Source organism: Rhizobium sp. CB3090 (assembly GCF_029714285.1).
GTDB lineage: Bacteria > Pseudomonadota > Alphaproteobacteria > Rhizobiales > Rhizobiaceae > Rhizobium.
Window position 1 is genome coordinate 509,716 of sequence record NZ_CP121662.1, and the last position, 55,579, is coordinate 565,294.

At 59.4% G+C, this 55,579-nt stretch carries 56 protein-coding genes and 2 tRNA genes (2 of these 58 running past the window's edge); 28 read left to right on the forward strand and 30 right to left on the reverse strand.

Features of this window, described 5'->3' with window-relative positions:
* A protein-coding gene (locus QA646_RS02465) for a putative zinc-binding metallopeptidase (RefSeq protein ID WP_283057382.1) crosses the window boundary here: on the forward strand, positions 1-803 show its 3' portion. Its footprint begins 250 nt before the window's first position; 803 of the gene's 1,053 nt are visible here — the last part of the coding sequence; the start codon falls outside the window, past its left edge; it ends in the stop codon at positions 801-803.
* Between the two features lie 6 nt (positions 804-809).
* Here the strand turns inward: QA646_RS02465 and QA646_RS02470 are convergent, their stop codons facing one another.
* Genes QA646_RS02470 through thrC form a run of 4 tightly spaced genes read right to left on the reverse strand, consistent with a single transcriptional unit; the run spans position 810 to position 7,100 of the window.
* Positions 810-3,722 (reverse strand): sensor domain-containing phosphodiesterase, encoded by a 2,913-nt coding sequence (locus QA646_RS02470; protein WP_283057383.1) that lies wholly within the window; start codon positions 3,720-3,722, stop codon positions 810-812.
* Positions 3,719-4,333 (reverse strand): GNAT family protein, encoded by a 615-nt coding sequence (locus tag QA646_RS02475; RefSeq protein WP_283057384.1) that lies wholly within the window; start codon positions 4,331-4,333, stop codon positions 3,719-3,721. The genes QA646_RS02470 and QA646_RS02475 overlap by 4 nt, the downstream gene beginning before the upstream one ends.
* Positions 4,334-4,383: 50 nt before the next feature.
* Entirely contained in the window at positions 4,384-5,682 is a 1,299-nt protein-coding gene (locus QA646_RS02480; RefSeq protein WP_283057385.1) for a pitrilysin family protein, read from the reverse strand.
* A 20-nt stretch (positions 5,683-5,702) separates the two neighbouring features.
* Positions 5,703-7,100 (reverse strand): threonine synthase, encoded by a 1,398-nt coding sequence (thrC, locus tag QA646_RS02485; RefSeq protein WP_283057386.1) that lies wholly within the window; start codon positions 7,098-7,100, stop codon positions 5,703-5,705.
* Between the two features lie 312 nt (positions 7,101-7,412).
* Here thrC and QA646_RS02490 point away from each other — a divergent pair, with 312 nt between their 5' ends.
* Positions 7,413-8,051 (forward strand): hypothetical protein, encoded by a 639-nt coding sequence (locus QA646_RS02490; RefSeq protein WP_283057387.1) that lies wholly within the window; start codon positions 7,413-7,415, stop codon positions 8,049-8,051.
* 123 nt (positions 8,052-8,174) lie between these two features.
* Here QA646_RS02490 and QA646_RS02495 read toward each other — a convergent pair whose 3' ends face one another.
* The 3 genes from QA646_RS02495 to QA646_RS02505 form a co-directional block, all read right to left on the reverse strand.
* Positions 8,175-8,867 (reverse strand): HAD-IA family hydrolase, encoded by a 693-nt coding sequence (locus tag QA646_RS02495; RefSeq protein WP_283057388.1) that lies wholly within the window; start codon positions 8,865-8,867, stop codon positions 8,175-8,177.
* Positions 8,868-9,098: 231 nt separating this feature from the next.
* Entirely contained in the window at positions 9,099-9,440 is a 342-nt protein-coding gene (locus QA646_RS02500) for a MarR family winged helix-turn-helix transcriptional regulator (RefSeq protein WP_283057390.1), read from the reverse strand.
* Between the two features lie 170 nt (positions 9,441-9,610).
* Positions 9,611-10,315, reverse strand: a complete 705-nt coding sequence (locus tag QA646_RS02505; protein WP_283057391.1) for a metalloregulator ArsR/SmtB family transcription factor — start codon at positions 10,313-10,315, stop codon at positions 9,611-9,613.
* A gap of 71 nt (positions 10,316-10,386) precedes the next feature.
* Between QA646_RS02505 and QA646_RS02510 the strand changes: the two genes are divergently transcribed.
* The 3 genes from QA646_RS02510 (at position 10,387) to QA646_RS02520 (ending at position 12,331) form a co-directional block, all read left to right on the forward strand.
* Entirely contained in the window at positions 10,387-10,716 is a 330-nt protein-coding gene (locus QA646_RS02510; RefSeq protein WP_283057392.1) for an NIPSNAP family protein, read from the forward strand.
* Entirely contained in the window at positions 10,713-11,099 is a 387-nt protein-coding gene (locus QA646_RS02515; protein WP_283057393.1) for an antibiotic biosynthesis monooxygenase, read from the forward strand. The genes QA646_RS02510 and QA646_RS02515 overlap by 4 nt, the downstream gene beginning before the upstream one ends.
* 101 nt (positions 11,100-11,200) lie before the next feature.
* The gene (locus tag QA646_RS02520; RefSeq protein ID WP_283057394.1) at positions 11,201-12,331 is read left to right on the forward strand and encodes a site-specific DNA-methyltransferase; all 1,131 of its coding nucleotides are present in this window, start codon (positions 11,201-11,203) and stop codon (positions 12,329-12,331) included.
* A 164-nt stretch (positions 12,332-12,495) separates the two neighbouring features.
* Here QA646_RS02520 and QA646_RS02525 read toward each other — a convergent pair whose 3' ends face one another.
* From QA646_RS02525 to mutY, 3 genes are read right to left on the reverse strand one after another with little or no spacing between them, the layout of a single operon-like run.
* Entirely contained in the window at positions 12,496-12,861 is a 366-nt protein-coding gene (locus tag QA646_RS02525) for a nuclear transport factor 2 family protein (protein ID WP_283057395.1), read from the reverse strand.
* A 4-nt stretch (positions 12,862-12,865) separates the two neighbouring features.
* Positions 12,866-13,480 carry an HAD family phosphatase gene (locus QA646_RS02530; protein ID WP_283057396.1) on the reverse strand — a complete coding sequence of 205 codons (615 nt, stop codon included), beginning with the start codon at positions 13,478-13,480 and terminating at the stop codon, positions 12,866-12,868.
* Positions 13,477-14,589 (reverse strand): A/G-specific adenine glycosylase, encoded by a 1,113-nt coding sequence (mutY, locus tag QA646_RS02535; RefSeq protein ID WP_283057397.1) that lies wholly within the window; start codon positions 14,587-14,589, stop codon positions 13,477-13,479. The genes QA646_RS02530 and mutY overlap by 4 nt, the downstream gene beginning before the upstream one ends.
* Positions 14,590-14,700: 111 nt before the next feature.
* On the opposite strand from mutY, the gene QA646_RS02540 reads away from it, so the two are divergent.
* The 7 genes from QA646_RS02540 (at position 14,701) to QA646_RS02570 (ending at position 22,425) form a co-directional block, all read left to right on the forward strand.
* Complete coding sequence (locus tag QA646_RS02540; RefSeq protein WP_283057398.1) at positions 14,701-15,153, forward strand: hypothetical protein; 453 nt, start codon at positions 14,701-14,703, stop codon at positions 15,151-15,153.
* A 57-nt stretch (positions 15,154-15,210) separates the two neighbouring features.
* On the forward strand, positions 15,211-15,726 hold the full coding sequence (locus QA646_RS02545) for a DUF721 domain-containing protein (protein ID WP_283057399.1): 516 nt from the start codon (positions 15,211-15,213) through the stop codon (positions 15,724-15,726).
* 59 nt (positions 15,727-15,785) lie between these two features.
* Positions 15,786-16,061 carry a type II toxin-antitoxin system ParD family antitoxin gene (locus QA646_RS02550; RefSeq protein WP_283057400.1) on the forward strand — a complete coding sequence of 92 codons (276 nt, stop codon included), beginning with the start codon at positions 15,786-15,788 and terminating at the stop codon, positions 16,059-16,061.
* Entirely contained in the window at positions 16,051-16,473 is a 423-nt protein-coding gene (locus QA646_RS02555) for a type II toxin-antitoxin system RelE/ParE family toxin (protein WP_283057401.1), read from the forward strand. The genes QA646_RS02550 and QA646_RS02555 overlap by 11 nt, the downstream gene beginning before the upstream one ends.
* Before the next feature lie 50 nt (positions 16,474-16,523).
* A complete protein-coding gene (locus QA646_RS02560) occupies positions 16,524-17,261 on the forward strand; it encodes a DsbA family protein (RefSeq protein ID WP_283057402.1) in 738 nt (245 codons plus the stop codon).
* 234 nt (positions 17,262-17,495) lie between these two features.
* The gene (locus QA646_RS02565) at positions 17,496-20,957 is read left to right on the forward strand and encodes a chromosome segregation SMC family protein (protein ID WP_283058946.1); all 3,462 of its coding nucleotides are present in this window, start codon (positions 17,496-17,498) and stop codon (positions 20,955-20,957) included.
* A gap of 142 nt (positions 20,958-21,099) precedes the next feature.
* Positions 21,100-22,425, forward strand: a complete 1,326-nt coding sequence (locus QA646_RS02570) for a hemolysin family protein (protein ID WP_283057403.1) — start codon at positions 21,100-21,102, stop codon at positions 22,423-22,425.
* A gap of 17 nt (positions 22,426-22,442) precedes the next feature.
* On the opposite strand, the gene QA646_RS02575 is transcribed toward QA646_RS02570, so the two are convergent.
* Both QA646_RS02575 and QA646_RS02580 read right to left on the reverse strand, forming a co-directional pair.
* Complete coding sequence (locus tag QA646_RS02575; RefSeq protein WP_283057404.1) at positions 22,443-22,775, reverse strand: HigA family addiction module antitoxin; 333 nt, start codon at positions 22,773-22,775, stop codon at positions 22,443-22,445.
* A 9-nt stretch (positions 22,776-22,784) separates the two neighbouring features.
* Positions 22,785-23,075, reverse strand: a complete 291-nt coding sequence (locus QA646_RS02580; protein ID WP_283057405.1) for a type II toxin-antitoxin system RelE/ParE family toxin — start codon at positions 23,073-23,075, stop codon at positions 22,785-22,787.
* Between the two features lie 181 nt (positions 23,076-23,256).
* Between QA646_RS02580 and ppdK the strand changes: the two genes are divergently transcribed.
* Complete coding sequence (gene ppdK, locus QA646_RS02585) at positions 23,257-25,923, forward strand: pyruvate, phosphate dikinase (protein ID WP_283057406.1); 2,667 nt, start codon at positions 23,257-23,259, stop codon at positions 25,921-25,923.
* Between the two features lie 27 nt (positions 25,924-25,950).
* Here ppdK and QA646_RS02590 read toward each other — a convergent pair whose 3' ends face one another.
* Positions 25,951-26,220 (reverse strand): hypothetical protein, encoded by a 270-nt coding sequence (locus QA646_RS02590; protein ID WP_283057407.1) that lies wholly within the window; start codon positions 26,218-26,220, stop codon positions 25,951-25,953.
* A gap of 125 nt (positions 26,221-26,345) precedes the next feature.
* Positions 26,346-26,762, reverse strand: a complete 417-nt coding sequence (locus tag QA646_RS02595) for a hypothetical protein (RefSeq protein WP_283058948.1) — start codon at positions 26,760-26,762, stop codon at positions 26,346-26,348.
* A 243-nt stretch (positions 26,763-27,005) separates the two neighbouring features.
* Here QA646_RS02595 and QA646_RS02600 point away from each other — a divergent pair, with 243 nt between their 5' ends.
* Positions 27,006-27,938 carry a DUF1499 domain-containing protein gene (locus tag QA646_RS02600; RefSeq protein ID WP_283057408.1) on the forward strand — a complete coding sequence of 311 codons (933 nt, stop codon included), beginning with the start codon at positions 27,006-27,008 and terminating at the stop codon, positions 27,936-27,938.
* Between the two features lie 6 nt (positions 27,939-27,944).
* Here the strand turns inward: QA646_RS02600 and QA646_RS02605 are convergent, their stop codons facing one another.
* On the reverse strand, positions 27,945-28,853 hold the full coding sequence (locus QA646_RS02605) for an MBL fold metallo-hydrolase (RefSeq protein ID WP_283057409.1): 909 nt from the start codon (positions 28,851-28,853) through the stop codon (positions 27,945-27,947).
* Positions 28,850-29,149, reverse strand: a complete 300-nt coding sequence (locus tag QA646_RS02610; protein WP_283057410.1) for a cupin domain-containing protein — start codon at positions 29,147-29,149, stop codon at positions 28,850-28,852. The genes QA646_RS02605 and QA646_RS02610 overlap by 4 nt, the downstream gene beginning before the upstream one ends.
* 158 nt (positions 29,150-29,307) lie before the next feature.
* On the opposite strand from QA646_RS02610, the gene QA646_RS02615 reads away from it, so the two are divergent.
* Positions 29,308-29,382 (forward strand) — tRNA-Gln (locus QA646_RS02615).
* Positions 29,383-29,445: 63 nt separating this feature from the next.
* Here the strand turns inward: QA646_RS02615 and QA646_RS02620 are convergent.
* The gene (locus tag QA646_RS02620) at positions 29,446-29,754 is read right to left on the reverse strand and encodes a hypothetical protein (protein ID WP_283057411.1); all 309 of its coding nucleotides are present in this window, start codon (positions 29,752-29,754) and stop codon (positions 29,446-29,448) included.
* 4 nt (positions 29,755-29,758) lie between these two features.
* A complete protein-coding gene (locus QA646_RS02625; protein ID WP_283057412.1) occupies positions 29,759-30,484 on the reverse strand; it encodes a GIY-YIG nuclease family protein in 726 nt (241 codons plus the stop codon).
* A gap of 379 nt (positions 30,485-30,863) precedes the next feature.
* Here QA646_RS02625 and ftsZ point away from each other — a divergent pair, with 379 nt between their 5' ends.
* On the forward strand, positions 30,864-31,886 hold the full coding sequence (ftsZ, locus tag QA646_RS02630; protein ID WP_283057414.1) for a cell division protein FtsZ: 1,023 nt from the start codon (positions 30,864-30,866) through the stop codon (positions 31,884-31,886).
* A 79-nt stretch (positions 31,887-31,965) separates the two neighbouring features.
* Here the strand turns inward: ftsZ and QA646_RS02635 are convergent, their stop codons facing one another.
* Complete coding sequence (locus tag QA646_RS02635) at positions 31,966-32,361, reverse strand: hypothetical protein (protein WP_283057415.1); 396 nt, start codon at positions 32,359-32,361, stop codon at positions 31,966-31,968.
* Between the two features lie 303 nt (positions 32,362-32,664).
* On the opposite strand from QA646_RS02635, the gene QA646_RS02640 reads away from it, so the two are divergent.
* From QA646_RS02640 to msrA, 5 genes are all read left to right on the forward strand, one after another.
* Positions 32,665-32,741, forward strand: a tRNA-Pro gene (locus QA646_RS02640).
* Positions 32,742-33,545: 804 nt separating this feature from the next.
* Positions 33,546-34,319, forward strand: a complete 774-nt coding sequence (locus tag QA646_RS02645) for a pentapeptide repeat-containing protein (protein WP_283057417.1) — start codon at positions 33,546-33,548, stop codon at positions 34,317-34,319.
* Between the two features lie 44 nt (positions 34,320-34,363).
* The gene (locus tag QA646_RS02650) at positions 34,364-34,861 is read left to right on the forward strand and encodes a GAF domain-containing protein (RefSeq protein ID WP_283057418.1); all 498 of its coding nucleotides are present in this window, start codon (positions 34,364-34,366) and stop codon (positions 34,859-34,861) included.
* 185 nt (positions 34,862-35,046) lie between these two features.
* Positions 35,047-35,496 carry a peptide-methionine (R)-S-oxide reductase MsrB gene (msrB, locus tag QA646_RS02655; RefSeq protein ID WP_283057419.1) on the forward strand — a complete coding sequence of 150 codons (450 nt, stop codon included), beginning with the start codon at positions 35,047-35,049 and terminating at the stop codon, positions 35,494-35,496.
* Positions 35,493-36,020 carry a peptide-methionine (S)-S-oxide reductase MsrA gene (gene msrA / locus QA646_RS02660; protein WP_283057421.1) on the forward strand — a complete coding sequence of 176 codons (528 nt, stop codon included), beginning with the start codon at positions 35,493-35,495 and terminating at the stop codon, positions 36,018-36,020. Before msrB ends, msrA begins: the two co-directional genes overlap by 4 nt.
* A 63-nt stretch (positions 36,021-36,083) precedes the next feature.
* Here the strand turns inward: msrA and QA646_RS02665 are convergent, their stop codons facing one another.
* The 6 genes from QA646_RS02665 to QA646_RS02690 all read right to left on the reverse strand — a co-directional run bounded on the left by QA646_RS02665 (position 36,084) and on the right by QA646_RS02690 (position 43,059).
* Positions 36,084-37,148, reverse strand: a complete 1,065-nt coding sequence (locus QA646_RS02665; RefSeq protein WP_283057422.1) for a 3-deoxy-7-phosphoheptulonate synthase — start codon at positions 37,146-37,148, stop codon at positions 36,084-36,086.
* A 479-nt stretch (positions 37,149-37,627) separates the two neighbouring features.
* The gene (locus tag QA646_RS02670) at positions 37,628-38,722 is read right to left on the reverse strand and encodes a porin (RefSeq protein WP_283057423.1); all 1,095 of its coding nucleotides are present in this window, start codon (positions 38,720-38,722) and stop codon (positions 37,628-37,630) included.
* 468 nt (positions 38,723-39,190) lie between these two features.
* The gene (locus tag QA646_RS02675) at positions 39,191-39,538 is read right to left on the reverse strand and encodes a hypothetical protein (protein WP_283057424.1); all 348 of its coding nucleotides are present in this window, start codon (positions 39,536-39,538) and stop codon (positions 39,191-39,193) included.
* A 225-nt stretch (positions 39,539-39,763) separates the two neighbouring features.
* Positions 39,764-41,245, reverse strand: a complete 1,482-nt coding sequence (gene cysN / locus QA646_RS02680; RefSeq protein WP_283057425.1) for a sulfate adenylyltransferase subunit CysN — start codon at positions 41,243-41,245, stop codon at positions 39,764-39,766.
* 1 nt (position 41,246) lies between these two features.
* Positions 41,247-42,200 (reverse strand): sulfate adenylyltransferase subunit CysD, encoded by a 954-nt coding sequence (gene cysD / locus QA646_RS02685; protein ID WP_283057426.1) that lies wholly within the window; start codon positions 42,198-42,200, stop codon positions 41,247-41,249.
* A gap of 127 nt (positions 42,201-42,327) precedes the next feature.
* The gene (locus QA646_RS02690; RefSeq protein WP_283057428.1) at positions 42,328-43,059 is read right to left on the reverse strand and encodes a phosphoadenylyl-sulfate reductase; all 732 of its coding nucleotides are present in this window, start codon (positions 43,057-43,059) and stop codon (positions 42,328-42,330) included.
* A gap of 490 nt (positions 43,060-43,549) precedes the next feature.
* On the opposite strand from QA646_RS02690, the gene QA646_RS02695 reads away from it, so the two are divergent.
* Complete coding sequence (locus QA646_RS02695) at positions 43,550-43,996, forward strand: Rrf2 family transcriptional regulator (protein WP_283057429.1); 447 nt, start codon at positions 43,550-43,552, stop codon at positions 43,994-43,996.
* Between the two features lie 7 nt (positions 43,997-44,003).
* Here the strand turns inward: QA646_RS02695 and QA646_RS02700 are convergent, their stop codons facing one another.
* On the reverse strand, positions 44,004-45,365 hold the full coding sequence (locus tag QA646_RS02700) for a chloride channel protein (protein WP_283058949.1): 1,362 nt from the start codon (positions 45,363-45,365) through the stop codon (positions 44,004-44,006).
* 178 nt (positions 45,366-45,543) lie between these two features.
* On the opposite strand from QA646_RS02700, the gene QA646_RS02705 reads away from it, so the two are divergent.
* On the forward strand, positions 45,544-45,816 hold the full coding sequence (locus QA646_RS02705) for a YlcI/YnfO family protein (protein WP_283057430.1): 273 nt from the start codon (positions 45,544-45,546) through the stop codon (positions 45,814-45,816).
* On the forward strand, positions 45,813-46,112 hold the full coding sequence (locus tag QA646_RS02710) for a type II toxin-antitoxin system RelE/ParE family toxin (protein WP_283057434.1): 300 nt from the start codon (positions 45,813-45,815) through the stop codon (positions 46,110-46,112). The genes QA646_RS02705 and QA646_RS02710 overlap by 4 nt, the downstream gene beginning before the upstream one ends.
* Before the next feature lie 11 nt (positions 46,113-46,123).
* On the opposite strand, the gene betA is transcribed toward QA646_RS02710, so the two are convergent.
* From betA to betI, 3 genes are all read right to left on the reverse strand, one after another.
* Positions 46,124-47,773 carry a choline dehydrogenase gene (gene betA / locus QA646_RS02715; RefSeq protein ID WP_283057435.1) on the reverse strand — a complete coding sequence of 550 codons (1,650 nt, stop codon included), beginning with the start codon at positions 47,771-47,773 and terminating at the stop codon, positions 46,124-46,126.
* Between the two features lie 212 nt (positions 47,774-47,985).
* On the reverse strand, positions 47,986-49,455 hold the full coding sequence (betB, locus tag QA646_RS02720; protein ID WP_283057436.1) for a betaine-aldehyde dehydrogenase: 1,470 nt from the start codon (positions 49,453-49,455) through the stop codon (positions 47,986-47,988).
* A 1-nt stretch (position 49,456) separates the two neighbouring features.
* Positions 49,457-50,068: a transcriptional regulator BetI gene (gene betI / locus QA646_RS02725; protein WP_283057437.1), complete on the reverse strand. Its 612-nt coding sequence runs from the start codon at positions 50,066-50,068 to the stop codon at positions 49,457-49,459.
* A gap of 146 nt (positions 50,069-50,214) precedes the next feature.
* Here betI and QA646_RS02730 point away from each other — a divergent pair, with 146 nt between their 5' ends.
* From QA646_RS02730 to QA646_RS02745, 4 genes are all read left to right on the forward strand, one after another.
* Complete coding sequence (locus QA646_RS02730; protein WP_283057439.1) at positions 50,215-50,760, forward strand: HdeD family acid-resistance protein; 546 nt, start codon at positions 50,215-50,217, stop codon at positions 50,758-50,760.
* Positions 50,761-50,995: 235 nt separating this feature from the next.
* On the forward strand, positions 50,996-51,247 hold the full coding sequence (locus QA646_RS02735; RefSeq protein ID WP_283057440.1) for an amino acid ABC transporter: 252 nt from the start codon (positions 50,996-50,998) through the stop codon (positions 51,245-51,247).
* 201 nt (positions 51,248-51,448) lie between these two features.
* Positions 51,449-53,254: an EAL domain-containing protein gene (locus tag QA646_RS02740; protein WP_283057441.1), complete on the forward strand. Its 1,806-nt coding sequence runs from the start codon at positions 51,449-51,451 to the stop codon at positions 53,252-53,254.
* 79 nt (positions 53,255-53,333) lie between these two features.
* On the forward strand, positions 53,334-54,332 hold the full coding sequence (locus QA646_RS02745) for an NAD(P)H-quinone oxidoreductase (protein WP_283057442.1): 999 nt from the start codon (positions 53,334-53,336) through the stop codon (positions 54,330-54,332).
* Here the strand turns inward: QA646_RS02745 and QA646_RS02750 are convergent.
* Positions 54,313-55,579 carry the 3' portion of an MFS transporter gene (locus tag QA646_RS02750; RefSeq protein ID WP_283057443.1) on the reverse strand. It continues 158 nt past the right edge of the window, so 1,267 of the gene's 1,425 nt are visible here — the last part of the coding sequence; the start codon falls outside the window, past its right edge — the gene reads right to left on this strand; it ends in the stop codon at positions 54,313-54,315. The two genes, QA646_RS02745 and QA646_RS02750, sit on opposite strands and share 20 nt — an antisense overlap.

The window sequence follows — 55,579 nt, forward strand, 5'->3', positions numbered from 1 at the left end:
GTCATAACCGGCTGGTGCCGAATACGGATACGCAGCAGGGAGTGGACCGTTGGCGGCGCATCGGCCAGGCCGAGCGGCATCTGTTCTATTCGCTGTTGCGCTGGCAACTGCCGCATCCGGATCGCCGGCAGGATCCCGAGGGTGGGCTGGTCTTCGATTTCCTCGAGGACGAGGTGCAGGACGGCGCCGTTGTGCCGGCCATGATCGGCCACGAGGAGGGGCTTATCACCATCCGCGCCGCAGAGGCTGATGATGTGACGCGCGAACAGGCGCGTACGTCAATGAACGAGCCCTACCGCACGCTGCTCGGTCATTTCCGTCACGAGACCGGCCACTTCATTTGGAACAAATTGATCCGCGACCGCAATCAGCTCGATGCGTTCCGCGTCGTCTTTGGCGATGAGCGGGCGGATTATGACGCAGCCCTGCAGCGACATTACGACAATGGCCCGCCGCCGAACTGGCAGGAGAACTTCATCAGCGCCTATGCCAGTGCCCATCCTTGGGAAGATTTTGCCGAATGTTTTGCGCATTACCTCCACATCGTCGATACGCTGGAGACTGCCCGCTCCTTCGGTCTTGCAGTCGACCCTCGCGGCTATCACGAAATGGCAGCGGAAGTGGATTTCAATCCTTACAGGGCTGAGAGCGCCGAACAGCTCGTTAGCGCCTGGATTCCGCTGAGCGTTGCGATCAACTCCATCCAGCGCAGCATGGGTCAGCGGGATTCCTATCCCTTCATCCTGTCGCCGCCGGTCGTCACCAAGCTGGAATATCTGCACGGAGTTATCAGGGGAGCGTAGCTCTGGCTATGCCCGCTTCGTCAACGGAAAGCGTTCCTTCAGCAGGCGCACCACTGAATCCGAGCCCATCGGCGGGCCGAAGATGAAGCTCTGGCCGTAGGCGCAGCCCATCTTTGCGAGTTCGAGTGCATCCTCTTCCGACTCGATGCCTTCGGCGACGACGCGCATGTTGAGCTCTCGCGCCATGGAAATTACCGAGCGCAGAAGTACGGCCTTCTTATCGCTTTCATCACGCACCATCGCCTTGTCGAGCTTGATCGTGTCGAACGGGAAGCGGGTGAGGTAGGAAAGCGAGGAGTAGCCGGTGCCGAAATCGTCGAGCGCCAGGCCGATGCCGGCTTCGCGCAGCTTGCCGAGCACGAGGCGGGCCTGTTCCGGATTTTCCATCACCTGCGATTCCGTCAATTCGAGCTTGATGCGGTTCGGCTCGCAATGGGTCTTGGCGAGCAGGGCGCGGATATCGTCATAGAGCTCGTTGTTGAGGAGCTGCACGCTGGACAGGTTGATGGAAACGAAGAGCGGCAGGTCGCCGGTCTGGCGCTGCCAGGCCATCAGATCGTTGGTCGCCTGCTCCATCGCAAACATGCCGAGCGGGCCGATGATGTCGGAAGCCTCGGCGATCGGGATGAATTCCGACGGCGGAATATTACCGCGTTTCGGATGCTCCCAGCGCATCAGCGCCTCGAAGCCGGCGATTTCGGCATCTTCTAACCGAACGATCGGCTGGTAGACCAGCGACAATTCCTTGCGCTCGACAGCACGGCGAAGGTCCGTTTCAAGCTGCAGACGGTCGGTGCCGAAGCTGCGGAAAGCGGGCTGGAAAGGCTCGACGCGATTGCCGCCGGCGCGCTTGGCGCGGTACATGGCAAGCTCGGCGTCGCTCAAGAGACCGGTGGCGCTCTCCTGCTGGTCGACCCAGGAGGTCAGCCCGATCGAAGCCGTCAGGATGATTTCGCGATTGGCGAAATTGATCGGCACCATGATGGCCTTGCTGATCGCATCGGCGAAATCGGCAACCTTGGCCGGGTCGCGTTCGGAAACAAGAATAAGACCGAACTGATCACCGGAGAGCCGCGCCAACGTATCCTGCGGCTTCATCAGGCGGCGCAGGCGTCGCGTCAGCGCGATCAGGATATTGTCGCCGGCGGCAACGCCGAGGGTATCGTTGACCAGTTTATAGCGGTCGATGTCGATCACCATCACCGTCGGGCGCACCTGATTGCCTTCCGGCGCCAGGGTGAGAACCGCTTGCAGGCGGTCGATGAAGACCTGACGGTTCGGCAGGCCGGTCAGATTGTCGTGCAGCGCGTCGTGCAGCAGCCGTTCGATCGAATTCTTCTGTTCGGTAACGTCGACGACGGTGCCGACGCAGCGGATGATTTCGCCGTTGGAACCGAGCACCGGCCGGGCGCGGATCGACAGCCAGTGAAAATGCCCATCTTCGGCGCGGATGCGGAATTCATGGTTCAGCCGACCGCGGCGATGTTCGAGAAGCACGTCGAGCGTCGCGCGGAAGCGGTCGCGGTCGTCTGGATGCAAGCGTGGCAGCCAGTTGCGCGCCGCGCCATGCATGGTACCGGGCGACAAGCCGAGTTTCATCGAGATATCCGGGGTCGTCACCACGCGGTCGCGCGCGACGTCCCAGTCCCAAACCGTATCGCCGGAGCCGGTGAGCGCCAGGGATTGCCGTTCGAGATCGGAAAATAGGCCCTGTTGAAACGCGCCGCCGGCAAAGGCGTGCTGCATTACCGTGAAACCGATCAGGAGCACGATCAGAACGAGGCCGCCGCCGAGCGCCGGCTGGATGATGTCGTTGTCGAGCTTGCCCGTGATCGTCATCCAGGCGCCGAACAGCCAGACCAGGATCAGCGCCCAGGCGGGCACCAGCAGGATGGCGCGGTCATAGCGGCTGAAGCCGAGATAGATGATCAGCAGCAGGCCCGCCGTCGCCGTCAGTGCCAGCGACAGCCGCGCGACGCCGGCCGCGATCGACGGATCATAGATCGCAACGCCGAAGAGAAGGGCGAGACCGAGCACCCAGGCAAGGGTCACGTAGCCCAGATGCGCATGCCAGCGATTGAGGTTCAGATAGGTGAACAGGAAGATCACCAGGCTCGAAGCGAGCGCCACCTCCGCACAGGCGCGCCATATTCGCTGATCGCTGGAGGTGATGCTGATGAGTTTGCCGAGGAAACCGAAGTCTACACAGATATAGCCGAGCACCGCCCAGGCAAGCGCGGCCGTCGCCGGCAGCATCGAGGTGCCCTTGACGACGAAGAGAATGGTCAGGAACACCGCCAGCAGCCCGGCAATGCCGAGCACGATGCCGCGATAGAGCGTGAAGGCGTTGACCGTGTCCTTGTAGGCGTTCGGCTCCCAGAGATAGAGCTGCGGCAGGTTCGGCGAGGAGAGTTCGGCCACAAAGGTGACGACCGCGCCGGGGTTCAGGGTGATGCGGAACACATCCGCCTCGTCGCTCGGCTGCCGGTCGAGGGCAAAGCCTTCGCTCGGCGTGATCGCGATGATGCGTTGCGAGCCGAGGTCCGGCCAGAACAACTTCGAGTTCACCAGACGGAAGTGCGGCGCGACGATGACGCGTTCGAGCTGCTCTTCCGAGACATTGGCAAGCGCAAAGACGGCCCAGTCGCCCTGATGGTTCGGCGATGAAGAGCGTACCTCAATACGGCGGCGAATGCCATCGGCGCCGGCTGCGGTGGAAACCTGAAAGGCTTCGCCCTGATTGGTATAGATTTCGGTCGTCGCCGTCAGGTCGAGCGCGGTGTCGTCGCGCGAAATCTTCACGGGTTCGGCCGCGTGCGCCATGCCGGCAAGGAAGAACAACAGGACAGCCGTAAGCGTCGCGAGGATCGCGGATAACCATTTGGCCAATGGCGGGGTTGGCGCGAGATCGGCGGTCATCGGTTGTCGGATTTTCTGCTCGGGTCGGCGTCGGGCGCCAACCGGGAAAACATCACGTGATCACGCCACTGACCGTTGATTTTAAGATAACCGCGCAAATGACCTTCCCGTTGGAAACCGGCCTTTTCCAAAAGCCGCATGCTACGCTCGTTATCCGGAATACAGGCTGCTTCAATACGGTGCAACTCAAGTCCGGAAAAGATATAGGGTATAACCAACTGAAGTGCGGCGAACATATGGCCCTGGCCCGAATGCCGCTCGCCCATCCAATAGCCAATCATGCAGCTTTGTGCAGCACCACGACGGATGTAACCGATGGTGATGCCGCCGAGCAAAGTCATATTCTCTTTAAGGAAAATGAAAAGAGGAATCGCCTGGCCGGAACTGTATTCCTGCTTTCCCCTGATGACACGGGCCCGGTAGGCGCCCTCGGTCAGTTCGTCATGTCGCCAGGTCGGCTCCCAGGGTTCCAGGAAGCGCCGGCTTTCGGCCCGCAGCCGGTGCCACTGATTGAAATCGGAATAGCGCGGCAGACGCAGCAGATAGGTCGCGTTTTCGAGTTCGACCGCGTCCGGATGACGTGACAGAAACCGAAAGACCGATTTTTGCATTCCGCCCAGTACTCCCCAAAAGATTGAACCCATCGGCTCGCGATGCGGTCTTAGCCGCTCGCGCTTTTGGAGGCGGGGGTCGACGATGATAAGGATGTCACGATATCTTCCATCGGCGCCAACTGCTCCAACGGCCCGATCGCCGACAGGGTCGGCACCGTGTCGAAGAACAGGCGGCCGGCAAGATCGGTCAGCCGGTCGATGGTAATGCCTTCCAACCGTTCCAGCATCTCCTGATTTGGAATGGGTCGGCCGTAAAGCATCATCTGCCGCGCGATCTGGCCGGCGCGCGCCGCCGGGCTTTCCTGGCCCATCAGCAACTGCGCGCGGATCTGGGCGCGGGCACGCTCGATTTCCTGCTGTTCGATCTTGTGGGAGGATTTGTGCAGTTCGTCAACGATGACCGGCAGCAGCTCCGGCAGGTTCTCGCCGCCGGTCGCGGCATGGATGCCGAAAATGCCCGTGTCGGAAAAGCCCCAATGGAAGGCATAGACCGAATAACAGAGGCCGCGGAACTCGCGTACTTCCTGAAACAGACGCGAGGACATGCCGCCGCCGAGAATGTTGGCTAGGATCTGCGAGCAATAGAAATCGCGGGTGTGGTAGGCGCGCCCTTCGAAGCCGAGCAGGATCTGCGCATCCATCAGGTCGCGCGTCTCGCGGATATTGCCGCCGATATAGCGCGCAGGCTCTATGACGGGCGGCGCCGACGGTTTGGTCGGCAGGGTGGAGAACCGCTCTTCGACCTGGCGCACGAAGCTTTCGTGATCGACGGCGCCGGCGGCCACCACGAACATACGGTCGGTCGTATAGTTCCGGCTGAGATAACCGCGGATTTGATCAGGCGAGAAGGAGACGACAGTCTCCGGCGTGCCCAGAATAGCCCGACCGAGGGTCTGGCCGCGATAGGCGACTTCGGAAAATTTGTCGAAGACCACGTCGTCCGGCGTGTCGTTCGCAGCGTTGATTTCCTGCAGGATGACCTGCTTTTCGCGCTGCAGCTCATCTTCTTCGAAGGCGGATTCGGTCAGGATATCAGCGAGAATATCGACGGCGAGCGGCACATGATCCTTCAGCACACGGGCATAATAGGAAGTCGTCTCTGTCGAAGTGGCGGCGTTGACTTCGCCGCCGACATTTTCGATTTCCTCGGCGATCTCGCGTGCCGTGCGACGGGCCGTGCCTTTGAACGCCATGTGTTCCAGCAGATGCGCGATGCCGTGTTCCGCCTCGGTTTCGTTACGCGAACCCGACTTGATCCAGACGCCGAGTGCCACGCTTTCGAGGTGTGGCATCGTCTGGGTCGCTACTGTCAGCCCGGACGCAAGCCGGGTGCACTCCACTGTCATCGTCTGTCTTTCTGCGTCTATCATTCCCCGGCCCGGGCGTGCTTGCCGACAAAAGTTTCAACGGCTTTCAGCTCGGGATCGAGGACATCGAAACGCTCCTCCCTGTTCATCAGTCCAGCAAGCCACGTCGGAAGCGCCGGGTCAATACCACATGCCGATTTTACTGCGGCGGGGAATTTTGCCGGATGCGCGGTTGCAAGTGTCACCATCGGGCTCGAGGACTTCTCGTTTTTCTCCGCCACAAAGACACCAATGGCCGTGTGCGGATCGATGAGATAGCCGGTGTCGTCGAGTGTTTTGCGGATGGTCGCAGCCACCTGTTTCTCGCTGGCGCGGCCGGCGCGAAAGTCCTTCTTGATGGTCTTCAGCGCGTCTTCGCCAATTGAAAAGCCCTTCGATTGTTTCAGGCTTTCCATCGCGGCGCGCACCTTCGATGCGTCGCGGCCGTAAGCTTCGTACAGCAGCCGTTCGAAGTTGGAGGAGATCTGGATGTCCATCGACGGCGCGGTGGTGGCCTTCACCTCGCGCATCTCGTATCCCCCGGTCTTCAGCGTGCGTGCAAGGATGTCGTTTTCATTGGTGGCGATCACCAGTCGGTCGATGGGCAGGCCCATGCGCTTGGCGACGTAGCCGGCGAAAATATCGCCGAAATTGCCGGTCGGAACGGTGAAGGAAATCTTCCTGTCCGGGCCGCCGAGGGCGACTGCGGTGGTGAAATAATAGACCACCTGCGCCATGATGCGCGCCCAGTTGATCGAATTGACGCCCGAAAGCTTGACCCGATCGCGGAAGGTCGTGTCGTTGAACATGGCCTTGACCAAGTTCTGGCAATCATCGAAATTGCCGTTGATCGCCAGCGCATGCACATTGGCCGCCGTCGAGGTGGTCATCTGCCGCTGCTGCACCGGCGAGACCTTGCCATGCGGGAAAAGGATGAAGATGTCGGTGCGTTCGCGTCCGGCAAAGGCGTCGATCGCCGCGCCGCCGGTATCGCCCGAAGTCGCGCCGACGATGGTCGCCCTCTGCCCGCGCTTTTCCAGTGCATAATCCATCAGCCGGGCGAGCAACTGCATGGCGACATCTTTGAAAGCAAGCGTCGTGCCGTGGAAGAGCTCCATCACGAAGCTGTTCGGACCTGTCTGCACCAGCGGCGCGACGGCCGGATGGCGGAAAGTGCCATAGGCTTCGTCGATCATGCCGCGGAAGACATCGTCCGGAATTTCGCCATTGGTGAAAGGCGACAGCACGGCGAAGGCGACGTCCTGATAGCTCTTGCCGCGGAAGGCGCGGATCTCTTTTTTCTTGAGGGTCGGCCATTCACGGGGGACATAGAGCCCGCCATCACGCGCAAGGCCGGCCAGAAGGGCGTCGCAGAAGCCAAGGGCAGGGGCTTCTCCCCGCGTTGAGATATAGTCCACGGTCTAGAATTCCTTTGGTCGCAAAATTGCCGGAGTGGTGGGGTGAGAGAGTAAAAGAACGAAGCGATGGCAGCCCGTCTTTTTGCGTCGGATCAGCCGCGTGGTTTTCGCGTTCGTGCAATGCCCGCCCGGCTCTGTCCGGCGGGCGGCGGCTTGCGCCAATCTGTCGACGTCGAAAAGTGAGCCAAAACGGTGCCTACCCAATCGATTTTTCGCTGCGCCGCTGGTATAGACCATCGCCAAGTGTCATAAAAGGCCCGTCGAACAGGCTGCAGGCCGATAATGTGAATTATTGCAGAGGGTGGAATAATAGTGTTTGGCAAGGTTTCGCGTCGTCTTTTCTCCGCTTCGCTTTTGGCATTGTTGGCAGGTTGTAGTTCTCTTGGTTTCGGCGGTAGCGACAAGCAGCCCGGAACGGATGTGACGGTAGCGCCGCAGGCAACGGCCGGCAACGCATCCTCTGCCAGCCCCGCGCCGCAGGTGACCGGTGGCCAGGCCTATGTCGCCGGCAAATGCCCGCAAGCCGTGATCCGCGACGAGGCGTCCAGCTATCGCACCTATGCCAAGGGCGCCAAGGACGATCCGAACCAGTTGACCTATCAGGCATCGCTCGCCCAGGCGACGCGCCAGTGCACGACCGATGGCACCAGTCTCAACATTCATGTCGTTGCGCAAGGCCGCCTTGTCGCCGGCCCGATGGGTGGCCCCGGCAAAGTGACCATGCCGATCCATGTCGCCGTCATGGACAACAACACCGCGCTCTACAGCAAGACCGTCAATTTCACCGCCGAAATTCCGCCGGGCGAAACCACGACGCAGTTCCTCTTCACCGATGACGACATCAACGTCGCCGGCGGCTCCGGCGGCTTCACGATTGTCCAGATCGGCTTCGATCAAGGGCCGCAGAAGCCGGAGAAGGGCCAGAAACCCGTCCACAAGAAGCATAAGTAAGGTTGGGATTTAGGCAGTAGGCAGTAGGCAGTAGTAAAGGTCACCTTGTCCTTGCCACTGCCGGCAACTAGCAGCAACATCTATTGCCTATTGCCTATTGCCTATTGCCTATTGCCTATTGCCTCACAAAACGCCTTCCCACTCCGCCAGCGCCATTACCACGCCGGGCAGATCGGCCATCCGAGCGATAACTGTTTCCGCGCCCGCGTCGGTCAACCGGTCGGCATGCGAAGGATAGGTGTGCGAGGCGCCGGTGAAGCCGATGACGCGCATGCCGGCGGCCCGTGCCGCGTGGACACCATGAACGGAGTCCTCGACGACGACGACATTAGCCGGCGCAACGTTCAATTGCTTGGCGCCGTGCAGGAAGATGTCCGGCTTCGGCTTGACGCGATCGGTGCCGAGATCCTTGGCGGAATAGACATGCGGCGCGAACAGCTCCTTGTAGCCGACCTTGGAGAGCATCATCTCGAGCCGCGCGGAGCTGGAATTCGAGCACACGCAACGCGGCATCGGCAGGCGCGACAGGGCGAGGGGAACGCCCGGGATGGCCTTGACGTCATTAGCGAGCCTCAGGTCGAGAAGCTTCTCAGACTTGTCGAGCAGCGATGCCGAGATCGGAATGCTCGCCTCACGCTCGACTTCGAACAGAATGTTCTGCCAGGTCATGCCGGAAAAACGCTCGCCCATTTCTTCGGCGCTAATCGGGTAACCCGCTTCGGTCAGGAGCTTGGATTCAACATCCGCCGCGATGATTTCCGAATCGACCAGAACGCCGTCGCAGTCGAAGATAATGAGGTCGAAGCCATTGCTCATGAGAATACACTACCTTTGAAGGAGCTCTGGATTTGGCACGGCCCTGTCGAAAATTGCTTAGCGCTTCTGGGGCCTGCTCTGAAATGGATCGTGCGGCTTTACACGATGCTCCGGCAAAGCTCAACCAATCAGGAGGCATGGCAGAAGTGCGCTGGGGGAAGGGATGGGCCGAAGCTATGGCCGGCGTGAATGCCAAGGGGTCGCCACGGCGTCAGCTTCGTTGATAAGGGGTCAGCCGTGATGGGTCATGTTGAAAAAGTCGCTGCGCAGGCTTTTGGCGTGTAATTGGCCGACCTGCGCCTCATATTCCTCTTGGGCCGCCTGCCAGAAAGGCGCTGCCTCCGCGATCTTGCTTTGCCCAGCCGGCGATAGCTCCAACATCAGCCGGCGGCTCTCTTCCGTTTCGTGCGCACTGAGGATCAGGCCTTGTCGCTGCAGCGGCTTCACGGCCCGCAGCAGGGTCGTGCGGTCCATCAGCATCGCAGCCGCCAGTTCGTTCATGGTCATCCGCGCATTCTGGTGGAGGAAATTCAGGAGCGAAAACTGAGTGCTGGTTATGCCGGTCGGCGCCATATGACGCTCATAGAGTTTCGAGACGTACCTCGCCAATTGCCTGATTGCCAGGCAATGGCACGCAAGAGGACCAAGATCGTCTTCGGTTTGCATGAATCCACTATGCTTGTGTATATGCACCAAGTCAAGTTGCGGTTGCACTTGCCCTCGATGCCAGCCACGGCGCTCTCCTATCCTTCATCCATTTCGCCGGCTTCAATGGGAAACAGCGCCAGAAACCGGCGTTCGCCTTCCGAAGTAAATTGGATCGAACGGCTGTTTTCCGTCCGCCGCGCCCAGCCCTTGTCGAAGAAATTGGAAAGCAGTGCCTTGCCGAGGCTGCCGGCGAGATGCGCACGGCGTTCGCTCCAGTCGAGACAGGAGCGGCAGAGCGGACGCCGTGTCGAGCGCAGCCCGGTCACGTCTATGCCGATCGAGGTGAGTTGTGTTTCACCACGCTCTGTCAGGCTTAAGCCGTCATCAACCGCCGAGATCGTGCCGGATGCGATCAGGCTGTCGAGCATGCGCACCCCGTAGTCGCCGGCAAGATGGTCGTAGCAGATGCGCGCCTTGCGCAGCGCCGGCTCCTTCGGGCCGGGGCGATGGCGCAGGTGTCCTCGCGTGGCGGCAAAGCCCATGATATTTTCAAGCAGTTTGCCGACGCCGTCGTCGGCCAGCGCGAAATAGCGGTGTCGGCCCTGTTTGCGTTGCGCGAGCAACCCGCCTGCTTCGAGTTTCGACAAATGCGTGCTCGCCGTCTGCAGCGTGATGCCGCCGGCCTCGGCCAGTTCCGTTGCCGTCAGAGCGCGGCCGCCCATCAGCGCGGTGAGCATGTTTGCTCGCGCCGGATCGCCGATGAGTGCACCGATCTGCGCTATGTCAGGACCTTCCTTCATACTTCGATCGTAACCGAAGCATTGACGTCACGCAATATGCGAAAACATCTCCATCACGAAAGGAGAAAAACATGATCACCTGTTTCATCCGCTATGAAATCGATCCGTTCAAGAAAGGGGCCTTTGCCGAATACGCCAGGGCCTGGGGGCAGGTCATCCCACGCAACGGCGCTGATCTCATCGGCTATTTCGCACCGCATGAGGGTTCGGCGACGACTGCATACGGCGTCTACAACATCGAGAGCCTGGCTGCTTACGAAGCCTATCGCGCCCGCCTCGCAGCCGACCCGCTCGGCAAGGCGAACTACGATTTTTCCCAGCGCGAGCGCTTCATCATCAAGGAAGATCGCATCTTCCTGAAAAACGTGTCATTGCCGCACGGTCCAAAGGTGATGCCATGATCGCCGTCATTTTCGAGGTGGTTCCCTATCTTGGAGAGCGGCATCATTATCTCGATCTTGCCGGCAAGCTGCGCGCTGAGCTTGAAACGATCGACGGCTTCATTTCCATCGAGCGTTTCGAGAGCCTGACGCAACGCGGCAAGCTTCTTTCGCTGTCCTTCTGGCGCGACGAGGCGGCGGTCAAGGAATGGCGTAATCGCGAAGCGCACCGTGCGGCCCAAAAAGCCGGGCGAGGGGCGATATTTGCCGACTATCGGCTGCGTATTGCGCATGTAGTGCGTGACTACGGGATGAATGATCGGGACGAGGCACCGGCGGACAGCAGGGCGGTGCATGATGAATCCGGGACCCTGAGCGACGACGGACAATCGACGCAAGCTTGAGAATTTGCAAAATGTGGTGCCCGCTTTAGCCTTTGGTAACCAACTTAGGTAACCATAACACTCAGTTAAGAGCATCGAGTAAGTGTAACAGCGAGTATCACATGGCGTCAGTTTTCCCGCTTGCCGATCTTAGGACCTCTGCAGTTCCGGGGTCCTGGATCGACACGATCATCAAGGGCGATTGCGTGGCCGCTCTTGAAGCACTGCCCACCCATTCCGTCGACGTTATCTTCGCGGACCCGCCGTATAATCTGCAGCTCGGCGGCACGCTGCATCGCCCCGATCAGTCGCTGGTCGACGCAGTCGACGACGAGTGGGATCAGTTTGCCTCTTTCGAGGCCTATGACGCCTTTACCCGCGCCTGGCTGCTTGCCTGCCGTCGCGTGCTGAAGCCGACGGGCACGATCTGGGTCATCGGCTCCTATCACAATATCTTCCGCGTCGGCGCGACGATGCAGGATCTGAGCTTCTGGATCCTCAACGACATCGTCTGGCGCAAGACCAATCCGATGCCGAATTTCAAGGGCCGCCGTTTCCAAAACGCCCATGAAACGATGATCTGGGCGAGCCCGAACGCCAAGGCCAAGGGCTACACCTTCAACTATGACGCTATGAAAGCCGCCAATGACGATGTGCAGATGCGCTCCGATTGGCTGTTCCCGATCTGCAGCGGCGGCGAGCGGTTGAAGGATCAGGACGGCAAGAAGGCGCATCCGACACAGAAGCCGGAAGCCCTGCTTGCCCGCGTCATCATGGCGTCGTCCAAGCCCGGCGACATCATTCTCGATCCCTTCTTCGGTTCGGGCACCACCGGCGCCGTCGCCAAGCGTCTCGGCCGCCACTTCGTCGGCATCGAGCGCGAGCAAGATTATATCGATGCGGCCAGCGCCCGTATCGCTGCCGTCGAGCCGCTCGGCAAGGCAGAGCTGACCGTCATGACCGGCAAGAAGGCTGAGGTTCGCGTCGCCTTCAACGTGCTGATCGAAAGTGGCCTCATCAAGCCCGGCCAGGTGCTGACGGATGCGAGGCGCCGCTACAGCGCCATCGTGCGCGCTGACGGCACGGTCGCTTCCGGCGGCGAAGCCGGCTCCATTCATCGCCTCGGCGCGAAAGTGCAGGGCCTTGATGCATGCAACGGATGGACGTTCTGGCACTTAGACGATGGGCAGTCCCTGCGCCCGATCGACGAGCTGCGCTCGATCGTCCGCAATGATCTGGCCAAGGCGGAATAATTCCAACTCTTTGCGCAGCACTCGTCCGAAAGCCTTTCCCGGCTTTCACGATCATGCCGCAGCCGGATCCGCGTATCCGCCTTCTTCCGTCGAGTACCTCCAGTTAGGGAAGAAGGCGAGACGCCCAGGGTTCGCGAATCCTGGGCGCTTTTTTTGCCCGACGTTCAAAATTCCTGATAATCCGTCACCTCGACCCGCACGACGCGTCCGTCTTCGTCGAAGGTGATCGTCTCTTCGCCCTCGCGGATCAGCGGCTTGCCGGTCTTGCTGTTCGTCGCTCGTACGGACCAGACGGAGCGGCCGGAAAGCGGTGTCAGCGTTTCCACCAAGGAATTGACGGCGGTTTGATCCGGATAGGTGTCGAAGTATCCCCGAAATGCCTCCATGATCGCCTCGCGGCCCGCAAGGCTACCGACGCCGTTGGAGACATAGGTGGCATTCTCCGCGAAGAAATTTTCGATCGCCTCGTAGTCGAGCCTGTTGATCGCGTCGTGAAACAGGATGATACGTTTTGCCGGATCGAAAATCATGAGCTTAAACCTTGATGCCGTAGGCGGCGAGATCACTGCGCAACTTCTCGGCGCCGCTGAAATGGACTGCATTCCAACCCGCGGCTATTGCGCCTTCGACATTGGCGAGCGAATCGTCGATGAAGATGGTGGAGGCCGGGTCGAGACCGAAACTCTTCACATGCGCGTCATAGATTGCGACATCCGGCTTGATCAGGCCGATATCGCCGGACACAGTGACGCCGCGCGGCTTGGAGAGGAACTCGAAGCGCGTCTGCGCTTCGCGAAACGTGTCGGAGGCGAAATTGGTCAGCATGGTGACATCGCGGCCCTCGGCAATCAGCTTCTCCAGGATGGCGACGCTATCGTCATAGGCGTGCGGCACCATGTCGTGCCAATTTTTGCGAAAGGCACGGATTTGCTCTTCGCGCTCGGGATGTTCGGCGATCAGCAGCGCTTCGGCCTCTTCCCAGGTCCGGCCGCGATCCTGTTCGATATTCCATTCATTTGTGCAGACATTGGCGAGGAACCAGGTCCGCTCCGCCTCGTCGGGGATGATGCGGCTATAGGGGATGCTCGGATCGTAGTGAACAAGCACCTTGCCGATGTCGAAAACGATGTGCCGGATTTCCGTAGTCATGAATTGTGTCCCGATGTGTAAGCGTTGGCTTTATCGAATGCGCGTGGAATAGCCTGTGCGATCGCTTTTTTCATGACGGTCGGCAAGGCCTGCACTTCAAGATTTGTAACCGGCTCCCACCATCCTTCATTGCGGGCAGTCTTCGTTGCCACCTGAGCGCGATAGATCGATAGCCGCAGTTCGAAGTGCGTGAAGACATGTGTAACGGTTCCGGCTGCCTGCCAATCGGCCGGGAAGGGAGCGGCGGTAGCACTGGTCTCGCCGTCGATCCGCGCGGTCCAGCCGGTGGTCGGCACTTCCGTCATGCCGCCGAGAAGCCCACTGGCGATGCGCCGGCGCAGATAAATCTCGCCATTGCCATTCACAGCCACGAAAGCGGCACCCTGGCGCACCGGCTTTTCCTTCTTTGCCGCTTTGACCGGAAAATGTTCGGGATCATGCAGCCGCAATGCCTCGCAGGCATTGTTGAAAGGACAGAGCGCACAGGCCGGTCGTTTCGGCGTGCAGATCGTCGCGCCCAGATCCATCATTGCCTGCGCGAAATCGCCGGGACGATCGGCTGGCGTCAGCAATGCCACCTTCTGCTTCATCAGTGGCTTGGCTGCGGGCAACGGTGTGGCAATGGCATCAAGGCGGGAGATGACGCGCTCCACATTGCCGTCCATGACAGCCGCTTGCCGGTTGAAGGCGATGGCCGCGACTGCTGCTGCCGTATAATCGCCGATTCCCGGCAGGGCGCGCAATCCATCCTCGGTATCCGGGAACTGTCCGTCATGCTCAGCCGCCACGGCCTCCGCACATTTCTTGAGATTGCGGGCGCGGGCATAATAGCCAAGCCCGGCCCAGGCAGCCATGACATCGTCGGTGGGTGCTGCCGCAAGATCACGAACCGTTGGCCAGCGCTCGATGAATTTGGCGAAATAGGCTTTGACCGCCGGCACGGTGGTCTGCTGCAACATCACTTCGGACAGCCAGATGTGATAAGGATCGGGCCGGACGCCACGCGCTGCCATCGGCGGCGAAATCCGCCAAGGCAGGTCGCGGTGATGACGGTCGTACCAGCAAAGAAGCTCTCCGCTCAGGGACGATATCTGCGATGAAATATCCATAATTTCCTTCGGTGAAGCGATTACATCCAACTCTCTAGACGCGATTGCTCGGGAAGTGAAAGTCGGAAAATATGAGATCCCCTAAATGGCGGAGATGAAGGAGAATTCATCATGCTTATCGAGCTTTTCGATCGTCTGTTAAATGCAAGTCCCAACCTGGGGCTTCTGAATATCTGCGTGACAGAAATTCTTTTCTTATCGCTTGTCTATTGTTTGATGTGGAAGTTATCGCACACACAACCATTTAAGGTTCTCATCGCTTATCTCAAGCAAGAATTACGGCCGCAGCAAGAGAAGCGCTCGGATCGCTCTCAAATGTTTTATCATGCCTTCGGTGCGCTCATCTTCCTTGTAATGGCGCTGAGTGTCTACGCCGCGTCGTCGGTGGTGTTACTCGTTGCAGCTTGGCACACAGGTGAGAAGGGCGTATTTCCCTTACAACTGTTGGCCCTGGGATTTTTCCTTCTTGGTCTTGTTGCAACGCAACTGATGCGCAACAATGCAGTGAAAGAGTGGAGATTATTTCGTGCTCTTCTGCAAAACAGAAAAGGCAGTTCTCTTTGACATTCCTGCCGCGCCAATGCTTCGTTCTGACGCTGGGAAGCGACCTATAGCCTCAAGATGAGCGAATATCGTCTGTCAAAAATGCCGCGTCGCGGCGAAAAACAGATTTCCGAGCTGACCAACGGCATCATCGATCCCGTGCTGGCCAAGCGCGCAGGCATCAACACTGCGCTGCTCGGTTCGTGGGACGAGATCGCCGGCGAGGATTTCGCTGAATGCACGCGGCCGGAAAAGATCGCCTGGGCCAAACGCGGTTCGGGCGAAGATGGCGGTTACCAGCCTGGTGTGCTGACCATCGCCTGCGAAGGCGCCCGCGCCCTGTTTCTGACCCACGCACAGGGCGAACTCATCCAGCGTATCAACGGCTTCTTTGGCTTTCATGCCGTTAGCCAGATCCGCATCGTCCAGAAGCCGGTCTCCATTGCCTCCAAACGCTCGCGCAAGCCGCCGCCGCTGAAGGGCGAGGCGGCGCGAAAGCTGGATGACATGATGGACGGCATCGAGGACGACAAGCTGCGCGCGGCACTTCAGAGGTTGGGCACGGCAATGGTTTGGAAGCGGGGTAAGAGATAATCCAGTCTTGCTTTGTTAATGACACTGTCATACTCGGAGACATTTGCGAGGAGCTGGATATGAGAAGCAGCAAGCCGATAACGGTTACACTTGGTAGCCAACAACGCGGCGTAGACGCCCGACTGGAATCCGGAGCATACGATTCCGCCAGCGAAGTCTTGCGCGCTGCTTTAAGGGCGTTGGACCGTGAAGAAGAACTCATCAATCAAATCATGCGCGCAAAGATCCAGGAAGCGCTTGATGACCTGCGGCCCGGCAGAGATGCCGACGAAGTTTTTGATAGAGTCGAAAGAATGCATGCCGCGCGGATGAAAGCGGCTGGTCGTGAACTATAGGGTTGTTTTCAGTGCTTTTGCCGAGGACGACCTTATCGGTATCTATGAATTCATTGCGAAAGACAGCCCAGGCCGCGCGCTGTCGTTTGTCCAACGGCTGGGGGTTCAGTGCAGAACACTTGAAACGATGGCCGCACGAGGTCCTCAACGTGAGAGTTTAGGGCCGGGTGTTCGCATCATGATATTCGAGCGGCGGGTTACCGTTGCTTATCACATCAAGAACGAGCAAGGTCATTGTTCTGCGTTTCTTTTATGCGGGCCAAAATATCCCGTCGACCTTGATCGAAGAGCACTGAACTCGCATGGACCGCTCATCCCCATCAATTCTAACAATCATTTAATCTCTTTGTCCTCGGTAGGTCACAATTCTTTGAAGAAAGTTAGCCAACCGTGCCTTGTTAGTAGCAACTAGGCGTTATATCGCAGTGAACCATCAAAGACCTCTTAAACGACGGGTGACTTATGCCGATGTCTGACATGCTCTTGACCAAACGCCACTTGCTGGGCGGCACTGCCGTTGCGGCTCTCTCCCTGGCGTTCGCTGCCTTTGCCGACACCGCATTCGCCGCTAATGCCACCTCAGCCGGCGGCGCTCAGGAGACCACCAACAGCGCCGCCTCGCCGGAAGATGCGGTTCCGTCGCCGGAAGGCAACGTCGACATGAACGAGGTGCTGAAGCCCGGCCCGCTGCCGGAAATCGCGCTCGGCAAGGAAGACGCGCCGGTCAAGATCGTCGAATACATGTCGCTGACCTGCCCGCACTGCGCGCATTTCGCCACGACCACCTTCGACACGATCAAGCAGAAATACGTCGACACCGGTAAGGTCCGCTTCATTATCCGCGAATTCCCCTTCGATCCGCGCGCCGCCGCGGCCTTCATGCTGGCCCGTTGCGCGCCGCAGGAACAGTATCTTCCCATGATCGATATGCTGTTCAAGCAGCAGATCGCTTGGGCTTCGCCGGATGTCGATGGCCGTGCCGCACTGCTGCAAATGTCGAAACTTGCCGGTTTTACTGAGGATAGCTTTACGAAATGCTTGACGAACCAGAAGCTTCTGGATGATGTCAACTCAGTTAGGGAACGTGCAGCCAAAGACTTCGGCGTCAATGCTACGCCGACCTTCTTGATCAACGGCAAGCGTTATGCAGGGGACATGTCGGTTAATGCCATGTCGAAGCTCATCGACAGCCTTCTCTGATCCGTGCCTTTTCGAAACGGCGGGCGGCGGGGAAACCTGCGCGCCCGTTTTTTTGTGCCCGGCTGTTACCTTCTCCCCCGCGGGGAGAAGGTCGCGCGTAGCGCGGGTTGAGGGGGCGTTACGGGGAGGACTGGGCTCTAGGCATGGCTTGAGGTATTCGTCGCTGCGCTCCTCATCCCCCTCATCCGCCCTTCGGGCACCTTCTCCCCGTCGGGGAGAAGGGGGGGAATGCCCATGAAGTTCAACCGGCTTCGTCTGGTCGGCTTCAAGTCCTTCGTGGAGCCGGCGGAATTCGTCATCGAGCGCGGTTTGACCGGCGTCGTCGGGCCTAACGGCTGCGGCAAGTCCAATCTCGTCGAAGCGCTGCGTTGGGTGATGGGCGAGAATTCCTACAAGAACATGCGTGCCTCCGGCATGGATGATGTCATCTTTTCCGGTTCCGGCAATCGCCCGGCGCGCAACACCGCTGAAGTCGGCCTCTATCTCGACAACAGCGACCGCACGGCACCTGCCGCCTTCAACGACAGCGACGAAATCCAGGTGACCCGCCGCATCGAGCGGGAGCAGGGCTCGCTCTATCGCATCAATGGCAAGGAGGCCCGCGCCAAGGATGTGCAACTGCTGTTCGCCGATGCCTCGACCGGTGCGCGTTCGCCGTCGATGGTCGGGCAGGGGCGTATCGGCGAGCTGATCCAGGCCAAGCCGCAGGCGCGTCGGCAGCTTCTCGAAGAGGCGGCAGGTATTTCCGGCCTGCATTCGCGCCGGCATGAGGCCGAACTCCGTCTGCGTGCCGCGGAAGGTAATCTCGAGCGTCTCGACGATGTGACCTCGCAGCTTGAAAGCCAGATCGAGAGCCTGAAGCGCCAGGCGCGTCAGGCCAACCGCTTCAAGATGCTCTCCGCCGATATCCGCGCCCGCGAAGCCATGCTCCTGCACATCCACTGGAAACAGGCCAAGGAGGCGGAGGCGGAGGCGGATAGCGCCCTCAACCAGGCAACTGTTCTGGTCGCGGAAAAGGCACAGATACAGATGGAGGCGGCAAAGGCACAGGGCATCGCCAGCTTCAAGCTGCCGGACCTGCGCGACGAGGAGGCGAAAGCCGCTGCCGCATTGCAGCGCCTGCAGTTTGCCCGCAATCAACTGGAAGAGGATGCCAATCGTATCCTGCGCCGCCGCGACGAGCTGACTCGCCGCCTTGCGCAACTGGCTGAAGATATCAGTCGTGAAGAACGCCTCGTCGCCGACAATGCCGCGATCCTCGCCAAGCTCGATGCCGAGGAGGTCGATATTGCCGACATCCTTGCCGATTCCGGCCGGCTTGCCGAGGAGACGCGCGAGGCATTCGATGCGGCAGCCGCCAAGCTCGCCGACAGCGAGCGTATTTTTACTGCCCTGACTGCAGAGCGCGCCGAGGCTGCCGCCGCCCGCAATCAGCTCGAACGCGCCATCCGCGATCTTGCCGACCGCAAGATGCGGCTGGAACGCCAGATGGAAGAGGCCAGCCGAGAGCTTGACGCGATCGATGAGAAGATAGCCGCCTTGCCGGACCCGAGCGAAAAGCGCGATCTGGTCGAAGCTGCTGAAACCGTCGTTGCCGATGCCGAGGCGGCGATCCAGCTTGTCGAAGCGGCACTTGCCAAGGCCCGCGAGACCGAAGCTTTATCGCGCGCGCCGGTCGATCAAGCCCGTTCGCGATTGAATGCCTTGGAAACGGAAGCGCGCACGATCGCCAATATGCTGGCGGCGGGAGCGACTTCGGCCACATTTGCACCTGTTGCGGAAGAGCTGCGCGTCGATCGTGGCTTCGAGACCGCGCTGGGTGCCGCCCTAGGGGACGATCTGGAATCGCCACTGGATCCGCAAGCGCCGGTCTATTGGTCCGACAATGGCAGCGGCGCAACCGATCCCGCCTTGCCGGAGGGCGTCGTGCCGCTGATTTCGCATGTTGGCGCACCGGCGGTCTTGACGCGACGTCTTCGCCAGATCGGGCTTGTTGCTGCCGAAGATGCCCTGCGTCTCATGCCGGCCTTGAAGCCGGGCCAGCGACTGGTGACGAAGGACGGCGCTGTATTTCGTTGGGATGGGCATGTGACCGGGGCAGACGCCCCCAGCGCGGCGGCTTTGCGACTGGCGCAGAAAAATCGCCTTGCGGAGCTCGAGGCTGAAGCCGAGATAGCACGCGATGTCCTGGCCGAGGCCGAGGAACACTTGGCGATTGCCGGTGACGCGATCCGGGCCAAGGAAGGCCGTCTTGTTGTGGCTCGTGATACCAGCCGGCTTGCTGCCCGCCAGCTCGCGGAGGCTCGCGAAGCATTGGCGATGGCGGAGCGTGCCTCAGGCGATCTGATCCGGCGTCGCGATGTCATCGCGGAAGCTGCCAGCCATCTGCAGGCGCAGATGGAAGAGGTGATGATACAAGACGAAAATGCTCGCATCGAACTGGAGGATGCGCCCGATCTGACGGCTATCGACCTGAAGCTGCGTGACCAGCAGGCGGATGTTGCCACGGATCGCGGTGCACTTGCCGAGGCGCGTGCGCGTTACGAAGGGCTGAACCGGGAAAACGAGGCGCGGCAGCGCCGCATCCTGGCGATCCGGCAGGAGCGCGACGGTTGGCTCCAGCGCGCAGCCAGCGCGGAAGAGCATATCCAGACCTTGCGCGACCGTGAGGAAGAGGCGCGCGATGAAGCCGCCGAGCTGGACCTTGCTCCGGATGAATTCGAAGACAAGCGTCGCGGCCTGATGAATGAATTGCAGAAGGCCGAGGAGGCGCGGCGCGCTGCGGCCGACCGTCTGGTCGAGGCGGAAATCGTTCAGCGTGAGGCTGACCGCCAGGCGGCCACGGCGCTGTCGGAACTGGCGGAAAGCCGAGAAAAGCGTGGCCGCATCGAGGAGCGGCTGGTTTCTGCCCGCGAGCGTCGTCAGGAGAGCGAGTTGCGCATCCGCCAGGCGCTGAATGTCGAGCCGCATGAGGTATTGCGGCTTGCCGGCCTGTCGGCGGGGCAGAATGTTCCCGATTTGCGCGAGGTTGAGCGCGAGCTGGAGCGGCTGAAGATCGAGCGCGAGCGTCTCGGTGCCGTCAACTTGCGCGCTGAGGAGGAAAGCAAGGAATTGACGGAACGGCTGCGGGCCCTGATCAAGGAGCGGGACGACGTCATCGACGCCATCCGTAAGCTGCGCGGTGCGATCCAGAGCCTCAACCGCGAAGGCCGTGAGCGGCTGATCGCTGCTTTCGACGTTGTCAATGTGCAGTTCCAGCGGCTGTTTACCCACCTCTTCGGCGGCGGCACGGCCGAGCTGCAATTGATCGAATCCGACGATCCGCTGGAGGCCGGCCTCGAAATCCTCGCCCGTCCGCCGGGCAAGAAGCCGCAGACCATGACGCTGCTTTCCGGTGGCGAACAGGCGCTGACGGCGATGGCGTTGATCTTTGCCGTCTTCCTGACGAACCCGGCGCCGATCTGCGTGCTGGACGAAGTGGACGCGCCGCTCGACGACCACAATGTCGAACGCTATTGCAATCTCATGGACGAAATGGCCGCCTCGACCGAGACGCGTTTCGTGGTCATCACCCACAATCCCATCACCATGGCACGCATGGATCGTCTCTTCGGCGTGACCATGGCCGAACAGGGTGTCTCACAGCTTGTTTCCGTTGATTTGCAGACCGCGGAGCAACTGCGGGAAATTGCTTGAGGCGCCTCTTTCCGATTGGAAAAAAGAGAAACCATTTCCATATCGACAAGAAATTGCTGCTTCGGCTGCCGCACAGCCGGAAAGCGTGTTAGATTTCTTTTCGATCAATAATACGTGGCGCTGATCCGCCCGGAAGGGAAGCATGTCTGGATTTGATGGCGGTATTTTCGATGTCCTCGGAATATTCGCCGTGTTTTTTCTTGTCGCCGCCAATGGCTTTTTCGTCGCCGCTGAGTTTTCGCTCGTCTCCGTTCGGCGCAGCCGCGTGGCCGAGCTTGTAACCGAGCGGCGGATGAACGCCGCGGCCCTGCAACGAGCGGTCGACAATCTCGACGCCAATCTCGCAGCCACCCAGCTCGGCATCACCATATCCTCGCTCGCGCTCGGCTGGGTCGGTGAACCGGCGCTTGCCCATCTGATCGAGCCGCTTCTCGATTTTCTGCCCGGCTCCTGGGCCGCTGCCGGATCGCATGCCGTGGCCGTCGCGATTTCCTTCATCATCATCACGGCCTTGCATATCGTCCTTGGCGAACTTGCGCCGAAGAGCCTGGCATTGCAGCGCAGCGAAGGCACCGCCCTGGGCGTGGTGCGGCCGCTTGGCCTGTTCCTGTTTTTGCTCCGCCCGGCGATCTTTGTGTTGAACGGCCTCGGAAATATGGTCGTGCGTCTCTTCGGCTTACGGCCGGGCACCGGCGAAGGCTCTCTGCATTCCCCCGCGGAAATCAAGCTTCTGGTGGCCGAAAGTCAGGAGGCGGGCCTGCTGGAGCAGGCTCAGCAGGAGCTGGTCGAACGTGTCTTCAACATCGGTGACCGCGATGTCTCCGACATCATGACGCCGAGGCTGGAGGTCGATTGGATCGACGCCGAGGACACGTCAGAGGAGATGCTGAAGGCTATTCGCGAAAGCCGGTTCGAACAGCTCCTCGTCGGTCGCGGGACGATCGATGAACCGATCGGCATGATTCTGAAGAAGGATCTTCTCGACCAGCTCCTGAACGGCCAACCGCTCGATCCGATTGCGGTCATGCGTCAGCCTCTTATCGTTCATGAAGCGACGGCCGTTTTCAAGGTGCTCGAAAGCTTCAAGCGCGCCCCCGTCCGTCTCGCCATGGTCATCGATGAATATGGCAGCTTGGAGGGTATCGTCACGCAGACGGACCTGTTGGAAGCCATTGCCGGCGACCTGCCGGATATCGAGAACGAAGGGCCGGATGTCGTCGAGCGGGCCGACGGCTCGTTGCTGATTGAAGGCATGATGCCGGCCTATGATGCGTTCCAAAGGTTAGGCCTGCGTGAGCCCTCCGAAGACGGCAATTTTCACACCTTAGCCGGTTTTGCGCTTTTCCAACTCGGTCATATTCCGGAGGTCGGGGAGAGCTTTACGTTCGATGGCTGGCACTTTGAGATTGTCGATCTGGACGGCATGCGGATCGACAAGATTCTGGCGCGGCGGGAGGCGGGGGCTTAGTCGCCCGTATCCGATCGTTAGGTTGCGGTCGATTGCGGATCGTTTGGCTTGCCTTTGAATGGTGCCACCTTGATTTCGCCCTCCCGCCTGCGGGCTTGAGCAATGTCGTAGCTATTCTGCATCCGCATCAGCGTATCCATAGATACGCCAAATGCCTTCTCTATTCTGAGCGCCATTTCTGGCGACAGGTGGGCTCGTTCGTTGAGAAGCGCGGACAAGGCCGGGCGTGTAACGCCCAGCGCCTTGGCCGCGTCAGTGACGGAAAGCTCAAGAGCTTCTATAATCTCGCTTTTGACGAACCCGCCCGGATGGGCTGGGTTTTTCATGCGGATGCCCTGCACGGCATTCATGGCCGCCTCCTAGTGATAATCTTCATAATCGAGGTCGATGATCTCAATTTCTGTCCGGTCTATCCGAAATGTCAGCCGCCAGTTTTTCGTGACAAAGAGGCTCCGGGTGCCTTTACGATCGCCGCTGAGCAGATGCGCTTTCCAACTCGGCACCGTACGCAATTCCTCCTCTTGGTCCATATCCTGGAGGAACGAAATAATTCGCCGCAGTTTCGGCACGAAGGCCGGTTGCAAGCCGGAGGCATCATCCTCTTCGATGAACCGGCGTAGCCCTTTATGAATCACGTTTCTGATCTTCATGACTTCAATTAGTGGCTCATGCGTCTTGTGTCAAGCGACGCTTTACGCATCCGTTATTACGCGCAGTTTTCAACGCCGTGAATCCGATATTTATTGTGCAGCGCAACATTTCGCCGCATTTGTCGATTTTCATTTCCGCCTCAATGAATTAAGTTCAACCTTGGGAGTTGGACGGGGGAAAATGACGAAGTGGGTTTATACATTCGGCGACGGAAAGGCCGAGGGTCGCGCCAAGGATTATGAGCGGCTGGGGGGGAAGGGCGCCAATCTCGCTGAAATGTGCAGCCTGGGCCTGCCGGTTCCCCCTGGCTTGACGATCATCAGCGAAGCCTGCGCTTTCTATTACAAGAACGGTCGCAACGTTCCGGAAGACCTGAAGCCGCAGGTGATGCAAGGGCTGAGGCAGATGGAGGCAATCACCGGGCGCAAGTTCGGCGATACCGTTCGCCCGCTGCTCGTTTCCGTGCGCTCCGGCGGGCGCGCCTCCATGCCCGGCATGATGGATACCGTCCTCAATCTCGGCCTCAACGACGATACAGTGCAGGCGCTCGGCCATGATGCCGGCGACGCCCGCTTTGCCTGGGACAGCTATCGCCGCTTCATCCAGATGTATGCCGATGTCGTCATGGGTCTCGACAACGAGATTTTCGAGGAAATCCTGGAGGACGAAAAGGCCCGCCTCGGCCACGAGTTCGATACCGATCTCTCCGCCGTCGAGTGGCAGCATGTCGTCTCCCTCTATAAGGCCATCATCGAGGAGGAACTGGACGAGGCCTTTCCGCAGGAGCCTGAGGTGCAGCTCTGGGGCGCCGTCGGTGCGGTGTTTTCCAGTTGGATGAACCCGCGCGCGGTCACCTATCGTCATTTGCACAATATTCCGGAAGCCTGGGGCACAGCGGTCAATATCCAGGCGATGGTCTTCGGCAATCTCGGCAATTCGTCCGCCACGGGCGTCGCCTTCACCCGCAATCCGTCGACGGGTGAGAAGGAGCTCTACGGCGAATTCCTGGTCAATGCGCAAGGCGAGGATGTCGTCGCCGGCATTCGCACGCCCCAGAGCATTACCGAGGCGGCCCGCATCGCCTCCGGCTACGACCGGCCGTCTATGGAAAAGCTGATGCCGGAAGCCTTTGCGGAATTCCGCCGCATCTGCGCCGAGCTCGAATCGCATTACCGCGATATGCAGGATTTGGAATTCACCATCGAGCGCGGCAAGCTATGGATGCTGCAGACCCGCGCCGCCAAGCGCACCACCAAAGCGGCGATGAAGGTCGCTGTCGACATGGTCGACGAGGGTGTGATCACCAGGGAAGAGGCCGTTTCGCGCATCGAGCCCTCGACCCTTGACCAGCTCCTTCACCCGACCATCGATCCGCGCGTGCACCGCGAGGTCATCGGCTCCGGCTTGCCGGCCTCGCCGGGGGCCGCGACCGGCGAGGTCGTCTTCACCGCCGAGGAGGCGATCATCGCCGAAGAGGAGGGCCGCAAGGTCATTCTCGTGCGCATCGAGACAAGCCCGGAGGATATTCACGGCATGCATGCCGCCGAGGGAATTCTCACCACACGCGGCGGCATGACCAGTCATGCGGCGGTGGTTGCCCGCGGCATGGGCATTCCCTGCGTCGTCGGCGCCGGCACCATGCGCATCGACATGCGCAACGAAAAGCTAATTGGCATAGGCGTCACCCTGAAAAAGGGCGACATCGTCACCATCGACGGCTCCACCGGTCAGGTGCTCAAGGGCGAGGTGCCGATGATCCAGCCGGAACTCTCCGGCGATTTCGGCCGCATCATGGCCTGGGCCGATCATGCGCGCCGCATGACAGTGCGCACCAATGCGGATACGCCGGCAGACGCTCGCGCCGCCCGTTCCTTCGGCGCCGAAGGCATCGGCCTTTGCCGCACCGAACACATGTTCTTTGAAGGCGACCGTATCCATGTCATGCGGGAGATGATCCTCGCGGAAGGTGAGGAGGGCCGCCGCGCCGCGCTCGCCAAACTCCTGCCGATGCAGCGGCTCGATTTCACCGGCATGTTCACCATCATGCACGGCCTGCCGGTGACCATCCGTTTGCTGGACCCGCCATTGCACGAGTTCTTGCCGAAGACGGACGAGGAGATCGCCGAAGTGGCCGGTCTCATGGGCATGGAGCCGGCCATATTGCGCCAGCGCGTCGATGCGCTGCATGAGTTCAATCCCATGCTCGGCCATCGCGGCTGCCGCTTGGCGATTTCCTATCCCGAAATCGTCGAGATGCAGGCCAGAGCCATCTTCGAGGCGGCGGTCTCAGCCGCAAAGGAGACGGGTGCGGCCGTCGTGCCGGAGATCATGGTGCCGCTGGTCGGCCTGCGCTCGGAGCTTGATTACGTCAAGACGTGTATCGATGCGGTGGCCCGCGCCGTCATGACGGAAGCGAAGATGAAGATAGATTATCTTGTCGGCACGATGATCGAGCTGCCGCGCGCTGCCCTTCGCGCCCACATCATCGCTGAAGCCGCCGAATTCTTCTCTTTCGGCACCAACGACCTGACGCAAACCACCTTCGGCATGTCGCGCGACGATGCCGCCGCCTTCATTCCCACCTATCAGCGCAAGGGGATCATAGAACATGATCCCTTCATCTCGCTCGACTTCGACGGCGTAGGAGAGCTGATCCGCATCGCTGCCGAGCGCGGCCGCCGCACACGCAACGATATGAAGCTCGGCATCTGCGGCGAACATGGCGGCGATCCGGCCTCGATCCATTTTTGCGAGGAGATCGGGCTCGATTATGTATCGTGCTCGCCTTTCCGCGTGCCGATCGCAAGGCTTGCAGCAGCGCAGGCGGCAATCAGAGGCAAGGTATAGCTTTCGTCGCGGGAAGTGGCGAAGCGATCAATGATGCCAATGGCGGTGATAATATCCCGGCCCGACCACGATAGACGGTCCCCAGAAGAAATCATCATTGCTTTCCATGAAAGCACGCTGATCGGCGCGCCGGCTCAGATCCTGGTTCATCAGGCAGTTGGCGAAATTCTCAGTGCCGCGGCGAAAGCCGTAGCTGCTGCATCTCGCTTCATCCGCCGCGCGAATCTCCTCCGCCGTCTGACAGGCTGACAGCGTCAGGACCATGACGATGAGGGAGAGTGCGGGAAAAATACGCATGACTCGATATCCTCGGCACAAATATGCATGCGGAAATTATAGTCTCCCTCAGTGAGGTGCGAAAGGCATATCGCCGCCAGTTCATCACGAACCGTTGAACGGCGTGGGCAGGGGGCTTTGGCCGCTCATGCGTCGTCGCGCGGCCTTGCGGGGAGGCGCTGCAGCAGATCGATGAAGGCATCGGCGAAGCGGAGCAGGGGCTCGGTTTCCTCATCCGGCTTCAGCAGGCGGATTTCCGCATCGTCCTCGTCGAGCACCGCGAAGATCACGCGCATGGTCTCGCCATCCTCCGGGATCCGCAGAACCGCAAGCCGGCGGCAGTCCGATATCAATCCCTTGGCTGGGAGATCGAACAGGAATTCGCCGTGCGCAGCCCGGGCGGCATCTCGCACTGCTTCGCAAAAAGCAGCCTCGCCACCGGAAAAACCTTCGAGCGATAATTCCAGCTCCAGGAGTTCGAGCGGCAGGGTCGGATCGGCGGCATCGGCGACCGTGCCGGCCGCTGCAGGCAACGGCTTGGCGGCGATGTCCGGCGAATGCATCGTTTCCATCTCCTCAAGTCCTTTCATAGCCTAAGTAAAAACCCCAAAAAGCATGACCTCTTTTCAGAATTTAAGCAAGTACTCACATTTTTACGCTGACAACCCCCATAACCGCCTTGCTGTCGGATGTTGATCATCCCCCCGAGATCCGATTTATTTTCGCCATGTCTTGCTTTAAACATGAGGCGATCTCCGGGATTGGGGTGCATCCGCCTTCCGATCCGACGCGCCGACGAGCTTTTGATGACCATTCGCTTCGACCGTCCCGTTTCGCATGCCGCCCGTGCCGCGCGCCTGATTGCGTCCTTTGCGCTGGTGCTGTGCGCGGTGATTCTGGTCGGCCATCGATTCGGGCCGCTGGAAACGCCCTATTTCGTCCTGCTGATGCTGATTTCCGCCGGCTTTGCAGCGGTGGCGGTGCTGCTTGCTGCCATCGGCTTGTCGCAGCTCTGGCGGCTTGCCGCCATAGGTGGCGTTTCGGCTTTCAAGGCGCTGATCTACGCCGCGCTGCCGCTGGCAATCGTCGGCATCGGCGTGGAGCGCTATTGGACCCGGCCCAACATCTACGATGTCTCCACCGATCTGGTTGACGCCCCGGAGTGGTTGGCGCCGCCGCAGGCCAAGCAGATCTGGCTGCCGGCAAGGCATTTTGTGACGGCAGAGGATCGCGAGGCGCAATATGCCGCCTATCCAGCGCTGACCGGCCGTCGTTACGAAGGTGCGATCGACCGCGTGCTGGAAGCGGTGCGGAAGGTCGCCAAGGACAATCATATCACCATCGTCAAGGCCGAAGGCGCCGATGTCGTTGATCCGAACAGCGATGAAAAGCCGAAGCGTCGTACCCCGCGGCCGAACCAGAGCCAGACACCAGACGATACTGCCGTCACCGATATGCCCGATATCGTCCCCGTGCCGACGCCGCGCCCCTTCCGCGACGGGGTGGCTGAGCTGATCCGCCAGAACTCCGACGTCGTGCTGCAGGGAGTGACCCGCACCCGCATTCTCGGTCTGAATTTCGATGTGCTGATCCGCCTGCGGGAAGAGGCGGAGACAACGCTTGTCGATGTCCGCGTCGCTTCCCGCTATGGCCAGGATGATCTCGGCATCAGCGCCAACATAGCGGAAAGCTACCTGAAGGCGCTGGATGCCGAACTCCTCGGCATCGCCGGAAGCTGAAGCCGCTTACGCCAGGCGATACGCTCCGAACAGCGCCGGCGGCCCGTCCGTTTCTACCTGGCCTTTCCCCACCAGATCCTCCAGATGCGCCAGCACCGAGAGCGCGGCGGCGCCATGCAGGCGCGGGTCGGTGTCGCGATAGATGGCCTTCACCATGTCGGGAATCAGGCGGTCGCCGGCCTTGATCCGCTCCAGAACGGCGCGTTCGCGCATGCGCCGATGGGTTCTCAGGCCGCGCATGAAGGAGGCGGGTTCCATCACCGGGCCGCCATGACCGGGGAAGAACCGGCGGTCGTCGCGGGCAAGCAGCCGCTCGAGCGACGCCATATAGTCGGACATGGAGCCATCAGGGGGTGCCACGATCGTCGTTGCCCAGGCCATGACATGATCGGCGGAAAACACGATGCCGCTGCCCTCCAGCGCAAAACAGGCGTGATTGGCCGTGTGGCCCGGCGTCAGCAATGCGGTCAGTTCCCAACCGTCTCCAGAGATGCTTTCGTTGTCACCAAGCATGATATCTGGCCGGAAATCCGTATCCGAGCTTTCGGCGAAGGGATTGATCTCGCCCTCATGCAGTGGCCGCGCCGCACGATGCGGCCCTTCGCCGACCGTAAGCGCACCCGTTGCCTCCTTCAGCCGCTTGGCGAGCGGGGAATGATCGCGATGGGTATGGCTGACGAAGATATGCGTCACCTCGCGCCCCTTCAGCGCCGCCATCAGCGCCGCGAAATGCGCCTCATTCTCCGGCCCGGGATCGATGACCGCCACGGACGAGCCGCCGACGATATAGCTGTTGGTGCCGTGAAAGGTGAAAGCGCTGGGATTGTTGACCGTCAGCCGCTCGACACCGGGCGCGATAGGCACGACGCGCCCATAGGCGGGCTCGAAGGCAAGGTCGAATTCAGGAACGCTCATCGTTTGTATTCAATTTCAATGAAGGCCATTGGCTCCGACCCGGCATTGACCACATTATGCTCGACGCCGGCATCGCGCCGATAGGCCGCGCCCTTGGCGAGATCGACGCGCCGGCTTTCCGGCCCTTCCTCGATCAGGAACCGGCAATCCGTCATCGGCACCACGACATAGCCGAGACCATGCACATGATGCCCCGTATCGGCGCCCGGCTCGAAATCCCAGCGGGTGATGCGCACCATGGCGTCGTCGACAAGCACCGAAGGGACTGCCGGAGGGCGGGCGCGAAACAGGCTCATTGGATCTCCCGGGTGGATTTTGGAACAACAAGCCCTATCATAGCCCCGCCGGAAGCACACAGAAATATGCGCTCACGCATAACTTAATGATTGTGAGCGGATGCGACCTTTGCTAATCAGACGCCGATTTGGCGCGAACAGTCGCCACATCGCACTGTTGGGGCGTAGCCAAGCGGTAAGGCAGCGGTTTTTGGTACCGCCATCCCCTGGTTCGAATCCAGGCGCCCCAGCCATCTTCCGGATTTCTAAAATCAACTGCTAAGTAACGCCATAGTCTCATGACCGATCCATATTGGCTATTTGGGGTCGCGAAACTTCTCGTAGATGCTCATAATCACAAATCCCAGGAGGGATAAGATTCCTGCAGCAGCCCATAATTCATATCGAGCACCAAAAATCTTGACTCTAATCGTTCCAATTGCAGGAATAAAAACGCCCCAAAAGAATATAAGAAAACAAGCGACCAAACATAAAATAAAAAACGTTTCCAACGGTTGCTTTAAAAAATCGGAAATCAAATTTTTCCGAAACTCTCGTTCACTGAAAAACCTGAAAACACCGATGATGGCAAAGCCGGTCATTATAATGGACAGGATTGCAGCCATGCCGTCACCAAATCTTTGACCATCGTTTGAACGCTGTGATGTCAGCTTTCGTCAGCTTGAACCATTCTCCGCGTGTCCGCTTCTCCGAAAATCGCTTATGCCAATATGCTTCGATGCCTGCTGGGTCATCGGTTAAGATTGAATGGACAAGCTCTATTTTTTGCGGAAGCTCGATCTGGATTTGCCGCCCGCGCTTGTTCAATGATTTTGTGTAGCCGATTTTGTAGTCTGAACCGTGGCGCTGCATGTAGACGTATCCGACAACGACAGCATCCTCCACTTCTGATTTTTTGTTTCGGCGGGGTGGAACGTAGTCTCTAGCGAAGCTCGCAATCTTATAATCGCCTCGGCGCTCCGCGTATTCTGCAAGCGCGGCAGCCAGTTCTGCCATTTTCCAGCGCGCGAATAGGGTGGCGGAACTGGGTGCACCGCTGAGCCTCGGGAATTCATATTCGATATCGCCGGTTGTCGGAAACCGGCCAAGCCGACTCGCAATCTCGGCCACGGCTTGGAGGAGGTCATCGCTATCGAAAGCGGCTTGATATTCGTTCGGTTCGAAACCTGCGTCCGCTAGTGCATCCGTCCAACTGCGCCAAATTCTTCCACGCCACGTATGCGGTCCAATGCCGGTTTCGCCCTGAAATTTCTCGCGACCCGGAGCCTTGCCGTCCCGCTGCGCGATATCCTTTATCTTTGAAATTATCTCTTGCCTGATCAGTTCATGATTCATTTGCGCCTTCCTAATGACTCAGGCATCATGCCAACGTCCCATAAAAAGAAAAGCTTAGTGATCTTCACTGATAGACGATCAGCTACGGATCTAGCGTCTTCTACAGCGGCCTAGATCGAGCCGCTTGATTACATCAGGATATTCAACAAAAAAGCAGGCGATCCATTCGAGCCGCGGCGATATTCCGTCCCCGATGCCCCCGAGGCTCAGCTCGCCTTTTCCGGCAGTTCGGCGCGTAGGAGGAGTCAAGCTACCGTCTCACATTCGCCCCACCCAAACTTCTTTGCCCCTTCAATGCCTTGTTGCGCCTCTACGATGACGCGCGAATCGCTGTTCGAGGCGATCGACATGCGACCAGGACGAACGAGGGGAGTGGAACATGACGGACGCCAAGAGTGGCATCGCAGGCTTAAGGCCACACATCACTGTCATTGGCGTAGGCGGTGGCGGCGGAAATGCGATCAATAACATGATTGCTGAAAATTTGGCGGGTGTAGAGTTCATCGCGGCCAATACGGACGCTCAGGTGCTTGCGACATCAAAGGCATCACGCCGCATCCAACTCGGGGCAAATGTAACGGAAGGTCTCGGTGCAGGTTCGCTGCCGGAAGTTGGCCGCGCGGCGGCCGAGGAGTCGATCGATGAGATCATGGATCATCTCAGCGGTTCGCACATGTGTTTCGTCACGGCCGGAATGGGCGGCGGAACAGGGACGGGTGCCGCACCGGTGATCGCTCACGCTGCCCGTTCGGCCGGCATCCTGACCGTCGGCGTCGTCACGAAACCGTTTACCTTCGAGGGCAATCGCCGCATGAAGACAGCCAATCTCGGCATCGAAGCGCTGCAGCAGGCAGCCGATACGGTTATCGTCATTCCCAATCAGAATCTATTTCACATTGCCGATGCGAAGACCACGTTCGCGGATGCCTTCTTGACTGCTGATCGCGTTCTTTATTCCGGCGTCGGATGCATCACCGATCTCATCGTCAAGGAAGGCCTGATCAATCTTGATTTCGCAGATGTGAAATCGGTCATGCGTGGCATGGGCCGAGCCATGATGGGGACGGGCGAGGCCACGGGGGACGACCGGGCGATGAGAGCGGCCGAGGCGGCAATCGCGAACCCGTTGCTGAATGACGTTTCGATGCGAGGCGCCAAGGGTGTCCTGGTCTCGATCTCCGGCGGTTCGGATATGACGCTCTTCGAAGTCGACGAAGCTGCGAGCCGCATTCGCGACGAAGTGCAAGGCGACGCGGAAATCGTCATCGGCGCGATCTTCGACCCTAATCTTGACGGCAGGTTCCGTCTGTCTGTTGTGGCGACGGGATTGGAAGGTGGCCCACTCCCTGATCCGATGGAGGCTTTCGCCCTGGATCTGGAGCCGAAGCCTACGCTGCAGTAGCAGGCGCGATATGCACCAAACAAAAACAGGCGACCCTTCCGAGCCGCCTGCGATATTCCGTCCCCGATAGATCCGAGGCTCAGCTTGCCTTTTCCGGCGGCGCCAGCAGTTCGGCGCAGTAGGAGGAGCCGTTGACGCCCGGCTGGTCGCCGAGGATGTGGATCGAGCGGATGACATAGCTCTGGTTGGTGACGATATCGGCCTTGCAGCTCAGATAGAGCTTGCTCTTCTTTGCGCCCTTCTTGCCGCCGACGGTGACCGTCTTGTAGCCGCCGCGCCAGGTGTAGACGCGGTTGCCGCCTTCGTCGCGGTCGGAGATCGGCGGACCAAAGGAGGCGAAGAACCGGCCGGCCGATTGGCCCTCCCAGCGGTCCTGAACCGGGTTGCTCGCAATCGTCGGAAGAGCTGTGCCTGTGGTGGAGCAGCCGGCCAGGGCCAGCAACAGCCCCGCCGCGGTAATCATGCGGATATTCATCGTATCGTCCTTGAGCTTCTGTCTCGCAATCGGCTGCGGAAACGCCGCTGTCCCACGACATTTCCGCCTGTCCCGCTAAGGCTTTAGCGCCAAAGCCGGCAAAAGAAAATTCCCATCCGCGTGTACAAAGTGGGATTTTGCCGAATGTGTTGCGTCTTACGCACGTCGGCCGGTTCGATGCCTATTTTTCTGCCGATTTTCTAAGCAATTGCCTTTGTAATCTTTTCGTCAAAAATCAGTTGGTTTTTTTGATTTTGGTCCTTGTGCATCAAAAATGGCTGGTCTATAGAAGCGCCGCTGGTCCGGAGTGTAGCGCAGTCTGGTAGCGCACCACGTTCGGGACGTGGGGGTCGAGTGTTCGAATCACTCCACTCCGACCAGCCTGAAAAGCCCGCATTTGCGGGCTTTTTTCGTATTTGGACTTCAGGGCCGAATTCTTTACCAATTATTTTCTTTTGATGTCCGGCGAGTCCGGTTGTGAATGCTGTATCGCCTGATGATCTGGCGATGGCCGTAGATCCATGTCTGAGCAGGCCCGGCATCGAATGCCGTTTAAGTCGCGAGCTTGCAGTTAAAAACTAATTTAATTAATTAAAAAGTTTCGTTGAAATTCAAAAATTGAATGTTATTATCTAATTGTTAGGCGACTCTCCGCCTACGTGGCTGCACCTGCAGTCACACTGGGCCGCCCTCATCGTCCCCGACAGGCGGCCCAATTTTTTGTCACTATTTTGATTTTTACTGATGTGAGACGTGCCTAGCTACCGAGCAATAAGGGGCTGCAGTCAACACCGCGGCGAAGCACCGCTTTATGCTTGTTGACAAAAACTAAGTCAGTCTTACTATTAGGTTGCTAGATTAGATTGACCTCCAATCTGCGCGCATGTGGTCTGGCCGTTTCCCTCGGCCAGGCCACTTCTGTTTTTGCGTGGCTTTGCTTCTTGCTGGCCAGTGGCATGCCTTGCGATCGTGCCCGAATGCGGGATTGTTCCCGATTTTTTCGGTTGTATTTATCCTCCGCTCACGGCCTTCTATCGGTGCAACAAACCGCCGACAGTGGTTGCTGCGTGATATCCTTTTGCAGCGTTAGCGTTTTCGTTGCGGAAAACACTATATAGAGACTTGAGCGGGACGGCTCCGTCGATGCCGAGGAGGGCGCCCGCATGAAGAGGCGAGGGACAAGGATGCAGTCTAGACGGGGACGAAATGACGGTGCGGCTTTGAGTTGGTTTGCAGCGAGGGATAGGCTCGTCGTCGCCGGTCTTTCCGGGCTGGCGCTGACTGTTGCAATCCTGCTCGTATCCGGTGCGCCCAAATCTGCGCAAGCCGGCGATTGCGGCAGTGTTGCTTCGCCAGGTCTCGATTGGAGCGAATGCAGCAAAAACAATATCATGCTGCAGGGCAGCGACCTGCACGGAGCCAATCTTGCCGGCGCTCATTTCGACGGTACCGATCTCAGCAACGCCAATCTGACCTCGGCAAATCTGGAAAAGGCAACGCTGGTCCGCGCATGGGTGAAGAATGCGCACGCCGAAGGGGCGAATTTCTCGCGGATCGAGGCCTACCGCTCCGATTTCAGCAACGCCGTAGCCAATGGCGCCGCATTTGCCAGCGCCGAACTGCAACGAGCCGAATTCAGCGGTGCTCAACTTACCAATACGGATTTTCAGAAGGCCGAGCTTGGCCGCGCCGATTTTGAAAAGGCAGCATTGGGAAAGACCAATTTTTCACTCGCCAATCTTTCCCGCGCCGCTCTGAGCGGCGCGGCGATCAACGGCCCGGTCGCCTTTAGCGGCGCCTTCATGTATCTGACGCGTATCGAAGGGCTCGATCTCTCGGCTGCCACCGGCCTGGAACAGCAGCAGATCAATCTTGCTTGCGGCGATAAGGCGACCAAGTTGCCCGCCGGGCTGAAAGCGCCGGAAGGCTGGCCCTGTCCGCCTGACGACAAGGATTGAGGCCAATCTGGCCGGTAACGACATAAACGAAAGGCGGCAATCCGATGTTCATAGAAAAGACGACCCAGCACGACAGCAAACCTGAATTCTACCGTGAGCTTGCCGGCCAGTTGCAGGCGCTGCTCGACGGCGAGACCGATCCGATCGCCAACGCCGCCAACACCTCGGCGCTGATCTATCAGATGCTGCCGGATATCAACTGGGCCGGCTTCTATTTCCTACAGTCGGATGACGAGCTCGTGCTTGGGCCGTTCCAGGGCAAGCCGGCCTGCGTCCGCATAGCGGTCGGCCGTGGCGTCTGCGGGACGGCGATCGAGAAGGAGCAGTCGATCCTTGTCGACGACGTGCATGCCTTCCCAGGCCATATCGCCTGCGATGCCGCCTCCCGTTCGGAGCTGGTGGTGCCGATATTCCGCGAAGGCTACGTTTTCGGTGTTATCGATCTGGACAGCCCGCTCCCCGGTCGCTTCGACGCCGACGACCAGGCGGGCATCGAGGCCTTAGCGACGATTTTTACCGCTGCCTGCGACTGGGATGACTGATCGACGTTAGATGGCGGGGCCATCCCCGCTTATGCGATATGGCAAATCGCTTGCTCCATACCTATATTTCCGTCGCAACCACTCCCGCGACGCTCATCGAGCTTGATGTCTGTAACGATATCCAGTGTTCTCTCGTAGTACCTGGTTGAGTTCGAAATATGCGTCTAAGGGCAAGGAGAACAGGAATGCAGAATTACCGCAAGACTTCCGAGGCTATAGCGAAGCTGTCTCCCGAGCAGTACCGCGTGACGCAGCAAAGCGGTACCGAGCGTCCAGGCACGGGCGAATATCTGAACAACAAGCAGCCCGGCATCTATGTCGATATCGTCTCAGGCGAGCCGCTGTTTGCCTCTTCCGACAAGTTCGATTCGGGCTGCGGCTGGCCGAGTTTCACCAAGCCGATCGAAGCTGCCAACATCAACGAGCTGACTGATCTCTCGCACGGAATGCTGCGCACAGAAGTGCGCTCTATCCATGGCGACAGCCATCTCGGCCATGTTTTCCCGGATGGACCGCAGGATCGCGGCGGCCTACGCTATTGCATCAACTCCGCCTCCCTTCGCTTCGTGCATCGTGACCGCATGGAAGCCGAGGGTTATGGCGCCTATCTCGACCAAGTGGAGGATATCCGATGACTACGGAACGTGCAGTTCTCGCCGGCGGTTGTTTCTGGGGCATGCAGGACCTCATCCGCCGCTATAATGGCGTCATCTCGACGCGCGTCGGCTATACCGGCGGCGATGTCCGCAATGCGACCTATCGCAACCACGGCACCCATGCGGAAGCGATCGAGATCACCTTCGATTCCGAAAAGATCAGCTATCGTGACCTTTTGGAATTCTTCTTCCAGATCCATGATCCGACCACGCGCAACCGCCAGGGCAACGATGTCGGCACCAGCTATCGCTCGGCAATCTTTTATACCAGCGACGAGCAGAAGCGGGTCGCGCTCGATACGATCGCCGATGTCGATGCCTCCGGTCTCTGGCCGGGCAAGGTCGTCACGGAAGTGACGCCGGCAAGCGACTTCTGGGAGGCCGAGCCGGAGCACCAGGATTATCTGGAACGTTTTCCGAACGGCTACACCTGCCATTTCGTCCGCCCCGGCTGGAAACTGCCGGTCCGGCAATCCGATGCGACGCAGCGCGCGGCGTCCTGAGTGACGTTGGCCGCCGGGATCGTTCACCCGCAGATTGGGTGAACGATCCCTTGATCGGAAACGCTATTGGCGAGGCAGCCGCCGCCTTGCTTGCGCGGCTTGGGCCAATTCCTCCAGCGTGCGGACGGAAGTCGGCCAATCGATGCAGCCGTCGGTGATGCTTTGGCCATAAACCAGCGCTTTGCCGGGAACCAGATCCTGGCGGCCGGCGACGATATTGCTCTCCATCATCATACCTTTGATACGATGATCGCCCGCCGAAACCTGCTCTGCGACGGAAGTGACCACCAGTGGCTGGTTTTCCGGATTCTTGCTGCTATTGGCATGGCTGGCATCGATGATGATCCGCGGATTAAGGCCGGCCTGCTGAGCCTGTGCCGAGACCGCCTGCACACTTGCGGCGTCATAGTTGGGCTGCCTGCCGCCGCGCAGAATGAGATGGCAATCCTCGTTGCCGCGTGTCGAGGCAATCGCCGCAAGGCCCTCCTTGGTGACGGCCGGGAAATGATGCGGCTGCGAGGCCGCCACGATCGCATCAAGCGCGATCCTTGCATCGCCGTTCGTGCCGTTCTTGAAGCCGACCGGGCATGAAAGGCCCGAAGCGAGCTGGCGATGCACCTGGCTCTCGGTCGTCCTCGCGCCAATCGCACCCCAGCTTACCAGATCGGAAATGTACTGCGGCGTGATCGTGTCGAGATATTCGCAGCCCGCCGGCAGTCCGATTTCGTTGACGTCGACCAAAAGGCTTCTGGCGATACGCAATCCCTCCTCGATACGGTAGCTGCCGTCGAGATGAGGATCGTTGATGAGACCTTTCCAGCCCACCGTGGTCCGAGGCTTCTCGAAATAGACCCGCATGATGATTTCGAGATCGTCGGCGAACCGATCGCGCTGTTCCTTCAGGCGGGCGGCATAGTCTCGTGCCGCGACAGGATCGTGAATGGAGCAGGGGCCGATCACCACGATCAATCGATCATCGTCATTGTTCAGGATGCGGTGAACGGCATTGCGCGTTTCCGTCACGGTCGTAGTGACGGCCTCATCCCGGGGGATCTCCTCTATAATGCGGGAGGGCGAGGTGAGGGCAGTAATCTCGACAATTCGCAAATCATCAGTGGAATTCAACACGGTATCGGTTCCTTTTTGGGGTCATACCGTGCCGACAAAAAAGCCGCCAGGTAGGACTAGCGGCTGTTCGGGTCTATGTCGTTACGTCGATTTTACCTACGCACGGGCCCGCCTCCGCTGAGAGCAGCGGTACGAATAAAATCGCGAGGCATTTGCGTAGGTGAATGACATGCGGCCTCTCTACGACAAAAAAGACGGCTTGTCGATGATGTTGATACATTGGGAGTGCATGATCAGAAGCCTCGCCGCCGGGCAGGCACGGCTTTGATACACGGGAAAGCTTGCAGCCTTATCCCGGTCCTTTATTCTCTGTTATCGCGAAGCCGAACAATGCTCGCGGTCTCTCCGGCTTTTAAACAGCCGAGCCAGTCATGGAATATGAGGGCGGCTACTCGGAAAGACTGGCCCACTTCGCTGGAAGTCGGGCCAGTCCCCATCCGATCAGGGGTCAAGTCAGATCAGATCTCGAAAATGAGCTCTTAGAAGCTACGCTGGAAGCGGAGGATACCGGCCCACTGGTCCTGGTTCACAGAATCGAAGTTGGTGTAGGTAACTTCCGGCTCGATGAGCAGGTTCTTGACTGGGTTGAACTTGAGGTTCGTCGTGGCTTCGAAGATCTTCGAGTCCGTGTAGGCGAGCTGAAGGTTCCACTTCAGCTTGTCGCTGATCTTGTAGCCAACGCCACCCCAAACAGCCCAGTCACCCCAGCCGCAAAGATCGCCACGGCCAACCGGGCAAGCCGATGCGTTCAGGTTCGAACCGGCGTACTGGTTCAGCTTGTCGCCGTCCGTGTTCCAGCCGCCCATCAAGAAGGCCGTGAACGCGCCGAAGTCTGCATCGACGCGAGCCTTGATAGCGCCTTCTTCGACGATCGAGTCGTAACCGCCGACCACCTTGAAGCCGAAGCTGCCAGCCTTGTAGCCAACACCGGCAACAACGTTCGGTGCATAATGGTCAGCCTTGGACTGAACCCAAGCGCCGCCGTAGGAAGAGCTATCCGAACCGGAGTTGGAGTCTTCGAGCGAGATGACAGCCTTGAAGCCGTTGCCTGCATCGTAGTTGTAGGTCAACTGGTTGAGTTCATAAGGGCCGTCATAGACCACGTCGTCGTTGATCACGTCGCCGGCATAACCTGCGAACAGGTTGTACTGCGAATCGAGCTTACCGACGGTGAAGCCAGCGAGGCTGATGTTAGCCCAGAGCAGCTTAGTGCTCGTAGAGCCGCCTTCCTGCCAATCCCAACGGTAGACGGTGTTGGTCTTCAGGGGACCGTACTCGGTGTCCGATGCGGTATCGACGGAAAGCTGAGCGCGAGTATGCCAAAGCGTACCATAGTTGCCGCCCGGACCCGGGTTGTAGGCGTTGTACCACTTGCCTTCGGTACGGACCATGCCGCCGATCTTGAGGCAGGTTTCGGTGCCCGGGATGAAGAAATAACCGGCGCCGTATGCGTCGCAAATGCGGACGTATTCGAGCGGTTCCGGCTCAGCGGCGACGACAGCGTCAGCAGCGTGTGCGCCGGAAACTGCTGCGAGGGCCGCAGCGGAGCCGAGAAGAAGGCTCTTGATGTTCATAAAAACTCCAATCCAATATAGATTGGGCACAGGCCATCGCGCCGAAAAATCGACGTGCCTCACCCTATCCCTGTTAAAAACCCCGACTCGGGAGAAACGGGCCCCACCCGCTTCTGGTCGCTATTAAGAACGATTTCCTGTAAAGTAATATGATATATTTTTCACAGAATGACGTTTTCGTGATTTTTCATTTTTAGTTGCAGGAAAGCCACATCTGCAAATACAGATAGTAAGTTTGCCGTAATATTATCTGCGCAATAATCACTTTGGAGTAGAGAATTGGCTCAGCGCAGGGCTGGCCTTGGAAGACGCGAAAAGTTCGATCCTGAATGTGGGTGTGCTGCACGCAGACCGAAGCGACACCTTCGATGACGTCGCGCACTGGTTTCATGTGCGAGTGAGCTGAGAGCGTCCGATTTGTTTTTGCATGTCGTTTTCGCACCGCTGCACACTTTTGCGCGAGATGCATTAATACAGAGCGGTTCGCTTCGACGTTGGCGATATCAGCTTGCTCAGTACGGCGCCGATCGCGATGCCCCAGAGGCCGCCGCTCATGTCGACGATGATATCCATCGGAGAACCGTAACTTCCATTCGCCACGAAATGCGAGAAGCCGAGCACCGAGACGCTGCCGATCATCAGCAGACAGGTGAAGGAGGGCGACTGCGGATAAGCAAGCCGCGCCAACATGCCCGCAACGCAGAGCGCGCCGGCACGATACATGTTGAAAGGATTGCCAAGTGCGGCTTGCAAATTGAGATGCGCAAGGGTCACGGCAACCAATGCCGCGATGTAGCTCCAAGCGAGAATTTTCAAAAACCGACCTGATATCATGAGGCTATTGTATAGCGATGCCCGACCGAAACTCCAGTCTCTGGCATTTCCTAAAGGTTGTCATGGCTATATTGCGGTGCACACATTTTATGTGTTCAAGAAATATATTGTTGTGCGCAGGGAAAAAGTTAAAGGCGTTGATAGCTAATGTTCTATTAAAAAGGGGCCGGTGGCCGGCCCCTTTCTCGGTCGCGAATTTAACGCTGATCAGATATCGCTCGCGGCGTTCGCCCAGATCTCAGCAGCCTGTGCGGCGGTGACGCGGCGAACTTCGGTTTCGTCGCGGCGGCTGGTGAAGAGCTCGCTGGCCATGATCTGGTCGGCAAGATCGGCCGGCAGTGACAGAAGTACCCGCTGGCCGTCCTTGTGGATGCCGCCGACCTCAGCACGCTTGCCGGTGATCATGCCGCCGGCAACCGTGTTGTTGCTTTCGGGGTCGATCAGGATGAAAGAGCCGGTCGAGCGGTTCTGGTCGTAGGGATCGAAAACCGCAGCTTCGTCGAAGGAGAGGCGGACCTTGCCGATCGCGTTCATCCACAGCGACTGTGCGGGTGCCCAGGCGCCGGTTTTGAGCTCGAGCTGAGCAATCGGCTGCACCTGCACGCGCTGGCGGCGGCTGCCGCTCTTCAGCCAATAGCGCTTGCCGGGTTCGATGCCCTCCGGCTGCAACGCGACGATCTGCGCGTCGAAGGAGAGGCCGGATTGCGGCTGGCTGTCGATGGCGACGATCATGTCACCGCGCGATACGTCCACCTGCCGGTCGAGCACGAGCGTGATTGCGTCTCCTGCGACGGCGGCATTGCGGACGAGATCGAAGGTGACGATCTTGGAGACATTGGCGACCATGCCCGACGGCAGGATCATGACGCTGTCGCCGGGCTTCACCGAACCGCCGGCAACGGTGCCCTGATAGCCGCGGAAGCTTTCGCCCGGCCGCGACACGCGCTGAACCGAAAGGCGGAAGCCGACCGCCTGCGCCGAACGCACGGTGGCGAGTTCCAGCGTCTCGACCAGCGTCGGACCGGTGTACCACGGCATAGCGGCTTGGCCGGAATAGACGACATTTTCGCCCTTCAGCGCCGACATCGGGATGGCGGTGATCTGCTTGACGCCGAGCGACAGAGCGAATTCGCGGAAATCATGCGAAATCTTCTCGAAACCGGCGCGGTCGTAGTTGGTCAGGTCGATCTTGTTGACCGCCAACACGAATTGCTTGATGCCGAGCAGCGAAGCGATCGTCGCATGGCGGCGCGTCTGCTCCAGAATGCCCATGCGTGCGTCGACCAGCAGCACCGCGAGATCGGCGGTAGAGGCGCCGGTCGCCATGTTGCGGGTATATTGCTCGTGGCCGGGCGTATCGGCGACGATGAAGGAGCGCTTGTCGGTCGAGAAATAGCGATAGGCGACATCGATGGTGATGCCCTGTTCGCGCTCGGCCTGGAGGCCATCGAGCAGAAGTGCGAAGTCGGGCAGGCCGAGATCGTTCTGCTTGCCGGTGGAATCGCGCTGCAGCGTGGCGGCTTGGTCTTCCTTGACGGCCTTGGTATCCCAGAGCAGACGGCCGATCAGCGTGGATTTGCCGTCATCGACGCTGCCGCAGGTGATCAGGCGAAGTGGGCGCGAGTCGCGCACCTTGGCGGGCTCGGCGGCCGGCAGGGTGACGGCGTTTGCGGTTGCGGCTGCAGTCATCTCAGAAATATCCTTCACGCTTCTTCTTTTCCATGGAGCCGGATTGGTCGCGATCGATGGCGCGGCCCTGCCGTTCTGAAACCGTGGCGATTTCCAGCTCTGCAATAACGTCTTCGAGGGTGGTGGCAGTCGAGCGGATCGCGCCCGTCAGCGGAAAGCAGCCGAGCGTACGGAAACGGATGACTTCCTCGCGCTTGATCTCGCCGGGCAGCAGTTCGAGCCGCGGATCGGCGGCCATGATCATCATGCCGTCGCGCTCCACAATCGGGCGTTTTTCGGCGAAATAGAGCGGCACGATCGGAATGTCTTCGGCCTGGATGTAGCGCCAGATATCGACCTCGGTCCAGTTGGACAGCGGGAAGACACGGACGCTCTCGCCCTTGCGGATCTGGCCGTTATAGATGTTCCAGAGTTCCGGCCGCTGATTGCGCGGATCCCAGCGATGATCCGGCGTGCGGAAGGAGTAGATGCGCTCCTTGGCGCGCGAGGCCTCTTCGTCGCGGCGGGCACCTCCGAAAGCGGCGTCGAATTGACCTGCGTCGAGCGCCTGGCGCAACGCTTCCGTCTTCATGATGTCGGTGTAGCGTGCCGAGCCATGGGTGAATGGCGTGATGTTTTCTGCCTTGCCGCGCGGATTGATGTGTTCGATCAGGTCGAGGTCGTATCGCTTCACGATCTCGTCGCGGAAGGTGATCATCTCGGCGAATTTCCAGCCGGTGTTCACATGCAGCAGCGGGAAGGGCACGCGGCCGGGATAGAAGGCCTTGCGGGCCAGATGCAGCAGCACTGAGGAATCCTTGCCGATCGAATATAGCATCACTGGACGCTCGAATTCGGCCGCCACTTCGCGGAAGATGTGAATCGACTCGTTTTCCAGCGCCTTCAAATGCGGGTCGAGCGGCGGCTTGGTGCTCTGCGGATTGGAGAGTTCCGTATCCGGACGACTATCAGGCATTTCTAACTCCAGAACTTCAGATAGTTTCGACCGGGAGGCCGGCCGGAAGAATAGACTATTGGTTCCCGGTAGGCTGGCGGCAGGTTCAACTGCGCCTCAAACCGGTGCCGGGAACCGGCGGGAGATGTCACTGTGCAGCGGCTTCCTCATGAAGATGCAGGCCGCATTCGCGCTTCTCATCATTTTCCCACCACCAGCGACCGGCTCTTTCGGGCTCGCCCGGTTTGATGGCGCGAGTGCAGGGTTCACAGCCGATAGAGGGATAACCGCGTTGATGCAATGGGTTCACCGGCACGCTGTTGTCGGCGACATAGGCGCGGATCACATCGATGTCCCAATCGGCAAGCGGGTTCACCTTGATAAGATTGCGCTCGGGATCGTATTCGGCAAAAGGCGTATCGGCACGATTGGCCGACTGACCGCGACGCAGGCCGGTGACCCAGATCGTCGCGCCGGAAAGTGCTCGTGCAAGCGGCTTCAGCTTGCGCACGCCACAACAGGCATGCCGGGCTTCGACGCTCTCATAGAAACCATTGAGACCATACTTCTCGGCATAGGCATCGATGTCGGCCTGTTCCGGCTCGTAGCGGCTGATATGGATGTCGTATTGGGTTTCGGTTTCATCGATCAGCTTGAGCGTTTCCGGAAAAAGACGGCCGGTCTGCAGCGTCGCAACCTCGATCGGCAGGCGGTGATTGCCGATCTCCGCCGTAATGACCTGATCTTCGATCCCGAGAGAGGTTGTAAAGACGGCACGCCCGCCGAGGCCGGCGACCAGAGACAGGCGGCCCGCGAGATCAAGCGCCGCCAACCGGCTGTTCAGCGTTCCGGCTTCTTCGATAAGAGTGATGGCAGTCATGGAGAATCCTGTCCTGAGATTGCTCCGGAGTATTGCAGTTTGTCAGGGGAGCGGACAGAAAAATGGATTTCGAAAGCGAGGGAATAGAGAGCAAATATCTCCATGAAGCCACGCCCATGCGGAAAACCGACCGCCTCGGCTGTTAACCGAGACGTTTTGCCCCTTGAGGCAGGCCGCCATCGCGGCACCGATAAGACTAGTCATATCTAGATGCTTGCATTAATGTCTATAGAAATAGTAGAGTTACACGCCGCTTGTCAAACGGAAATCGGAAGTGATGGCTAAAAAGATGCGGAATGCCGAATTTTGCCCTAAACTGCGGGCATAACAACAGGAATGAAAACAAGGCTGGGTTGCCGGCAAAGCCAGGCTTTTCAGGGTCTGTGTGTTGATGCAGGATTGAAGCTTGGCGAAAGTGTTGAGAGTTCCGAAACGATGTGGCCCGATGTAATCGGATGAGCGCATCTTATGTGTGTGTAAACGGTTCGAAATGATCACTCAGAAAGCAAAATACGCGCTGCGGGCGCTGTCTGCTCTGGCCCAGGCCGAAGCGGGCGAGCCGGTTATGATTTCCGATATTGCGGCGCAGCAGAAAATCCCGAAGAAATTTCTGGAGCAGATCCTTCTCGACCTGAAACATCAGGGCATTGTCATCAGCCGCCGCGGCAAGCAGGGCGGTTATCTCCTGCGCAAGCCGGCAAACGAAATCACCTTCGGCGAGATCCTGCGCATCATCGACGGGCCGATCGCGCCATTGCCCTGTCTTTCCATCACCGCCTATCGTCGCTGCGACGATTGCGACGGCGAACAGACCTGCGAAATCCGCCACGTTTTCGCCAGGGTCGCCGATGCCACTCGCAAGGTCCTGTTCTCGACCACCATCGCCGACGCAGTGGCACTCCCCAATGACACGGAAGTCGCCCGGCTCTTGGCTTGATGAGATTTCAGCCGGCGGCATGCTCCTCGCCAGCTTCCTTCTCGATCGCTCGCCGCGCCCGAATCGCCGCTGCGATGAAAACGCGCGACAGGCCGTGATAGAGCGGTTCGCGCGATAGGAGGCGCGAGGTGACATAGCCGATCATCGATACCGCCATGATCGGGATGACGGCCTGGTGATCGCCAGTCATTTCCAGGATGATGACGAAGGCCGTCATCGGTGCCTGCACGACGCCTGCGAAATAACCTGCCATGCCGAGGATCGCAGCCAGCGCGATGCTGCTGCCGATAAGCGTGCCGACCGTGCTGCCGAAACCGGCGCCGACGGCAAGGGAGGGCGCGAAAATGCCGCCCGGAATGCCTGATATCATCGATAGGAAACCCGCCAGCAGCTTTTCGATAAAGAACAGCTGGGGCAGGGCATGTCCCTCCACGGCGCCGCGCGCCTGAGCATAGCCGGTGCCGAACGTGCTGCCGTCGGACGTGACGCCGATGGCGGCCACCGCGAGGCCGCAGCAGCCGGCGAGTATCAGCATGCGCGTGAGGGGCTGGGGCTGGGCCCATCGGCGGATGCGTATGCCGGCATAGAGCGCAAAACCGCTGAAAGCCGCCCCGAGCGCGCCCCCGCCGACACCGCAGATGAAGACGAGGCCCCAATCTGCAAGTGCGGCCGGCGCTGCATTGGCCGTGCCGAAATAATTGTAGCTGCCGGAAAGCCCGAGGGCAGCGAGGCCGGAGAGAATGACCGCAGTGAGCACCAGACCATTGGCACGCGATTCATAAGTGCGGCTCATCTCCTCGATGGCAAAAACGATGCCGGCGAGCGGCGTGTTGAAGGCTGCCGCAATGCCTGCCGCGGAGCCGGCAAGGATCAAGCCCTTGGCCTGCGCCATGCCGCCGAAGCGGGCAACCGCCAGCATGAAGGAGGCGCCAACCTGCACCGTCGGTCCCTCGCGACCGATCGAAGCGCCGCAGAACAGCCCGAGAATGGTCAACATGATCTTCCCGAAGGCAAGCCGAAGCGACAGCAGCTTCGTGCGGTCTTCTTCATGATGCAGATGCCGTGCTGCGATCGCCTGCGGAATGCCGCTGCCTTGAGAATTCGGAAATAACGTCGCCGCAAGCCAAGCCGAGAGCACGAAACCGAGCGGCGTCAGCACGAGCGGCAACAGCCAGGTCCATTCCCCGGAACTCGTCACTCGGGCGAAGGCGTGCTGCGCCAGATCGGCGAATTTGGCAAAACCGACACTGATCACGCCGATTGCCAGGGCTCCCGTCCAAAACACCAGCCGCGGCCGCCAAAGACGGATCGAACCCCAAAAAACGCGAGAACGGCGGAGGAGTTTGGATTTGCGGTAGATAGGATGCATGGATTTCGGACCGGACGCACTATTCATTTAAAATTCGGCAATTTGGGTCCGAATATCTAACCGTCCGATAAAGCTCACGATAGTCAAACTGTGTTACGGCCGTTCACGTCAGGCCGGCATTTGACTTTGGTCGATCTGCAAATAAAATGCATCGCAATTGCAATGCGCGAGGTCTGCCATGAAATCCGCTTCCATCCCATCGCTGCGCGTCGATCCGGAACTGCGCACGGCCGCCGAAAGCGTCCTCAGGGAGGGGGAGACGCTTTCCGCATTCGTCGAAAGTTCCCTGCGCGCTCAGATCCATCATCGGCGAACGCAGGAGCAGTTCATTGCACGTGGATTGGCGGCAAAGGATGAAGCGAAGCGGACAGGCATTTATTATAACTCGGGAGATGTTCTGGAAATGCTGACTGCCAAGCTTGCGAAGGCAAAAGCTTCCGGACAAAAATGAAATATGCAATCCGCTACACCGCCGCGGCGTTCGAGGATTTCGATCGCCTGTACGATTATCTGATCGCAAAGGATATCGATCTTGCCGAGAGAGCTCTTGAGGCCATTCAAAAGGCGATCGAGCTGCTTGGCGATTTTCCCTTCACCTGTCGCAAAGTATCGGCCGATAATTCCTTTCTGCGCGAACTGATTATCCCTTTCGGTTCTTCCGGTTATGTTGCTCTTTTCGAAATTGAGAATGACACGACAGTGACCGTCCTCGCTGTCCGGCATCAGCGGGAAGAGGATTACCACTAAGCCATCGACGTTTACCGATCGCTTACCGCCCAGCGCGGGTTGATCCAGGGCTCCTGGTTCGATCGCGCCAGCCTTGGCTTGCCGAGAATATGGTCGGCAGCTTTTTCGCCGGTCATGATCGAAGGACCATTGAGATTGCCGTAGGTGACGTGCGGGAAGATGGAGCTGTCGGCGACGCGCAGGCCGTCGACGCCGATGACGCGCGTGTCCGGGTCGACCACAGCCATGGGATCGTCTTTCGAGCCCATCTTGCAGGTGCCGCAGGGATGATAGGCGCTCTCCAGATGCTCACGTAGGAAGGCGTCGATCTGATCGTCGGTCTGAACGTCGGGGCCGGGCTGGATTTCCGGGCCGCGATATTCGTTGAAAGCCTCCTGCCCGAAGATTTCGCGCGTGAGCCTCACGCAATGGCGGAATTTTTCCCAGTCCTCCGGATGGCTCATATAGTTGAAACGGATGAGGGGATCGGCCTTGGGGTCCGAGGAGCGCAGCGTCACCGTGCCGCGTGATTTCGATAGGTTATAGCCGACATGCGCCTGGAAACCGTGGCTCTTCGCTGCCGCCTTGCCGTCATAGCTGATGGCGACCGGCAGGAAATGATATTGGATATCGGGCTGTTTGATCCCGGGCGCCGATCGCACGAATGCACAGGCCTCGAACTGGTTGGAGGTTCCGAGGCCGGATTTGAAAAACATCCATTGCGCACCAGCAATGCCCTGCATGTACCAGGGCAGCCAGGAATAGAGCGAAACCGGCTTCAGGCTGGTCTGCTGGAAATAGAATTCCATGTGGTCCTGCAGATTGGCGCCGACGCCTTGCCGGTTCACCTTCACCTCGATCCCCATTTCCTGCAGATGCGCGCCTGGGCCGATGCCGGAGAGCATCAGCAGTTTCGGCGAGTTGAAAGAGGAGGCCGAGACGATGACCTCGCGGTTCGCCTTGACGATCTCGACCTTGCCGCCGCGCTCGATTTCGACGCCCGTCGCACGGCCGTTTTCGATTACGACCTTGTGGGCGAGGCAACGGATCAGTTGGACATTCGGCCGTTTCAGCGCCGGCTTCAGATAGGCCGTCGCCGCAGACCAGCGCCGGCCGGCCCATGTCGTCTGCTCCATCAGGCCGAAGCCTTCCTGCTTGCCGCCGTTATAGTCCTCGGTCGCCTCGAAGCCCGCCTGCTTGCCGGCTTCGATAAAAGCATGGAACAGCGGATTGCGGGCATCGCCGCGCCGGACATGCAAGGGACCGTCTGTCCCGCGCCAGCCCTCTTCACCGCCATGCGAATGCTCCATCCGCTTGAAATAGGGGAGTACATCGGCATAGGCCCAACCTTGCGCACCGAGCTCTTCCCAGCGGTTGAAATCCTCCGCATGGCCACGGACATAGACCATGCCGTTGATCGAGGACGAGCCGCCGATGACCTTGCCGCGCGGCGCGGTGATCCGTCTGTTATTGAGCTGCGGCTCCGGCTCGGAGAGATAGCCCCAGTTGTAGCGGTTCATGCTCATTGGCCAGGCAAGCGCTGCCGGCATCTGGATGAACGGGCCGATATCGCTGCCGCCGAATTCCAACACGATGACCGAATGCTTGCCATCCTCCGACAGCCGATAGGCCATGGCGGAGCCGGCTGAGCCTGAGCCGATGATGACGAAATCTGCTTGCATTTTTGTCTCCGGAATTCTTGGGCACGTCAGGGGCGGTGTTGAGGGTTCTCCCTTCTCCCCAGCGGGGAGAAGGTGCCCGAAGGGCGGATGAGGGGGATCGCCGCGATGCGGCGATCATTCTGAGCGAAAGCGAAGAATACCCCTTACGGTGCAACGCCCCCTCACCCCGCGCCTTCGGCGCGACCCTCTCCCCGTTGGGGCGAGGGTGTTGTTCAATAAGGTGCCTGCACCGGGCTCATCCCCACATAGACCGTCTTCAGCTCGGAATAGTGCTCCAGCGCGGCCAGCGAATTTTCGCGGCCGAAGCCGGATTGCTTGGAGCCGCCGAAGGGGATTTCGACCGGGCAGAGGTTATAGGTGTTGATCCATAGAGTGCCGGCTTCGAGCTGGTCGACGACGCGATGGGCGCGGGTGAGGTCGGCGGTGAAGACGCCGCCGGACAGGCCGAATTCGGTGGCATTGGCGCGAGCGATCACCTCTGCCTCGTCGTCGAAATCCAGCACGCACATGACAGGGCCGAAGATCTCTTCGCGGGCGATGGTCATATCGTCGGTAACATCCGCGAAAACGGTGGGCTGCACATAGTAGCCTTCTCCGGCGACATTGTTGGGAATGCCGCCGCCAGCAACGAGCGTTGCGCCTTCCGCCTTGCCATTCTCGATGTAGGAAAGCACCTTCTCGCGCTGTGCCCAGGACACCATCGGGCCGATCTGTGTTGCCTCATCCATGGGATCGCCGATCATCATGGCCTCCGTGCGTGTCTTCAGGCGCTTCAGGAATTCGGACTTGATCTTCCTGTTGACGAAGACGCGTGTGCCGTTCGAGCAGACCTGGCCGGTCGAATAGAAATTGCCGAGCATGGCGCCGCCGATGGCGCTGTCGAGATCGGCGTCGTCGAAGACGATCAGGGGCGACTTGCCGCCGAGCTCCATGGTGACGTGCTTCAGGCTTCCCGCGGCGGACGCTGCGACCTTGCGGCCGGTCGGAACCGAACCCGTCAGCGACACCTTGGCCACATCAGGATGGTTGATGAGCAGCGGTCCGGTTTCGCGGTCGCCCTGAATGACGTTGTAAAGCCCCTTCGGCAGGCCGGCCTCGATCAGGATCTCGGCGATCTTCAACGCGCCGAGCGGCGTGTTTTCGGAAGGCTTGAACACCATGGCATTGCCGGCCACCAGAGCCGGTGCGCCCTTCCAGCAGGCGATCTGCTGCGGATAATTCCAGGCACCGATGCCAACGCAGACGCCGAGCGGCACACGCTTGGTATAGGCAAAATCGCCGCCGAGCGGGATATAGGAACCGTTGAGGCCGGCTGCCGCAATGCCGCCGAAGAATTCGAAGCTGTCGGCGCCCGAGGTCGGATCTGCGACGATGGTTTCCTGGATTGGCTTGCCGGTGTCGAGGGTTTCCAGTTCGGAAAGCTCGCGGTTGCGTTCGCGCATGATTTCTGCGGCGCGCTTCAGGATGCGGCCGCGCGCCGTCGGGCTCATCGCCGCCCATTCCGGCTGCGCCCGTTTGGCGCTGGCGATCGCTCTCTCGACGATGGCGGGAGTTGCCGCATGCAGCCGGGCGATGACTTCACCTGTTGCGGGATAGATGCTTTCGATGGCGGTGCCGTCGGTATCCTCGACATATTCCCCATCGATGAAATGCGAGGCTTTCGGCTGGGCTTTGAGGGTCATTTTATCTGTCCTTTTGAAGGGCGGCCTTTTGGGAAAGCGGCGCAAGCAGGGCGTTGATGTAATCTTCCGTAAGCGCGATCGAAGCTTCGATGCTGATCGGCGCCGATCTCAGACTTTGACGGATATAGAGACCATCGATCATCGCGGCTGCGCCCTCGGCGATACGTTCTGCGTCTTCGCATGGACATAGCGCCTTGAGGTTGGCAAGCAGATTGGAGCGCAGCCGTCTCGCGTAGATCACAAGGAAGCGGCGCGTCTCCTCGGAGCGTTGCGCCTCGGCATAGAAGGCAAGCCAGGCGGCAATCGTTTCCGGCGCGAATTGATCGGCCTGGAAACTGACGCGGATGACGGCGGACAGTTTTTCTCGCGGCGTCTTTACCGCGCTCAGCGCCGTCACCACGCTGTCGCGCAGCCGCTGTAAGTGACTCCTGACTGTCTCGATCAGTAACTGTTCTTTGCTGCCGAAGTAGTGATGGGCGAGGGCTGGAGATACCCCCGCCTGCTTGGCAATTTCGGACATGGTAACGGTCAGCGAGCCGTGATCGCCGATCACGCGCATCGCTGCATCCACAAGCGCCTTGCGGCGCACCGGTTCCATTCCGACTTTCGGCATACATCACCTTGGAGTTTGCGGCATTGTATTTTTGATTGATTGATCAATCAAGAAAAAAGTGATGGCCGATTTGACCCACGTCAGAATCGGCTGCCTATTTCCGAGATACATCCTGTATCATGCCCCGGGAACCAGGAGGTGCAGTCATGGTCAACGCTCTGGATGAAGTTCCGCCATCCGCCATGCGGGACAAGTGGGGATGGTTCGTTGCGCTCGGTATATTCCTGCTGATTTGCGGCGGGATCGCACTCGGCAATCTTTTCATCGCCACGATCGTATCGATCTATTACATCGGCCTGCTGATGCTGATCGGCGGGGTCATTCACCTGGCACACGCCTTTCAGGTCCGTGGATGGGAGCATATTCTGTTCTGGGTGCTGAGCGGCCTGCTCTATACGCTCGCCGGCATTCTTGCCTTCGCCAATCCCTTGCTCGCCTCCGAAGCGCTGACGCTGTTTCTTGCCGTCGCATTGCTCATTGCGGGTACGTTTCGTGTCTGGGTCGGCCGCAAGGTAAAGCCGGAACGGGGTTGGGTATGGATTGTCATCGGCGGGGTGGTGACGGCACTCGCCGGCATTGCCATCGCTGTCGGTTGGCCCGTCAACAGTCTCTGGGTGCTCGGCATGTTCCTGGCGGTCGACCTGATTTTTCAAGGTTGGACGCTGATGGCTTTCGGCTTCGCTCTCAGGTAGTAGCGGCGGGTAAGAAGAGGAGTAACGAACTACTACTTTTTGACAAGAGGCGTGAGCGGCGTTACTGTTTGAAAGGCTCTGCGGAGGACGGAGTGGCGCTGGCTGACGTAACGGCAGGCGCAGTTATCTGAGCGTACGCGTCCATCAAGACGCACCTTCGAAGCTCCGACGACATACATTCGAATATATCTCCAGCAAACAGTTTTTTCTTAAGAACTAAAAAGGGAGAAATATCATGCCGATGGTAACGGTTTCCATATCTCCGCTTCAGGCTGCGGGCATCCGCGCCGCCGTCGACACGGGAACATATGCTTCGAGCAGCGAAGTTGTGCGCGAGGCTTTGCGCATGTGGGATGCCGCTCGCAAGCGCGGTGAGATCTGCGATGTGCCCCGCGCAGCCAATGATCCTGAAAGTGTGGCGAAGAGCAGCCGCTGCGTTGCCGACATGTTTGCTGATTACGAGGCGGAAAAACGCCGGCACAACTGAGCGGCGAACGCAGCAACTGTCATAACATAGTCGGGCCGCCCTGCCTCGGGGCGGCTTATGGTTAATGCCCTTTAACCATTCACGAAACTTTCACATCCGGGAAAGATTTCCTTGACGCTTGTGACGCATCTTGGGCCGAAAACGCGCCAAATCCAAGTTTACTCAAAAACTTAGATCAAAAATTCTTAAGTGGAGATGGGCATGTCCCTGACCGCCGCCATCGAGCCGGGCGTATTGCGCCGGTATGCCAGCGACCAGATTGTCACGCTTGCTAAACTCGTTATCGAAAATGCTTTCCAGCCGATCGTCGAGGTGGGTACCGGCACGGTTTTCGGTTATGAGTCCTTGATGCGCGGGCAAGAACGCATCGGCTTCGACAGCCCGATCCAAATCCTCGATGAAGCCGAGCGCACCGGCCAGCTCTTGGGACTGGAACAGATGATAATGAGCCGGGCGCTGGCGAAATTTGCGACCCTTGCCAATACGAGAACCGCGACCCTCTTCCTCAATCTCGACGTCCGGCTGATCCCGCAGGGCGAAATGCTGGTCGACGGTTTGCTGCAACACATGAAGAAGGCCGGCATCGGGCCGTCCTCCGTCTGCTTCGAATTTTCCGAGCGCTTCGACAATACCAGCGTGCCGGAATTCTGCGATCTGGTTGCCAAAATGCGCGGTGCCGGCTTCAAGCTGGCGATCGATGATTTCGGTGTCGGTCACGGCGAAATGAAGCTGCTATCGGACTATCCGGTCGACTATCTGAAGATCGACCGGCATTTCGTCTCCAATATCGATCGCAACGCCCGCAAACGCCATATTCTCAGAAACCTGGTCCATATCGCCCATGTCCTTGGCACGCGCGTCATCGCTGAAGGCATCGAGACCGAGGCGGAGTTCCTGATCTGCCGCGAATTCGGTGTCGATCTCGTCCAGGGCTGGTTCATTGCCCGTCCGACGACGCTGATCAACGAGCTGAAACCCGGCTTTCCGCATCTGCAGGATCTCGGCAAAATGGCCCGCAACAGCCAATCGCTGGATGAAATCCTCATCCGCAAGCAGATCGAAGTATTGCCGACCATCCGTGACAATGACAGTATCGACAGCGTTTTCGAACTCTTCCGCCGCAATCCGCGGCGTGCCTATTTCCCGGTCGTCAACGCCAATGGCGAGCCGCGCGGCATCATCCATGAATACAGGCTCAAGGAATATATCTACCAGCCCTTCGGCCGCGACCTGTTGAAGAACAAGGTCTACGAACGTTCGATCTCGCATTTCGTCGGGATGGCGCCGATCGTCGGGCTGGATTCCGACGCCGATACGCTGATGACGATCTTCGCCAATATGGAAAGCAGCGATTGCCTGATCGTCACCGAGGGCACGCATTATGCCGGCATCGTCTCGGCGGCCTCGCTGATCAAGGTCATCAACGAAAAGCAGCTCAAGATCGCGCAGGATCAGAACCCGCTGACCGGCCTGCCGGGCAATCGCGCCATCCATGATTTCATGCAGAATGCCGGGCGCGACGGCGACGAGATCCGGCATTTCTGCTATTGCGATTTCGACAATTTCAAACCGTTCAACGATGCCTACGGCTTCCATCTCGGCGACCATGCCATTTCGCTGTTTGCGGGGCTTATGCGGCGTTATTTCTTTGCCGAGCGCCATTTCCTTGGTCATGTCGGCGGCGATGATTTCTTCATCGGCGTGACCGGTTGGCGTGTTGAGGAACTACGGGAAGCTCTGGACCGGCTGCTTGCAGATTTCCACGCCGAGGTCCTGGAATTGTATTCGGCGGAAGACCGCGCCGCCGGCCGCATCCGCGGGCACGATCGCAGCGGCGCGGAAGCGCTGTTTCCGCTGATGCGTTGCTCCATCGGCATTCTCGAACTGCCTGAAGGGCTGGTGATCGACAATATCAATCGCGTCAGCACCTCGATCGCCGGCATCAAAACAAGGGCGAAGGAAGACGAAACCGGCATTGCCTTCCTGAGCCTGGGCGAGACGAATTGACGCCCTCCTATACCGGCTTCTTTTCAATCGGCATGCGCTAAACTATCTCCATTGCTTTGCTGGGAGAGGAGAGTGAGTCATGCCCTTGCCGTCTGAAATGCGTTTTGTGGATTTGCCGTCCTTCGGCGCTCCCGAGGTGATGACGATCGCCCGCAGACCGCTGCCGGTGCTCAAGGACGGTGAAATCCTCGTTCGCGTCGAGGCGGCCGGCGTCAACCGGCCGGATGTAGCCCAGCGCCAGGGCACCTATCCGCCCCCAAAGGACGCAAGCCAGATACTTGGCCTGGAAATCGCCGGCGAAGTTGTCGATGTCGCGCGCGGCGTTACGGAATTTGCCATCGGCAACAAGGTTTGCGGCCTCGCCAATGGCGGCGCTTATGCCGAATATTGTGTTCTCCCCGCTGGCCAAGCCTTGCGATTTCCGAATGGCTACGACGCCGTTCGCGCGGCAGCACTGCCCGAGACGTTCTTCACTGTTTGGGCCAATCTCTTCCAGATGGCCGGCCTCACCGAAGGCGAAAGCGTCTTGATCCATGGCGGTTCCAGCGGCATCGGCACCACAGCAATCCAGCTTGCCAAAGCCTTCGGCGCCACCGTCTATGCCACCGCCGGCTCGAAGGAGAAATGCGAAGCCTGCGAGAAGCTCGGCGCCAAGCGGGCCATCAATTATAAAGAGGAGGACTTTGCCGAGGTCATCAAGGCGGAAACCGGCCATGGGGTCGATGCCGTTCTCGATATGATCGGCGCCGCTTATTTCGAGAAGAACCTTACCTCGCTCGCCAAGGACGGCTGCCTGTCGATCATCGCCTTCCTCGGCGGTGCGGTGGTCGAAAAGGCCAACCTGCAGCCGATCATGGTCAAGCGCCTGACGGTAACGGGATCGACCATGCGCCCGCGCACGGCGGAAGAAAAACGCGCCATCCGCGACGATCTCCTTTCCCAGGTCTGGCCGTTGCTCGACGAAGGCACTCTCGCGCCCGTCATCTACCGCACATTTGCGTTCGAGGACGTCATCGAAGCGCACAAGCTCATGGAAACCGGCAATCATATCGGCAAGATCATGCTGAAGCTCGCTTGAGGGTTAGCGACATCGCAATGGCGACAAGGCCGGGCAGGGCCATCAGCGCATAGAGCCATGTGGCGGCCGACAGGCCGCCAGAGACGCCGCCTGGATCGGCAAGACCGGCGCCGTTGACGATGACGCCAGCAAGCGAAGAGCCGAAGGCGCCACCCAGCGACTGAACCGTCGAAATGGCGGCCGACGCCTTGTCTTGCTCGGCAGGGCCGACAAGACCGATGACCTTGGTCACCAGATGCGCCCAGCCGAGACCGACGCCGAAACCCATCAGGAACATGGCGACGATAGCCGGGCCGAGCAGAACAAGATCGCCGGACGGATTGTCTCTCGCCAGAAATGGGATGAGTGATGCGGTGGCCGCAGCTTCAAGTATGCAGCCCACGATGATTGCCGCACTCGCCCGCTTTCCGGAAAACGGCGCGCTGAGAAAGGCCGCGAAAGTCCAACCCAGCGCGACCAAAGCGACCAGATAGCCCGAAACCAAGGGTGCGACGCCATGGAGCGTCTGAAGGAAATACGGAATATAGATATCGCTGGTCAGCACCATCATCATCGTGAACATCGTCAGATAGAGTCGGGATATCGGCCGGCTGAGCATGACCGCACCCTGCGGCAGAAGCCGGCTAGCGCTTTTTCGTTCGACGGTGAGCATGGCGGAAACGGACGCTATTGAAATGGCGATGAGTATGATCTTGCTCGACATATTTCCGGTGGTTCCGGCGAGGCTTACCAACAAGACCGCGCCAAGCAGAAGGGCAATCTGAAGGAACGGCGTCTTCTGTTGCGCTCGATCATCCTCGACGCGCGGCAGCAGCCACCGGGCCGAGAGGGCCATGAGGCATGCCAGCGGCACGAGAATGACGAAGGCCTCGCGCCAGGCGCTGCCTTGGGAAAACAGCCCACCCAATGTCGGCCCGAGCACCGTCGCGACACCCCATATGGCGGCGTAAAGCGTCGACGCTTTCCGCCATAGCGGCTCTGGATAGACGAAACGGATGAAAGCATAGCCAAGCGCACCCAGCATGCCGGCGCCGAAGCCTTGTACGGCGCGTCCGGCAAGCACGACCTCTATCGTGGGTGCCATGGCGCAGATCAGGTTCCCCGCGCCGAATATCAGCGCTGCCGCGATATAGACCGCCCGCAGGCCTATGCCTCTCGGCCGTGTCGCAACGGTGATCGAGCCGAGAACGCCGGCCGCGACGAACAGCGTGGTCATCCAGGAAAATAGCTCAAGGCCGCCGATATCG

Excerpts from the sequence above, each read along its gene's own strand:
- QA646_RS02590 (WP_283057407.1), bottom strand. The coding sequence starts at position 26,220 with ATGCGTATTTTTCCCGCACTCTCCCTCATCGTCATGGTCCTGACGCTG.
- QA646_RS02515 (WP_283057393.1), top strand. The coding sequence starts at position 10,713 with ATGATCGCCGTCATTTTCGAGGTGGTTCCCTATCTTGGAGAGCGGCAT.
- QA646_RS02730 (WP_283057439.1), top strand. The coding sequence starts at position 50,215 with ATGGTCAACGCTCTGGATGAAGTTCCGCCATCCGCCATGCGGGACAAG.
- betB (WP_283057436.1), bottom strand. The coding sequence starts at position 49,455 with ATGACCCTCAAAGCCCAGCCGAAAGCCTCGCATTTCATCGATGGGGAA.
- msrA (WP_283057421.1), top strand. The coding sequence starts at position 35,493 with ATGACTACGGAACGTGCAGTTCTCGCCGGCGGTTGTTTCTGGGGCATG.
- QA646_RS02595 (WP_283058948.1), bottom strand. The coding sequence starts at position 26,762 with ATGCATTCGCCGGACATCGCCGCCAAGCCGTTGCCTGCAGCGGCCGGC.
- ppdK (WP_283057406.1), top strand. The coding sequence starts at position 23,257 with ATGACGAAGTGGGTTTATACATTCGGCGACGGAAAGGCCGAGGGTCGC.
- QA646_RS02745 (WP_283057442.1), top strand. The coding sequence starts at position 53,334 with ATGCCCTTGCCGTCTGAAATGCGTTTTGTGGATTTGCCGTCCTTCGGC.
- QA646_RS02530 (WP_283057396.1), bottom strand. The coding sequence starts at position 13,480 with ATGACTACGGAAATCCGGCACATCGTTTTCGACATCGGCAAGGTGCTT.
- msrB (WP_283057419.1), top strand. The coding sequence starts at position 35,047 with ATGCAGAATTACCGCAAGACTTCCGAGGCTATAGCGAAGCTGTCTCCC.
- QA646_RS02700 (WP_283058949.1), bottom strand. The coding sequence starts at position 45,365 with ATGCATCCTATCTACCGCAAATCCAAACTCCTCCGCCGTTCTCGCGTT.
- QA646_RS02705 (WP_283057430.1), top strand. The coding sequence starts at position 45,544 with ATGAAATCCGCTTCCATCCCATCGCTGCGCGTCGATCCGGAACTGCGC.
- QA646_RS02520 (WP_283057394.1), top strand. The coding sequence starts at position 11,201 with ATGGCGTCAGTTTTCCCGCTTGCCGATCTTAGGACCTCTGCAGTTCCG.
- QA646_RS02605 (WP_283057409.1), bottom strand. The coding sequence starts at position 28,853 with ATGAGCGTTCCTGAATTCGACCTTGCCTTCGAGCCCGCCTATGGGCGC.
- QA646_RS02650 (WP_283057418.1), top strand. The coding sequence starts at position 34,364 with ATGTTCATAGAAAAGACGACCCAGCACGACAGCAAACCTGAATTCTAC.
- QA646_RS02480 (WP_283057385.1), bottom strand. The coding sequence starts at position 5,682 with ATGACAGTGGAGTGCACCCGGCTTGCGTCCGGGCTGACAGTAGCGACC.
- QA646_RS02570 (WP_283057403.1), top strand. The coding sequence starts at position 21,100 with ATGTCTGGATTTGATGGCGGTATTTTCGATGTCCTCGGAATATTCGCC.
- QA646_RS02610 (WP_283057410.1), bottom strand. The coding sequence starts at position 29,149 with ATGAGCCTGTTTCGCGCCCGCCCTCCGGCAGTCCCTTCGGTGCTTGTC.
- QA646_RS02600 (WP_283057408.1), top strand. The coding sequence starts at position 27,006 with ATGACCATTCGCTTCGACCGTCCCGTTTCGCATGCCGCCCGTGCCGCG.
- QA646_RS02540 (WP_283057398.1), top strand. The coding sequence starts at position 14,701 with ATGCTTATCGAGCTTTTCGATCGTCTGTTAAATGCAAGTCCCAACCTG.
- QA646_RS02565 (WP_283058946.1), top strand. The coding sequence starts at position 17,496 with ATGAAGTTCAACCGGCTTCGTCTGGTCGGCTTCAAGTCCTTCGTGGAG.
- QA646_RS02495 (WP_283057388.1), bottom strand. The coding sequence starts at position 8,867 with ATGAGCAATGGCTTCGACCTCATTATCTTCGACTGCGACGGCGTTCTG.
- mutY (WP_283057397.1), bottom strand. The coding sequence starts at position 14,589 with ATGGATATTTCATCGCAGATATCGTCCCTGAGCGGAGAGCTTCTTTGC.
- betI (WP_283057437.1), bottom strand. The coding sequence starts at position 50,068 with ATGCCGAAAGTCGGAATGGAACCGGTGCGCCGCAAGGCGCTTGTGGAT.
- QA646_RS02470 (WP_283057383.1), bottom strand. The coding sequence starts at position 3,722 with ATGACCGCCGATCTCGCGCCAACCCCGCCATTGGCCAAATGGTTATCC.
- QA646_RS02510 (WP_283057392.1), top strand. The coding sequence starts at position 10,387 with ATGATCACCTGTTTCATCCGCTATGAAATCGATCCGTTCAAGAAAGGG.
- QA646_RS02695 (WP_283057429.1), top strand. The coding sequence starts at position 43,550 with ATGATCACTCAGAAAGCAAAATACGCGCTGCGGGCGCTGTCTGCTCTG.
- QA646_RS02575 (WP_283057404.1), bottom strand. The coding sequence starts at position 22,775 with ATGAATGCCGTGCAGGGCATCCGCATGAAAAACCCAGCCCATCCGGGC.
- QA646_RS02545 (WP_283057399.1), top strand. The coding sequence starts at position 15,211 with ATGAGCGAATATCGTCTGTCAAAAATGCCGCGTCGCGGCGAAAAACAG.
- QA646_RS02645 (WP_283057417.1), top strand. The coding sequence starts at position 33,546 with ATGCAGTCTAGACGGGGACGAAATGACGGTGCGGCTTTGAGTTGGTTT.
- QA646_RS02560 (WP_283057402.1), top strand. The coding sequence starts at position 16,524 with ATGCCGATGTCTGACATGCTCTTGACCAAACGCCACTTGCTGGGCGGC.
- betA (WP_283057435.1), bottom strand. The coding sequence starts at position 47,773 with ATGCAAGCAGATTTCGTCATCATCGGCTCAGGCTCAGCCGGCTCCGCC.
- QA646_RS02620 (WP_283057411.1), bottom strand. The coding sequence starts at position 29,754 with ATGGCTGCAATCCTGTCCATTATAATGACCGGCTTTGCCATCATCGGT.
- QA646_RS02635 (WP_283057415.1), bottom strand. The coding sequence starts at position 32,361 with ATGAATATCCGCATGATTACCGCGGCGGGGCTGTTGCTGGCCCTGGCC.
- QA646_RS02550 (WP_283057400.1), top strand. The coding sequence starts at position 15,786 with ATGAGAAGCAGCAAGCCGATAACGGTTACACTTGGTAGCCAACAACGC.
- QA646_RS02500 (WP_283057390.1), bottom strand. The coding sequence starts at position 9,440 with ATGGCGCCGACCGGCATAACCAGCACTCAGTTTTCGCTCCTGAATTTC.
- QA646_RS02625 (WP_283057412.1), bottom strand. The coding sequence starts at position 30,484 with ATGAATCATGAACTGATCAGGCAAGAGATAATTTCAAAGATAAAGGAT.
- QA646_RS02740 (WP_283057441.1), top strand. The coding sequence starts at position 51,449 with ATGTCCCTGACCGCCGCCATCGAGCCGGGCGTATTGCGCCGGTATGCC.
- QA646_RS02525 (WP_283057395.1), bottom strand. The coding sequence starts at position 12,861 with ATGATTTTCGATCCGGCAAAACGTATCATCCTGTTTCACGACGCGATC.
- ftsZ (WP_283057414.1), top strand. The coding sequence starts at position 30,864 with ATGACGGACGCCAAGAGTGGCATCGCAGGCTTAAGGCCACACATCACT.
- QA646_RS02670 (WP_283057423.1), bottom strand. The coding sequence starts at position 38,722 with ATGAACATCAAGAGCCTTCTTCTCGGCTCCGCTGCGGCCCTCGCAGCA.
- cysN (WP_283057425.1), bottom strand. The coding sequence starts at position 41,245 with ATGACTGCAGCCGCAACCGCAAACGCCGTCACCCTGCCGGCCGCCGAG.
- QA646_RS02690 (WP_283057428.1), bottom strand. The coding sequence starts at position 43,059 with ATGACTGCCATCACTCTTATCGAAGAAGCCGGAACGCTGAACAGCCGG.
- QA646_RS02735 (WP_283057440.1), top strand. The coding sequence starts at position 50,996 with ATGCCGATGGTAACGGTTTCCATATCTCCGCTTCAGGCTGCGGGCATC.
- cysD (WP_283057426.1), bottom strand. The coding sequence starts at position 42,200 with ATGCCTGATAGTCGTCCGGATACGGAACTCTCCAATCCGCAGAGCACC.
- QA646_RS02580 (WP_283057405.1), bottom strand. The coding sequence starts at position 23,075 with ATGAAGATCAGAAACGTGATTCATAAAGGGCTACGCCGGTTCATCGAA.
- QA646_RS02475 (WP_283057384.1), bottom strand. The coding sequence starts at position 4,333 with ATGCAAAAATCGGTCTTTCGGTTTCTGTCACGTCATCCGGACGCGGTC.
- QA646_RS02710 (WP_283057434.1), top strand. The coding sequence starts at position 45,813 with ATGAAATATGCAATCCGCTACACCGCCGCGGCGTTCGAGGATTTCGAT.
- QA646_RS02505 (WP_283057391.1), bottom strand. The coding sequence starts at position 10,315 with ATGAAGGAAGGTCCTGACATAGCGCAGATCGGTGCACTCATCGGCGAT.